This window comes from Hydrogenophaga sp. PBL-H3 (assembly GCF_010104355.1).
GTDB lineage: Bacteria > Pseudomonadota > Gammaproteobacteria > Burkholderiales > Burkholderiaceae_C > Hydrogenophaga.
Genome location: NZ_CP044972.1, coordinates 2875814 through 2933484, shown reverse-complemented (window position 1 = coordinate 2933484; position 57671 = coordinate 2875814). Strand labels below are relative to the sequence as shown.

At 66.5% G+C, this 57671-nt stretch carries 48 protein-coding genes and 1 tRNA gene (1 of these 49 cut by a window edge); 30 read left to right on the top strand and 19 right to left on the bottom strand.

What is annotated here, in order from left to right; genetic code table 11:
• Positions 1-642 precede the first annotated feature (642 nt).
• Together F9Z44_RS13520 and F9Z44_RS13515 are read left to right on the top strand one after the other, a co-directional pair.
• The gene (locus tag F9Z44_RS13520; protein ID WP_236574129.1) at positions 643-4287 is read left to right on the top strand and encodes a DUF748 domain-containing protein; all 3645 of its coding nucleotides are present in this window, start codon (positions 643-645) and stop codon (positions 4285-4287) included.
• A 120-nt stretch (positions 4288-4407) separates the two neighbouring features.
• On the top strand, positions 4408-7152 hold the full coding sequence (locus F9Z44_RS13515; RefSeq protein ID WP_159606950.1) for a DUF349 domain-containing protein: 2745 nt from the start codon (positions 4408-4410) through the stop codon (positions 7150-7152).
• A gap of 98 nt (positions 7153-7250) precedes the next feature.
• Here the strand turns inward: F9Z44_RS13515 and F9Z44_RS13510 are convergent, their stop codons facing one another.
• The 6 genes from F9Z44_RS13510 to F9Z44_RS13485 form a co-directional block, all read right to left on the bottom strand.
• Positions 7251-8105, bottom strand: a complete 855-nt coding sequence (locus tag F9Z44_RS13510; protein ID WP_159606948.1) for a zinc-dependent peptidase — start codon at positions 8103-8105, stop codon at positions 7251-7253.
• Positions 8102-8917: a UDP-2,3-diacylglucosamine diphosphatase gene (locus F9Z44_RS13505; protein WP_159606946.1), complete on the bottom strand. Its 816-nt coding sequence runs from the start codon at positions 8915-8917 to the stop codon at positions 8102-8104. The genes F9Z44_RS13510 and F9Z44_RS13505 overlap by 4 nt, the downstream gene beginning before the upstream one ends.
• A gap of 35 nt (positions 8918-8952) precedes the next feature.
• Complete coding sequence (locus tag F9Z44_RS13500; protein ID WP_159606944.1) at positions 8953-9459, bottom strand: peptidylprolyl isomerase; 507 nt, start codon at positions 9457-9459, stop codon at positions 8953-8955.
• Positions 9460-9461: 2 nt separating this feature from the next.
• Positions 9462-10157: a peptidylprolyl isomerase gene (locus F9Z44_RS13495; protein WP_159606942.1), complete on the bottom strand. Its 696-nt coding sequence runs from the start codon at positions 10155-10157 to the stop codon at positions 9462-9464.
• A complete protein-coding gene (locus F9Z44_RS13490) occupies positions 10157-11557 on the bottom strand; it encodes a L,D-transpeptidase family protein (protein ID WP_236574128.1) in 1401 nt (466 codons plus the stop codon). Before F9Z44_RS13490 ends, F9Z44_RS13495 begins: the two co-directional genes overlap by 1 nt.
• A gap of 71 nt (positions 11558-11628) precedes the next feature.
• Positions 11629-12696, bottom strand: a complete 1068-nt coding sequence (locus F9Z44_RS13485) for a tetratricopeptide repeat protein (RefSeq protein WP_442907196.1) — start codon at positions 12694-12696, stop codon at positions 11629-11631.
• 260 nt (positions 12697-12956) lie between these two features.
• Here F9Z44_RS13485 and cysS point away from each other — a divergent pair, with 260 nt between their 5' ends.
• From cysS to F9Z44_RS13445, 8 genes are all read left to right on the top strand, one after another.
• Positions 12957-14339 carry a cysteine--tRNA ligase gene (gene cysS / locus F9Z44_RS13480; RefSeq protein WP_159606940.1) on the top strand — a complete coding sequence of 461 codons (1383 nt, stop codon included), beginning with the start codon at positions 12957-12959 and terminating at the stop codon, positions 14337-14339.
• Positions 14339-14989, top strand: coding sequence for a DNA-3-methyladenine glycosylase family protein (locus F9Z44_RS13475; RefSeq protein WP_159606938.1), 651 nt, complete (start codon positions 14339-14341; stop codon positions 14987-14989). Before cysS ends, F9Z44_RS13475 begins: the two co-directional genes overlap by 1 nt.
• Before the next feature lie 107 nt (positions 14990-15096).
• Positions 15097-16086: an acetyl-CoA carboxylase carboxyltransferase subunit alpha gene (locus F9Z44_RS13470; RefSeq protein ID WP_159606936.1), complete on the top strand. Its 990-nt coding sequence runs from the start codon at positions 15097-15099 to the stop codon at positions 16084-16086.
• A gap of 43 nt (positions 16087-16129) precedes the next feature.
• On the top strand, positions 16130-17062 hold the full coding sequence (gene tilS, locus F9Z44_RS13465; RefSeq protein ID WP_236574361.1) for a tRNA lysidine(34) synthetase TilS: 933 nt from the start codon (positions 16130-16132) through the stop codon (positions 17060-17062).
• 56 nt (positions 17063-17118) lie between these two features.
• The gene (locus F9Z44_RS13460) at positions 17119-18399 is read left to right on the top strand and encodes an aspartate kinase (protein ID WP_159606934.1); all 1281 of its coding nucleotides are present in this window, start codon (positions 17119-17121) and stop codon (positions 18397-18399) included.
• 53 nt (positions 18400-18452) lie between these two features.
• Positions 18453-18545 (top strand) — tRNA-Ser (locus F9Z44_RS13455).
• 106 nt (positions 18546-18651) lie between these two features.
• A complete protein-coding gene (locus F9Z44_RS13450; RefSeq protein ID WP_159606932.1) occupies positions 18652-20400 on the top strand; it encodes a tetratricopeptide repeat protein in 1749 nt (582 codons plus the stop codon).
• A gap of 15 nt (positions 20401-20415) precedes the next feature.
• Positions 20416-21330, top strand: coding sequence for a DMT family transporter (locus F9Z44_RS13445; RefSeq protein ID WP_159606930.1), 915 nt, complete (start codon positions 20416-20418; stop codon positions 21328-21330).
• A gap of 58 nt (positions 21331-21388) precedes the next feature.
• Here the strand turns inward: F9Z44_RS13445 and F9Z44_RS13440 are convergent, their stop codons facing one another.
• Genes F9Z44_RS13440 through F9Z44_RS13430 form a run of 3 tightly spaced genes read right to left on the bottom strand, consistent with a single transcriptional unit; the run spans position 21389 to position 23977 of the window.
• On the bottom strand, positions 21389-21844 hold the full coding sequence (locus F9Z44_RS13440) for an RNA-binding S4 domain-containing protein (RefSeq protein ID WP_159606928.1): 456 nt from the start codon (positions 21842-21844) through the stop codon (positions 21389-21391).
• Positions 21841-23277, bottom strand: a complete 1437-nt coding sequence (locus tag F9Z44_RS13435) for a sensor histidine kinase (protein ID WP_442907195.1) — start codon at positions 23275-23277, stop codon at positions 21841-21843. The genes F9Z44_RS13440 and F9Z44_RS13435 overlap by 4 nt, the downstream gene beginning before the upstream one ends.
• 25 nt (positions 23278-23302) lie before the next feature.
• Entirely contained in the window at positions 23303-23977 is a 675-nt protein-coding gene (locus F9Z44_RS13430; protein WP_159608720.1) for a response regulator transcription factor, read from the bottom strand.
• 146 nt (positions 23978-24123) lie between these two features.
• Between F9Z44_RS13430 and F9Z44_RS13425 the strand changes: the two genes are divergently transcribed.
• The 10 genes from F9Z44_RS13425 (at position 24124) to F9Z44_RS13380 (ending at position 35077) form a co-directional block, all read left to right on the top strand.
• Entirely contained in the window at positions 24124-25083 is a 960-nt protein-coding gene (locus F9Z44_RS13425) for a Bug family tripartite tricarboxylate transporter substrate binding protein (RefSeq protein WP_159606924.1), read from the top strand.
• Between the two features lie 166 nt (positions 25084-25249).
• Complete coding sequence (locus F9Z44_RS13420; protein WP_236574127.1) at positions 25250-25774, top strand: tripartite tricarboxylate transporter TctB family protein; 525 nt, start codon at positions 25250-25252, stop codon at positions 25772-25774.
• Between the two features lie 22 nt (positions 25775-25796).
• Positions 25797-27287 (top strand): tripartite tricarboxylate transporter permease, encoded by a 1491-nt coding sequence (locus tag F9Z44_RS13415; RefSeq protein ID WP_159608719.1) that lies wholly within the window; start codon positions 25797-25799, stop codon positions 27285-27287.
• 112 nt (positions 27288-27399) lie between these two features.
• Entirely contained in the window at positions 27400-28881 is a 1482-nt protein-coding gene (locus F9Z44_RS13410) for a sigma-54 interaction domain-containing protein (protein ID WP_159606920.1), read from the top strand.
• 163 nt (positions 28882-29044) lie between these two features.
• Positions 29045-30253, top strand: coding sequence for a substrate-binding domain-containing protein (locus tag F9Z44_RS13405; protein ID WP_159606918.1), 1209 nt, complete (start codon positions 29045-29047; stop codon positions 30251-30253).
• A 140-nt stretch (positions 30254-30393) separates the two neighbouring features.
• Complete coding sequence (locus tag F9Z44_RS13400) at positions 30394-31155, top strand: ABC transporter ATP-binding protein (protein ID WP_159606916.1); 762 nt, start codon at positions 30394-30396, stop codon at positions 31153-31155.
• A complete protein-coding gene (locus F9Z44_RS13395; protein WP_159606914.1) occupies positions 31152-31970 on the top strand; it encodes an ABC transporter ATP-binding protein in 819 nt (272 codons plus the stop codon). The genes F9Z44_RS13400 and F9Z44_RS13395 overlap by 4 nt, the downstream gene beginning before the upstream one ends.
• Positions 31967-32956, top strand: coding sequence for a branched-chain amino acid ABC transporter permease (locus tag F9Z44_RS13390; RefSeq protein WP_159606912.1), 990 nt, complete (start codon positions 31967-31969; stop codon positions 32954-32956). Before F9Z44_RS13395 ends, F9Z44_RS13390 begins: the two co-directional genes overlap by 4 nt.
• Positions 32957-33113: 157 nt before the next feature.
• A complete protein-coding gene (locus tag F9Z44_RS13385; protein WP_159606910.1) occupies positions 33114-34214 on the top strand; it encodes a branched-chain amino acid ABC transporter permease in 1101 nt (366 codons plus the stop codon).
• Positions 34211-35077 (top strand): alpha/beta fold hydrolase, encoded by an 867-nt coding sequence (locus tag F9Z44_RS13380; RefSeq protein ID WP_159606908.1) that lies wholly within the window; start codon positions 34211-34213, stop codon positions 35075-35077. Before F9Z44_RS13385 ends, F9Z44_RS13380 begins: the two co-directional genes overlap by 4 nt.
• A 22-nt stretch (positions 35078-35099) precedes the next feature.
• On the opposite strand, the gene F9Z44_RS13375 is transcribed toward F9Z44_RS13380, so the two are convergent.
• Positions 35100-35729 (bottom strand): LysE/ArgO family amino acid transporter, encoded by a 630-nt coding sequence (locus F9Z44_RS13375; RefSeq protein WP_159608718.1) that lies wholly within the window; start codon positions 35727-35729, stop codon positions 35100-35102.
• Between the two features lie 3 nt (positions 35730-35732).
• A complete protein-coding gene (gene hemH, locus F9Z44_RS13370; protein ID WP_159606906.1) occupies positions 35733-36824 on the bottom strand; it encodes a ferrochelatase in 1092 nt (363 codons plus the stop codon).
• 31 nt (positions 36825-36855) lie between these two features.
• Here hemH and F9Z44_RS13365 point away from each other — a divergent pair, with 31 nt between their 5' ends.
• Together F9Z44_RS13365 and F9Z44_RS13360 are read left to right on the top strand one after the other, a co-directional pair.
• Positions 36856-37581, top strand: a complete 726-nt coding sequence (locus F9Z44_RS13365; RefSeq protein WP_236574126.1) for an HAD family hydrolase — start codon at positions 36856-36858, stop codon at positions 37579-37581.
• A gap of 24 nt (positions 37582-37605) precedes the next feature.
• The gene (locus tag F9Z44_RS13360) at positions 37606-38256 is read left to right on the top strand and encodes a glutathione S-transferase family protein (RefSeq protein WP_159606902.1); all 651 of its coding nucleotides are present in this window, start codon (positions 37606-37608) and stop codon (positions 38254-38256) included.
• Between the two features lie 3 nt (positions 38257-38259).
• Here the strand turns inward: F9Z44_RS13360 and hpnE are convergent, their stop codons facing one another.
• Together hpnE and hpnD are read right to left on the bottom strand one after the other, a co-directional pair.
• Positions 38260-39612, bottom strand: a complete 1353-nt coding sequence (hpnE, locus tag F9Z44_RS13355; protein WP_159606900.1) for a hydroxysqualene dehydroxylase HpnE — start codon at positions 39610-39612, stop codon at positions 38260-38262.
• 82 nt (positions 39613-39694) lie between these two features.
• Positions 39695-40561, bottom strand: a complete 867-nt coding sequence (gene hpnD, locus F9Z44_RS13350) for a presqualene diphosphate synthase HpnD (protein ID WP_159606898.1) — start codon at positions 40559-40561, stop codon at positions 39695-39697.
• Positions 40562-40805: 244 nt separating this feature from the next.
• Here hpnD and F9Z44_RS13345 point away from each other — a divergent pair, with 244 nt between their 5' ends.
• Positions 40806-41096, top strand: coding sequence for a high-potential iron-sulfur protein (locus F9Z44_RS13345; RefSeq protein ID WP_328793950.1), 291 nt, complete (start codon positions 40806-40808; stop codon positions 41094-41096).
• Here the strand turns inward: F9Z44_RS13345 and F9Z44_RS13340 are convergent.
• The 6 genes from F9Z44_RS13340 to F9Z44_RS13315 form a co-directional block, all read right to left on the bottom strand.
• Entirely contained in the window at positions 41080-41382 is a 303-nt protein-coding gene (locus tag F9Z44_RS13340) for a hypothetical protein (protein WP_236574125.1), read from the bottom strand. The two genes, F9Z44_RS13345 and F9Z44_RS13340, sit on opposite strands and share 17 nt — an antisense overlap.
• Positions 41379-42593 carry a geranylgeranyl diphosphate reductase gene (locus F9Z44_RS13335; protein WP_159606894.1) on the bottom strand — a complete coding sequence of 405 codons (1215 nt, stop codon included), beginning with the start codon at positions 42591-42593 and terminating at the stop codon, positions 41379-41381. The genes F9Z44_RS13340 and F9Z44_RS13335 overlap by 4 nt, the downstream gene beginning before the upstream one ends.
• A complete protein-coding gene (locus F9Z44_RS13330) occupies positions 42590-43966 on the bottom strand; it encodes a BCD family MFS transporter (RefSeq protein WP_159606892.1) in 1377 nt (458 codons plus the stop codon). The genes F9Z44_RS13335 and F9Z44_RS13330 overlap by 4 nt, the downstream gene beginning before the upstream one ends.
• Positions 43963-44850: a chlorophyll synthase ChlG gene (chlG, locus tag F9Z44_RS13325; RefSeq protein WP_159606890.1), complete on the bottom strand. Its 888-nt coding sequence runs from the start codon at positions 44848-44850 to the stop codon at positions 43963-43965. The genes F9Z44_RS13330 and chlG overlap by 4 nt, the downstream gene beginning before the upstream one ends.
• Positions 44851-45098: 248 nt before the next feature.
• Positions 45099-46568, bottom strand: coding sequence for a transcriptional regulator PpsR (gene ppsR, locus F9Z44_RS13320; protein ID WP_159606888.1), 1470 nt, complete (start codon positions 46566-46568; stop codon positions 45099-45101).
• A 49-nt stretch (positions 46569-46617) separates the two neighbouring features.
• A complete protein-coding gene (locus F9Z44_RS13315) occupies positions 46618-47565 on the bottom strand; it encodes a cobalamin B12-binding domain-containing protein (protein WP_159606886.1) in 948 nt (315 codons plus the stop codon).
• Positions 47566-47882: 317 nt separating this feature from the next.
• Here F9Z44_RS13315 and bchF point away from each other — a divergent pair, with 317 nt between their 5' ends.
• The 7 genes in view from bchF to F9Z44_RS13280 are tightly spaced (at most 20 nt apart) and all read left to right on the top strand, a layout consistent with a single transcriptional unit that may run on beyond the window.
• Complete coding sequence (gene bchF, locus F9Z44_RS13310; RefSeq protein WP_159606884.1) at positions 47883-48383, top strand: 2-vinyl bacteriochlorophyllide hydratase; 501 nt, start codon at positions 47883-47885, stop codon at positions 48381-48383.
• Positions 48380-49666 (top strand): ferredoxin:protochlorophyllide reductase (ATP-dependent) subunit N, encoded by a 1287-nt coding sequence (locus tag F9Z44_RS13305; RefSeq protein ID WP_159606882.1) that lies wholly within the window; start codon positions 48380-48382, stop codon positions 49664-49666. Before bchF ends, F9Z44_RS13305 begins: the two co-directional genes overlap by 4 nt.
• Before the next feature lie 20 nt (positions 49667-49686).
• Complete coding sequence (gene bchB, locus F9Z44_RS13300) at positions 49687-51255, top strand: ferredoxin:protochlorophyllide reductase (ATP-dependent) subunit B (RefSeq protein ID WP_159606880.1); 1569 nt, start codon at positions 49687-49689, stop codon at positions 51253-51255.
• Positions 51227-55018, top strand: coding sequence for a magnesium chelatase subunit H (locus tag F9Z44_RS13295; RefSeq protein ID WP_236574124.1), 3792 nt, complete (start codon positions 51227-51229; stop codon positions 55016-55018). Before bchB ends, F9Z44_RS13295 begins: the two co-directional genes overlap by 29 nt.
• Positions 55015-55935: a ferredoxin:protochlorophyllide reductase (ATP-dependent) iron-sulfur ATP-binding protein gene (gene bchL, locus F9Z44_RS13290; RefSeq protein WP_159606878.1), complete on the top strand. Its 921-nt coding sequence runs from the start codon at positions 55015-55017 to the stop codon at positions 55933-55935. The genes F9Z44_RS13295 and bchL overlap by 4 nt, the downstream gene beginning before the upstream one ends.
• Positions 55936-55949: 14 nt before the next feature.
• Positions 55950-56663 (top strand): magnesium protoporphyrin IX methyltransferase, encoded by a 714-nt coding sequence (gene bchM / locus F9Z44_RS13285; protein WP_159606876.1) that lies wholly within the window; start codon positions 55950-55952, stop codon positions 56661-56663.
• A protein-coding gene (locus tag F9Z44_RS13280; protein WP_328793949.1) for a BCD family MFS transporter crosses the window boundary here: on the top strand, positions 56660-57671 show its 5' portion. It continues 413 nt past the right edge of the window; only the first 1012 of its 1425 coding nucleotides appear in the window; its start codon is at positions 56660-56662; the stop codon falls past the right edge of the window. The genes bchM and F9Z44_RS13280 overlap by 4 nt, the downstream gene beginning before the upstream one ends.

Here is a 57671-nt window from a genome sequence, read left to right as displayed (position 1 = left end):
GGACAAATGGGTCTGGCGATCAACTTAGCCTGGGAGGGCAGCGTTCGGGGTTTACCCTCGGCGGGCAAAGTTGGCGGATGTTAGGGGGTTATAAATACCCAGTCAATGTTTAAGATGATGTTCAAAGCTACTTTTGGTTATGAACAATCCGTTGCAATTGACCGTTCAAGCGGCTCTCTAGCAGGAAAGCCAGTGTCTGCAGGCCTTTTGACCGGACGGCGTTGCATTTGCCGCTTGTCGGCTGGCGCCTGCCTTTCATGTCGCAAAACAGGGTTTCGAGCCTCCCGAATAGGCTTCCAAGCCGTGATTGAAAAGCTTCATGGGCGATCCGACCGACTTGCCTTGCTGTCGACGAGGCCCGGGAGTACGCTTGGCGTGCCAGTCGTGATGACCGGCATCAGCCGACCCAGCGGTGCAGCCGCATGACGGCCCCCAACGGGAGCAATCTGTTGCTTCCAGGCTGGAGAGACATCAAACTCCCTCCGCCAAAACAGATGGCATGAGCATCAAGCCCGCCATCAACCCCGGCAGACCTCGTCTGCCGGGGTTTCTTGTTTCTGGGGCTCCATTGACGTGATGTCGTGCAACCGGGTACGAGTTCGGAGACACTGGCGCGATGCCACCCGTCCACCGCCTGCGCCCATGACCAACAGCCGTTTCGTTTCTTTGTCCAACCCGTGGATCAGGCGTCTGGCCTGGACTGTTCTGGGTGTGGTGGTGTTGTGGCTGGTCACCTGGCTGGCGGTGCCCGCGCTCCTGAAATGGCAGCTGCAAAAGCAGGCCAGTCTTGCCTTGGGTCGCAGCGTGACGGTGCAAAGGGTGGACTTCCGGCCTTGGTCGCTGGAGCTGTCGGTCGAGGGTTTGCGCATGGCCACCGCCCAGGGTGATGGTGAGCAGATGTCGGTGGGCAGGCTCTATCTGAACGCGGAGTTGCAGTCGATCCTGCGGCTGGCGCCCGTGATCGATGCCTTGAAGATCGAGCAACCGCATGTGGCCTTGCGCCACCTGGGTGGCGGGCATTACGACGTGGACGACATCGTGCAGCGCCTGCGTGTGCCGCCATCCGAACCCTCAAGTGAGCCGGCACGGTTTGCGCTGTTCAACATCGAGCTGGCCGGTGGCGAGCTCACCTTGGTGGACGACACCGTGGGCGTGACCCACCAGTTGCGCAGCCTGGCTCTGAGCGTGCCGTTTCTCAGCAACCTGGCTTCACGCCGCGATGTGGTGACCAAACCGCATCTGGCTTTCGAGCTCAATGGCAGCGCCTTTGATTCGCGTGCGGCCACTACCCCGTTCGCGGCCGACCACGAAACCGACGCCAGCCTGGTGATTCCCGCACTTGATCTGGCCCCCTATTTGCCTTACTGGCCCTCAGCCTGGTCCGTCAAGCCCGAGGCCGGGGTGCTGAATCTGGACCTGAAACTGTCCTTTGTGCAGCGCGACGTGCCGCAGGTGTCGCTCTCGGGCGATGTTGCGCTGTCGGGCCTGAAGCTGGTGGAGCGTGTGGCGGGCGGCAGCGCAGAGGGCGTATTGTCCTGGGAGCGCCTGGGCGTGAAGCTCAATTTGGTCGAGCCGCTGGCGCGCCGGGTTGATCTGGCGGCCATCGAATGGAAGGCCCCGAGCCTGACCGTTTCCCGCGATCCCCAGGGGCAGCTCAGCCTGGCACGGCTGGCCCGTGGCTTCACACCTGCAGCGTCCCAGGCGCCAGCAAGTGCCCCGGTGCCAGCCGCCGCAGCCGTGCCATGGGACATCCGGTTGGCCCGGTTTGATCTGGATGGCGGTCGTGTTCAATGGCGCGACGATGCGGTGAAGCCGACGGCCGAGATGGCGCTGGAGGCCTTGCGCGTGCAAACCAGCGGACTGAGCTGGCCGGTGCGCGCGCCGATGCCTTTCGAGGTGTCGGCGCTGCTCGACCAGTCCACCATTGGCGTCAAGGGCACCGCCACCGATTCGCTTGTACAAGCGGAGCTGTCTCTGGGAGACATTCCGCTGGAGCGTTTCGCTCCTTATATATCCAGCGCACTCAAACCCGCCTTGCAGGGGCGGCTGGGCGCCGAGGGACGAATCGAATGGCAAGCTGCTCAGGGCGATCGGCCCATGGGGCTGCAGCTGTTGGCCACCCGGATCGACCTCAACGAGCTCAAACTTGGACCGATCCGGCAACCCCTGGCCAGCTTGAAGCGCCTGCTGCTGGAAGACCTGCGGGTGGATCTGGTCCAGCGCAGCGCCGACGTGGGCAGCCTGACCCTCACCCAGCCCCGATTGCGTGTGCAGCGCGAGGCCAATGGCGCCTGGATGTTTGAGCCCTGGCTGGTGCCGGCGGGCCCCAAAGCTGAAAAAGCTCCCTCTGAGCCGGCCGGGAAGGACACCCCTTGGCGTGTGGGTCTGGCCGCGTTTCAGCTCACTGGAGGGGGCGTCGGCTTTGTGGACCGCCTGCCCACACGACCGGTGACGCTGGACATCTCCGGTTTGGAACTGGACCTCAAAGGCCTTCGGCCGCTGGACGCCGACCAGAAAGACATGGCGTTGTCGGTCAAGGCGCGGGTGGGCGCTGGTCCGTCCAGCCAGGTGGCGCACGGTCAACTGTCGCTCGGCGGGTCCCTGCGGCTACCAGCCCCTGGCGCTTCGGGTGGGGAAGGCATGCGGCTGGACGCGCGCGTCCAGGTCGAGCGATTGCCCGCACACGCGCTGGAGCCGTACTTCGCCGACCGCCTCAACCTCGATCTGCTGCGCGCCGACGCCAGCTACCGGGGCTCGGTGAAAGCCAGCCTGCCCGGCGGCGCCCTGGCGCTTAACCTGCAAGGTGACGCCGCGCTGGACGACCTGAGCGCCAACACCTTGTCGCCCGCCGAAGACCTGCTGGCCTGGAAGTCGCTGCAGGTGCGCGGCCTGCAGCTCGTCCTGGCCCCGGGGCAGGCCACCCAGGTGGCGGTGCGCGAGACGGTGCTCAGCGACTATTTCGCCCGCGTGATCATCGACGAGGCTGGCAAGATCAACCTGCAAGGCTTGGTGAAGTCGCCCGGCGAGGCGCCCAGTGCCGAGGCGGCGCCCCCTCAGCCCACTGGTGCCGCCAGTGGCCCCACGCCCGACATCCGCCTGGGTCCTATCAGTCTGGTCAATGGCCGCGTGCTGTTCTCCGACCGCTTCATCAAGCCCAACTACACCGCCAACCTGAGCGAGCTCACCGGCAGCCTGGGGGCTTTCTCCAACGCAAAACCGGCAGGTGCCGCTCCTGAGCTTGCCGCCTTGTCCCTGCGCGGGCGAGCGGAGGGCACGGCCGCGCTCGAGATCGACGGCCAGCTCAATCCACTGGCCAAGCCGCTGGCGCTCGACATCAAGGGCCGCGTGCGCAACCTGGAGCTGCCGCCGCTGTCCCCTTACACCGTGAAGTACGCGGGCTACGGCATCGAGCGCGGCAAGCTCAGCGTGGACGTGGCCTACAAGATCGACCCCGATGGACAGCTCGTTGCGCGCAACCAGATCGTGCTCAACCAGCTCAGCTTTGGTGACCGCGTGGCCGGCAGCGAGGCGCCCAACCTGCCGGTGAAGCTGGCGGTGGCGCTCCTGGCCGACCGCAACGGTGTGATCGATATCAACCTGCCCGTGAGCGGTTCGATCAACGACCCCCAGTTCCGTCTGGCGCCGATCATCTTCAAGCTCATCTTCAACCTGATCGGCAAGGCGATCACGGCACCGTTTTCGCTCATTGCCAGTGCGTTCGGCGGTGGTGCCGAGTCGCCCAGCCAGGTGGAGTTTGCCCCTGGCAGCGCAGCCTTGACGCCTGAGAACCAGCAGCGGCTGGAATCGGTCGCCAAGGCGCTGGCTGATCGGCCAGCGCTGCAAATCACGGTGGTGGGCCACAGCGATCTGGAGACCGAGCGCAGTGGCTACCAGCGCAGCCGCCTCAATGAGCGCGTGCTGGCCGAGAAGCGCCGCGTGCTGGCGCGCGATGGCAAGCCGATCCCGGACGCGCTGGCGGTGTCTGTCGAGGAATATCCCGCGCTGCTCAAAGAGGTGTATCGGCGTGCCGACATTCCCAAGCCGCGCAACCTGATCGGCCTGGCGAAGGACCTCCCGCAGGCCGAGATGGAAGCCTTGCTGCTGGCCTCGATACCGGTCACGTCCGACGCTTTGCGCGATCTCGCAGTGGCACGTGGGCAGGCGGTGAAGGACTTCCTGGCCAGCCGCTCACTGCCAGAAGACCGCATGTTTCTGGGCGCGCCGCAGCTGGCCCGCCAGGGCGATGGCTGGCGGCCACAAGCCGAACTGCGTCTGGCTCCGCGCTGATCGGGCCTCCCGCCAAGGCCCGATCAGCCTGGACGGTGGCGCGCGCGCGAACAGCGGCGACAATACGCGTTTGCCGCGTCGCTCTGGCGCTGCCTCCGTCTTGATTGAACTGACACCTCCATGTCGCTGTTTTCCCTGCGCAAGTCTTCCTCATCCCCTCAAGTTTCTCCACCTGCCGTGAACACGCCCACCTCCCCCAAATCCGCTGCCGCCGCGGCCCACCCCCTGGACGCTGTGACCGGTGGAGCGTTTTCCGCGCCCACGTCGGGCGAACGCGCTGCGCGCATCCGCGAGTGGCTGGCCACCGAGCCGGGCCTGGAGCAGATGAACGAGGTTTACAAGGAGCTTTCCAACCGCGACCGCGGCGCGGCCAAACCGCTGAAGGAAAAGCTCGACGAACAAAAACGCCTGAAGTCGCAGGAGCAGATGGCGGTGGAGTGGGCGCAAAAGGCTCAGGCCTTGCTGGACCACTCGCGCCTGAACCTGGCCGACGCGCTGGCCTGGCAGCGCGATGCCGCGCGTGCGGGCGCGCCGCTCTCGCGCGAGCCGCTGGCCACGCTGCGCCAGTCGCTGGCCGAGCGCGTCAAAGCCATTGAAGACCTGCAACACCGCGTGCAGGTGGAGCGCGAGGCCGCCGTGTTGATCGCACAACGCATTGAAGTGCTCTCCACCAAGACCTGGCGCGAAGCCCAGCACAGCGCCCAGACGCTGCGGGCCGACGTGGCCCAGTGGCAGGAGCAGGCCAGCGGCCTGGCGCAAGACGCGCAATGGGCCAGCGTGGACGTGAAGTTCCCACCCATGCTCGATGCGTCGCGCAAGCAGCTGCAACTGGTGTGGGATGCGTTCGAAGGCGCGCTGGCCCAGGCCGTGGCCGCCGACGCCGATGCACAAGCCCCGCTGCCCGCCGTGCCCGTGTGGGCCGACGAGCTGCGCGTGGCGCGCGGTGGTGAAGCAGCCCCCGTGGTCGAGAAGCCCGCCGTGGACACACAAGCGCAACAGGAGCGCCGGGCCCGCGTGACCACCGAACTCGGTCACGCACTGGACGTGCTGGAGCGTGAACTCGCCGAAGGCCACGGCAAGGCCACGCCCAAGGCTGCGGCCGACGTGCGCGCGATCCTCAAGTCCAACGGCCGTTTTGTGAGCGCCGCACTCGACGCGCGCGCCCACGCAGCGCTGAGCCAGGCCGGTGAACTCGAAGGCTGGCAGCGCTGGCGCGCCGACCAGTTGCGTGAAGAGCTCGTGGCCAAGGCCGAAGCCTTGTTGCAAGCGCCCGAAGGCCAGCGCCTGGGTGGCCGCAAGATGCAGGAAACCCTGCGCGGCCTGCGCGACCAGTGGAAAACCACCGACCAGGGCGGCCAGCCCAACCACGCGCTGTGGAAACGGTTTGACGAAGCCTGCACCGAAGCCCACAAGCTGGTGGAAGCCTGGCTGGTGCAGGTGCGCCAGCAGGCCGATGCCCACAAGGCTCAGCGCCTGGCCATCATTGCCGAACTCAAGGCCTGGACCGAAGCCCACGCCGGCAACACCGACTGGAAAGCCCAGGTGCGTGCGCTGCACACGTTCTCGGAGCGCTGGCGCGAAGCCGGTCACATGAGCGAGAAGGCGTTTGCAGAAATGCAGCCGCAGTGGAAAGACGCCATGCACGCGGCCCACGCCGGCCTGGAGGCCGCGCAAGCCGAAAGCACGGCGCGCCGCAAAGCGTTGATCGAAGAAGCCACCGCGCTGGGTGCTGCGCCCATGCTGCGCATCGACGCGGTGAAAGCGCTTCAACAGCGCTGGCAAGCCGAAGCCCACGCTGTGCCGTTGGAGCGCAAGCACGAGCAGAAGTTGTGGGAGGCGTTCCGCCAGCCCATCGATGAAGCTTTCAACCGCAAGACCACCGAGCGTGAGAAAGCGGCGACCTCGCTCAACGCGCATGACCAACGCGTGCTCGATGCGTCGCGCGCGCTGGAGCAGGCGAGCGCCAGCGGTGACGCGCAGCGCATCCGCGCGGCCATGCAAGAACTCGAGTCGGCGCTGGCCGGTCGGCCAGCTGCGGTCGAGCCTGCGCCCGCGCCTGCCGTGGTTGCCGCGCCGAGCGAGCCTGCTGCAACGTCTCAAGAGCCCGTGGCCGACACGGCAGAAGACGCTGGTGCCTCCGATGAAGCCGAAGTCGCTGACGTGGCCGCTCCAGTCGAACCTGTGGCGCCCGCCAAGCCCGCTGCGCCGCCCAAGAAGCTGGTGGCCATGCGTGGCGACGACCGTCCCGGCATGAAGAAATCCGAGCCGGCTGGTCGCGATGCGCGCGGTGGCCGTCCCGATGGCCGCCGTGACGGTGGCGCCGGTCGCCCCGATGCACGCGGCCCGCGTGATGCCCGAGCCCCGGGTGCGGCAGCACCCTGGCGCGACGAACGCGAACAACGCGGCCCGCGCCTGGGCGATGCGGCGTTTCGAGCGCAACGCCAGGCCATCGAATCGGCCGAAGCCAGCCTGCGCAAGCTCGCGGCACAGGCTCACGGTGAGGTGCTCACGCAGCTCATGACCGCTTGGGAGCGGCGCGACGCCGAGCAGATGCCCTCGGCGCAGGCGCTGGGTTCGCGCGTGAGCGCGGCCAGTCGCAGCGCTTGGTTGGCCGCTTTGTCCAAACCAGCCGGTGCCTTGCCGGGTGAAACCTTGCTGCGCCTGGAGATGGCCTCCGAAGTGCCCACGCCGGCTGAGCACCTGAGCGAGCGCCGCATGCTGCAGCTGCAGCTGCTCACGCGCCGTCACGCGGCGGCACCGAACGAGACCTGGGTCGAAGACGTGGCGGGCGTGCTCGCGTCGCCGTTTGATGCGTCAGCGGCGCGCCGGCTTCAGACGGTGTTGAAGGTGTTGCTCAAACGCTGAACAGGATCGGCGTCCACCCGAAGCGCCTCCGGCGCCTCCCCCGGGGGTGGCAAACACCTGCGGCCCGGCAAAGCCGGTTCCGCGGTGTTCTGTGCGGCTCAAGCGCGCGAGCCCGGTCGAAAGAACCCGTCGTACAGCACCACCAGCGCCGGAAACTCGTGCGCGAAGCGCTCGCGGCTCACGAAGTAGGCCTCGCAGGTGACGGCGAAAAACTCGGCGGGGTCTTTGGCCGCGTAGTCGTCCAGCCAGGGGCGCTCGGCGCCGAAGCGTTCGGCCATGGCCACCGCTTCGCGAAACGCATCAAACGCGTGCTGCATCGTTTCGCGCCACAAGCGCCTCGCGTCCGACGCGCTGCGCGTACCCAGGAAGCTTTTGGGCAAGGGCGGTGCGCCGTCGGGATGCTCGCCGAGCGAAATGCCTCGCATGTCCATCTTGTGCACGAACTCGTGGATCACGACGTTGCTGCCGCTCTCGGCAGCCATGCTGGCGTGGGCGACTTCCTCCCAGCTCAACATCAACGGACCGCGGTCCATCGCTTCGCCAGCCAGCACTTCATCAAAGTGGTGCACCACGCCTGCACCGTCGGTGGTCTTGCGCCGCGCCACCACGGCACCGGGCTGCACCACGATGCCGACAAAGTCACCGTACCAGTCGAGCAGCTTGAGCGGATCACGAACCGCTTCACCCGAGGTGGCGTGCATGTGCAGCAGCGGCAGGCAGGCCTGCGCTGCGATGGCCAATGCCATCGCATCGGTGAGTACCAGCCCGTTGGCGCCGTGGAACTCCTTCTCCGCCAGGAAGTGGGTGCACAACAGGCGCAGGCGGTCTTGCTCGGCGCTGTCCAGCGCCGAAAGAAAAGGGTGGTTGGCCAGGGTGGCCAGCCACAGCACGTCGGGCACAGGCGTGGGCTGGCGCAGCGAGCGTGGCAGCAGACGCTGGAGCAGGCCGATCATGCTGGCATGAGGGACGTGCGGCGCAGGCCCAGGGCATCGAGATGCAGCACCTCGGCACGCGGCGGTCTTGCGGCAGCATCCCAGTCGCTGAGCACCACGCGCTGCAGGCCTTCACCCAGTGCGTGGTCGGCCGGGCGGTGGGTGTGGCCGTGGATGAGGGTGTGGGCACCCGCGACCTGCAGCGCGGCGCGTGCCGCGTCGGTGTCCACGTCGGCCCACAGGCTGGGGTCGCCTGCGGTGCTGCGTTTGAGAGCCTCGCTCTGCTCGCGCAAGCCCCGGGCGATGGCCGTTCGTTCGCTCAAGGGGCGGTCCAGAAACGCGCGCTGCCACGCGGGTTGGCGGACCTGCTCGCGAAAACGCATGTAGTCGGTGTCGGCCAGGCACAGCGCGTCACCGTGGCTGAGCAGCCATTGCTGACCGAGGAAATCGAGTGCGGTCGGGTCGTTCAAGGCTTGCATGCCGCAGGCCTTGAGGCCTTCAGTGCCCAGCAGAAAGTCGCGGTTGCCGGCCATGAAGTAGACCGGGGTGTGCAGACTGAAAGCCTGGAGCGCATCGGCACACGCACGCCAGAACATCTGGTCGGGGGATGCGATCGAGTCGAGTACGTCGTCACCCACCCACACTTCGAACAGATCACCCAGGATGAAGAGGGCGTCAGCCCGTTCAGGCTGGGGGCGCTGCAGAAATGCGCGCCAGACCTCGAAGGTCTGTGGCTCGCCCGGCTGCAGGTGCAGGTCTGAAATGAATTCGACCGCTTGCCAGTGCGCGGGTGCGCGCAACAGGGCAGAGCGGTCGAGGGTGGGTGCGGACATGAGACCAGGGGCTGCCAGGGGCCATGCCCCCGGGGTCACAGAGCGACGGCTTTTTCGATCACCACGTCGTCCTTGGGCACGTCATCGTGGAAGCCCTTGCGGCCGGTGGGCAGGCCTTCGATCTTTTTGACGATCTCGGCGCCCGAAACCACCTTGCCAAACACGGCGTAGCCCCAGCCCTGCGCGCTGGGCGCGGTGTGGTTGAGGAATCCGTTGTTGGAGACGTTGATGAAGAACTGCGCGGTGGCGGAGTGCGGGTCGCTGGTGCGCGCCATGGCCAGGGTGTAGGTGTCGTTCTTCAGGCCGTTGTTGGCTTCGTTGGCGATGGGAGCGTCGGTGGGTTTCTGCGTCATGCCGGGCTCGAAGCCGCCGCCTTGCACCATGAAACCGGGGATGACGCGGTGGAACACGGTGTTGTTGTAGTGGCCCTTGTTCACATAGGCCAGGAAGTTGGCGGCCGACAGGGGCGCTTTGTCAGCGTCGAGTTCGATCGTGATGACACCGTGACCGGTGATGTGCAGTTCGACTTGGGGGTTGGCCATGGTCATTTCTCCAGGGTGGCTTTGAGGATGGTGATGGGGGTTTTGGGCACGTCGGTGGGAAACGGACCGCCGGAGCCGGTCGGGGTTTCCTTGATCTTGTTGACCACGTCCATGCCCGAGACAACTTTGCCGAACACGGTGTAACCATAGAGCTCGCCAGCATTGAGCAGGCTTGCACGCGGCACGTCCTTGTAGACCTTGCCGCGGTATTCGAACTGGGGCACCGGGTCGCCCGGCGGAATCGGTGTGGGGTCGAGGAAGGCGTTGTCCTGGACGTTGATGAAGAACTGCGACGAGGCAGACTGCGGGTCGTTGGTGCGGGCCATGGCCACCGTGCCGATGGTGTTGCGCGGGCCGCCGCGCTGCAGCGCAGCCTGGCCTTCGTGCGCCACGGGCGCGCGGGTGGCCTTTTGTTTGTAGGCGGCGTCAAAGCCACCACCCTGCACCATGAAATTGCTGATCACGCGGTGGAACACCGTGCCGTCGTAGTGCTTGTCTTTCACGTACTGCAGGAAGTTCTCGACCGTCTTGGGGGCCTTGTCGGGGTAGAGCTCGAGCACGATGTCGCCCATGGACGTGGTGAACTTCACGCGCGGAGCGGCTTCCTGCGCCTGGGCGGGCAGCCAGGCCAGGGAGGCCGCCACGGCCAGCGCAGCGAGCGCTCCACGGCGCAGCGGGTTGTGGGCTTGCAGGGTCATCAGAGGGTTCCTTCGAAAAAGATGGTCCAGCGATCGCTTTCGCGTATCCAGTACTGGCGCTTGGTCACACCACGGCTCTGGCCGGCAGCGACCTCGCCGAATGTGACGACACGGGTGTCGTCGGTGTCGCTCCAGCGCAGCACCGACAAGTCCTTGATGGCCAGCTCACGCGGGCCGGTGCTGCGCAACTCGCTTTCCACCCGGGGCCACCATTGAGCCAGATCGCGCCCCTGGTTCAAAAAGCGGCTGGAATAAAACCCTTTGAGCTCGGCCAGATTGCCTTCGCTGCGGCTGCGGCGCCAGGCCTCCAGCACGCTTTCGAACTGATCGCGGTCGCTGCTCAGTGCGTCGGGCTGTACCCACTGCAATTCGGGTGCGATGACCACAGGTGTGGTGCGGATCTGCACGGTGGCCAGCACGCGCTCCAGGTCCGGGTTGGACAGCACCACACATCCGTCCGAGGCCTGTGGCGCGCGCACGAACTGTTCGCTGGGTGTGCCGTGCAGCCAGATGCCGCTGCCGGTCTTGCCGCGCTGCACGTCGAGGGGATTGGGGTAGTTGATGGGCAGGGCACCCACGCCGTAGAGGTCGGGCAGATCGGCGGGGTTCAGGCTGCTGGTGATGTAGTAAATGCCCAGCGGCGTGCGCTTGTCACCCTCGATGGTTTTTTCAATGCCGGACAGGCCCACTGAAATGTAGAAATCGCCGACCAGCCGCAGCCTGGGCTGGCGGTCGCCATCGGGGTTGGAGCGCGCCGGGTTGAGGTTTTCAAACAAGTACAGGCGCGAGCGCGATGCGTCGATGGCAATGGCGTGCCGGCTTTGGGGTGCGAGCGTGAGGAACTGGGTGGGAATGCTGCCTTCGGGAGGCCGCTCGGTGAGCGCCCGCAGGCGGCGGCGCGATTCTTCGCGCAGCGTGGACAGCTGCAGGCTGGCAGCCAGGGCCTTGGTGTCGGGCACATCGCCGAGCTGGCGCACGGGCCGTGCCTGCAGGCTCAGCAGATCGCCATGCACCAGGTGGGCCAGCTGGAAGTTGGGGTGGTCCCTGACCAGTTTGTCAGCCAGCGCGAGCGCTTCACGGTGCTGACCCTGGCTGATGAGTTGGTAGATGCCGATCAGTCGCGCTTCGGCCTGCCCCAGCATCGGCTTGACCGCATCGAGCCGGTCGGCGGTGAGGCTGGTGGTTTCCAGGCCCGATGGGGTGGCCGGCACCTGGCTGCGCGCCACATCCTGAACGCGCGCCACGGCCTGGGTGAGCAGCGAAGGCTCGGGGGTGTCGAGGGAAACGCTGGCGCTTGGGCGGTTGGGCAGCGTGGCGTCGGGTCGGCTGGCGTTGATGAGCACAAAAAGCAGCACGCCGCCCACCAGCGCGCCCAGCACCCAGGCGGTGCGTCGGCTCATGCCCAGTCCCTGCCCCGGCAGTCCCGCGGGCACGCTGGCATGACCGCGTTGACCCATCCTCCGACCGGCCATCAAGAGCCCGTGGATTCGCGCAAGATCAGCCAGCGGTTGCCGCTCTTGACCATGTCGAGCGTCTTGCGGCTGGTGACGTTGAGGGTGTCGGAGGTGTAGTCCTGGCGGAATCGGGCCGTGGCCTTGTCGCCATTGATCGTGACCTCCAGGTTGTTCACACCCACCCCGATGCGGGTGCGGGGTTCGATGCGGGCGCGACGATCAGATTCCCAGGCCTTGCGGGCCTGACCGCCGGGTGGCGCGAAGCTGCTGGCGTACGCGCCGAGGTAGCCGTTCATATCCTTGGAGGACCATGCGCCGGCCCATGCGCGCACGGCGGCCTCGACTTCGCGCTGGGCATCGGGCGTCATCGCGGGCGCCGTCGGTGCTGCGGCAGGGGCTGGCGAGGGGCTGGCGGGCTTGGTGACCGCTGCCACTGGCGCAGCGCTGGCCGGTTTGGGTGCGGCCGAAACACTGGCCGGCGCTGCAGCCACGGTCCCTGGGCGGGTGTCGGCGGCAAACAGGTTGCGGATCAGGCTGAGCTTGGGTGCCACGCCGGGGTTGGTGCCGTCGAGCTGCAGCGCCTTGCTGTAGGCCTGGCTGGCGAGCTTGGCGTACACATCACCCAGGTTTTCGTGGGCGGTGGCGTAGCTCGGGTTGGTGCGGATCGCCATCTCCAACGCGGCGCGTGCCTTGTCGAACTGGCTCTGGCCCGCGTAGAGCACGGCGAGGTTGTTGTAGGGCTCGGGCAACTCTGGGAAATCTTCGGTGAGTTTGCTGAAGGTGGCGATCGCATCCTGCGTCTTGCCGCTCTCGGTGAGGATCACGCCCTTGAGGAAGCGCATCTGCGGATCGCGTGCCTTGCCCACCAGGTACTGGTCGGCCTTGGCCAGGGCTTCGGCCAGCTGGCCGCTTCGCAACAGGCGGTTGACCTCGGCGTAGTCCTCGGTCTGTGCCAGCGCCATCGATGTGCCCAGGCCCATGGCGACAACCACCGCCAGACAACGCAGGCGCGAAGCCATACCGGAGCGGGCCACGAGAGAGGAGGCACCACGCAAGGTGGCTTGAAGATTCACAGGGTGGGACATGGGACCTCGGAGAGCGAACCTGGGCCACCGCAACACGGTTGGATCCAGCGACACGTTGATCGAAGGCCCGACGTTGCATGGCACGCAGCATCGGGCTGGATATACTGGCGCATTGTATCTGAGGGGTCTGTTTCTCATGGCCGATCCAGACCGCCAGCAGCACCCCGCGTGGCCTGTGTGACACAGGTCTGCCGCACCAGCTGCCGCGTCAGGTTTTTCACCCCGTTTCGCCGCGCTGAACCCGTGCCCGCTTTCCCGACATGACCTTGAAAATCCACAACACGCTCACGCGCCGCCTGGAGGACTTCCAGCCGATCGAACCCGGTCATGTGCGCATGTACGTCTGCGGCATGACGATCTACGACCTGTGCCACATCGGTCACGCCCGCATGATGATGGCGTTTGACGTGATTCAACGCTGGCTCAAGGTGAGCGGTTACCGCGTGACCTACGTGCGCAACATCACCGACATCGACGACAAGATCATCAAGCGCGCGGTCGAGCGGGGAATCACCTTGCGCGCCCTCACCGACGAGATGACGGCCGCCATGCACCAGGACATCGCGGTGCTCGGCATCGAGCCGCCGAGCCTGGAGCCGCGCGCCACGGAGTACGTGCCGCAGATGCTGTCGCTGATCGACACGTTGCAGCAAAAAGGCCTGGCCTACCAGGCCGACAACGGCGACGTGAACTACGCGGTGCGCAAATTTGAAGGCTACGGCAAGCTCTCGGGCAAGTCGCTCGACGACTTGCGCGCGGGCGAACGCGTGGCTGTTGCCAGCGACAAGAACGATCCGCTGGACTTCGTGCTCTGGAAATCCGCCAAACCCGATGAGCCGGTCGAAGCGCAGTGGGCGAGTGCCTACGGTGCAGGGCGCCCCGGTTGGCATATCGAGTGCTCGGCCATGAGCTGCGCCACGCTGGGCGAAACATTTGACATCCATGGCGGCGGTGCCGACTTGCAGTTTCCCCATCACGAAAACGAGATCGCCCAGAGCGAAGGCGCCACCGGCCAGCCGCTGGCGCGCTTCTGGGTGCACAACGGTTTCGTGCGCGTGGACAACGAGAAGATGTCCAAGAGCCTGGGCAATTTCTTCACCATCCGCGAGGTGTTGGCCAAGTACGACCCCGAGACGGTGCGCTTCTTCATCTTGCGCGCGCACTACCGCAGCGCGCTCAACTACAGCGACGTGCACCTGGACGACGCTCGCGGCGCGCTCAAGCGCCTGTACACCGCGTTGTCGCTGGTGCCGGCTGCGCCCGTGGCTGCGATCGACTGGAGCCAGCCGTTTGCGCAGCGCTTCCGTGCTGCCATGGACGAGGACTTCGGCACGCCCGAGGCGGTGGCCGTGCTGTTCGATCTGGCCGGTGAGGTCAACCGTGGCAAAGACCCGGCGACGGCAGGCTTGTTGAAAGCACTGGCTGGCACGCTGGGTTTGCTGCAAGGCGATCCGGATGCCTATCTCCAGGGTGGTGGATCGAAATCCGACGATGACCGGGAGATCGTGGCCATGATCGCGTTGCGCAACGAGGCCAAGCAGGCCAAAGATTTCACCGAGGCTGATCGCATCCGCAAGACCTTGCTGGAGCAGGGCATCGTTCTCAAGGACAGCCCCACCGGCACCACCTGGGAACGCGCCTGATGGCCACCTCCGTGTTGCCCGACGTGGGGCCTGACGCGCCCGACTACTGGTTGGAGGCTTGCCGCCACCTCATGAAGCGCGATCGTGTGATGAAGAAGTTGATCCCGCAACACGGCGGCGTGAGCCTGCAGTCGCGCGGCGATGCCTTCGTCACGCTGGCACGCAGCATCGTGGGTCAGCAGATTTCGGTGAAGGCCGCGCAGTCGGTCTGGGACCGGTTTGCCGTGCTGCCCAAGAAAATGGTGCCCGCCCAGGTGCTCAAGCTCAAGGTTGACGACATGCGCGCGGCTGGCTTGTCGGCGCGCAAGGTCGAGTACCTCGTGGACCTTGCCCTGCATTTCGCCAACGACCAGGTGCACGTGAAATCGTGGGCAGACATGGACGACGAGGCCATCATTGCCGAGCTGGTGGCCATTCGCGGCATTGGCCGCTGGACGGCCGAGATGTTCCTCATCTTCCACCTGATGCGGCCCAACGTATTACCGCTGGACGACATTGGTCTGCAGAACGGCATCAGCCGCTGCTACTTTTCGGGGGAGCCCGTGAGCCGCAGCGAAATCCGCGAAGTGGCCAGCTCGTGGGCCCCTTTCAGCAGCGTCGCGACTTGGTATATTTGGCGCTCCCTCGACCCGGTCCCGGTCGCCTATTGAACCCGGCACGTCGTTGACGCAGTAGCCCGAAACATTCGGGCAACGGCCTGGTGCCCTGATGCATGTCGGGCACGGCGCCCCGCACCACAAGACCACAGGAGTCCACCTTGGCCAAAAAGAATTTTCTCGATTTCGAGCAGCCCATTGCCGAACTCGAAACCAAGATCGAGGAACTGCGTTACGTGCAGACGGAATCCGCGGTCGACATTTCCGAAGAAATCGAACAACTGGCGGGCAAGAGCCTGCAGCTCACCAAAGACATCTACAGCAGCCTCTCGCCCTGGCAGATCACCAAGATCGCGCGCCATGCCGACCGGCCCTACACGCTGGACTACGTGCGCGAGATCTTCACGCACTTCGTCGAACTGCACGGTGACCGCCATTTCTCCGACGACCTGAGCATCGTGGGCGGCCTGGCCCGCTTCAACGGCCAACCTTGCATGGTGCTGGGCCATCAGAAGGGCCGCGACACCAAAGAACGTGGCCTGCGCAACTTCGGCATGACCAAGCCCGAGGGCTACCGCAAGGCGCTGCGCCTGATGAAGCTGGCCGAAAAATTCCGCCTGCCGGTCTTCACCTTCGTGGACACGCCCGGTGCGTATCCCGGCATCGATGCAGAAGAGCGCGGCCAGTCCGAGGCCATCGGTCGCAACATCTTCGAGATGGCGCAGCTCGAAGTGCCCATCATTTCCACCATCATTGGTGAAGGTGGCTCAGGCGGCGCACTGGCCATTTCCGTGGCCGACCAGGTGCTCATGCTGCAGTACTCGGTGTACTCGGTGATCAGCCCCGAGGGCTGTGCCTCCATCCTCTGGAAAACCAGCGACCGCGCCAGCGACGCGGCCGATGCATTGGGCATCACCGCGCATCGCCTCAAGGCGTTGGGCCTGGTCGACAAGATCGTCAATGAGCCGGTGGGCGGCGCGCACCGTGACCACAAGCAGATGGCCGCGTTCCTCAAGCGCGCCTTGGGTGACGCGTGGCGCCAGGTGACCGACCTCAAGGTCAAGGAACTGGTGGACCGCCGCTACGCTCGCATCAACAGTTACGGCCGTTTCACCGACACCAAGGCCGACGCCAAGAGCGACAAGCGCTGACGTGACCCGCAGCACCGCAGCCGCCAACCCCTGCGAGCAGGCGTTGGCCCGATGGTGCGACCGCTGCGCTTCGAACTTGACCACTGTGGCGGTGGCCTACAGCGCCGGGGCCGACTCCACCGCCTTGCTGCTCGCCGCACACCGGCGCTGGCCTGCCCGGGTGGTGGCGCTGCATGTGCACCACGGCTTGCACGCCGCCGCTGACGGTTTTGAATCCCATGCGCGCCGTTTCTGCGGGCTGCATGGCATCGAGTTGCGGGTCGATCGGGTGAATGCCGCGCACGACGCGGGGCAGAGTCCGGAAGACGCTGCGCGCCTGGCGCGGTACGCCGCGTTGGCGAGCATGGCCCGGGACGCGGGCGCCGACGGAGTGCTGCTCGGACAACACGCCGACGACCAGGCCGAAACGCTGCTGCTGGCGCTGAGCCGGGGCGCGGGCCTGCCGGGGCTGGCCTCCATGCCTGAGTTTTTCGAGCGCGCGGGCATGCGCTTCGGCCGGCCCTTGCTCGACGTGCCGGCCAGCGAGCTGCGGGCGTGGTTGCTGGCACAAGGGCACGCCTTTGTGGACGATCCGACCAACACCGATGAGCGCTTCACCCGCAACCGCATCCGCGCCGTGCTCATGCCCGCGTGGGACGCCTGCTTCCCCGGCTTTCGGCCCATGCTCGCTCGCAGCGCCCGCCACGCCGCGCAAGCCCAGCGCCTGCTGGATGAGCTGGCGGCCTTCGATCTGGCGCACACGGGAATGCCGCCCAAGATCGCGCGTTTGCAGTCACTTTCGCGCGATCGCCAGGCCAACGCCGTGCGCTATTGGTTGCGCATCAGCGCCGCAGTGGCCCCCGCCACCGCTCAGCTGGACGAACTGCTCGATCAGATCTCGGCCTGCACCACGCGAGGCCATCGCATCCACATCAAGATGGGTCCGGGCCATGTGGCGCGCGAGGGCGAGCACCTGCAATACACCCCCACCCTATAATTGCGGGCTTTGCCCGGCGGCGCAGCCGGCGCTCCCAACCCAACCAATCCAACCCGATGGCCTTGATAGTTCACAAGTACGGCGGCACCTCCATGGGGTCGACCGAGCGCATCCGCAACGTCGCCAAACGCGTGGCCAAGTGGCACCGCGCGGGCCACCAGCTCGTGGTGGTTCCCAGCGCCATGAGCGGCGAGACCAACCGCCTTCTCGGCCTGGCCAAGGAACTCGCGCCAGCCAAGGCCACCAGTGCCTACAGCCGCGAACTCGACATGCTGGCCTCCACCGGCGAGCAGGCTTCTTCGGCCTTGCTGGCCATCGCGCTGCAGGCCGAGGGTCTGGAGTCGGTGAGCTACGCCGGCTGGCAAGTGCCGATCAAGACCAACAGCGCCTTCACCAAGGCCCGCATCGAGTCGATCGATGACGTGCGCATCCGCGCCGACCTGACGGCAGGCAAGGTCGTCATCGTCACCGGCTTCCAGGGTGTGGACCCCGAAGGTCACATCACCACGCTGGGCCGCGGTGGAAGCGACACTTCGGCCGTGGCCGTGGCCGCCGCGCTCAAGGCCGCCGAATGCCTGATCTACACCGATGTGGACGGCGTCTACACCACCGACCCGCGCGTGGTGCCGCAAGCCCGCCGCCTGGAGCGTGTGAGCTTTGAAGAGATGCTGGAGATGGCCAGCATGGGCAGCAAAGTGCTGCAGATCCGTTCGGTGGAATTCGCCGGCAAGTACAAGGTGCCCCTGCGCGTGCTCTCCAGCTTCACGCCATGGGACATCGACCTGAATGTTGAAGCCGCCTCCGGCACCCTGATCACTTTTGAGGAAGAAGAAACCATGGAACAAGCTGTCGTCTCAGGCATTGCGTTCAACCGCGACGAAGCCAAAATCTCCGTGCTCGGCGTGCCCGACACCCCCGGTATCGCTTACCAGATCCTGGGCGCGGTGGCCGACGCGAACATCGAAGTCGACGTGATCATCCAGAACCTGAGCAAGGACGGAAAGACCGACTTCAGCTTCACGGTGCACCGCAACGAGTTCCAGAAAACGCTGGACCTGCTCAAGGCCAAGGTCGTGCCCGCGCTGGGTGCTGCCGAGGTGGTGGGTGATGCGCGCATCTGCAAGGTCAGCATCGTGGGCATCGGCATGCGCAGCCATGTGGGCGTGGCCAGTCGCATGTTCAAGTGCCTGAGCACCGAGGGCATCAACATCCAGATGATCTCGACCTCGGAGATCAAGACCTCGGTGGTGATCGACGAGAAATACATGGAACTCGCCGTGCGTTCGCTGCACCGCGAATTCGACCTCGATCAGACCGCCGACACCATCGCCGGCTGAAGCCTCTGCCCAGAGAGAAGGCCGGGTGACTTGAGGCATAATACGCAGCTTCCGGAGCGATGACCGAGTGGCCGAAGGTGCTCCCCTGCTAAGGGAGTATGGGGTGTAGAGCCTCATCGAGGGTTCGAATCCCTCTCGCTCCGCCAGACACCAAGCCCCACCGCCATTGGCTGTGGGGCTTTTTCACGTCCGGCCCCGAACCAGGCCTCGGTGATGAGCCGCTGTATTGACCGTCAAGCAAGGACTTCTGCGATGAACGCCTCCCTCGCGCCCGCCGACCAGATGCAGCTGGCCGTGCACTTCCATTCGCAAGGTCAGCTCGACAACGCGCGAACGCTGTACGAGGGCGTGCTGCGTCAGTTTCCCAACGACTTCGGCGTGCGGTACCACTTGGGATTGCTGGAGTCGCAGGCCGGTGATGTAGAGCGCGCTGCGCTTCATTTCGACCGCGCGGTGCAGGCCAGCCCGCACAACGCCGACGCGCAGAACAACCTCGCCTTCACCTTGCAGCAACTGGGCCGTGAAGCCGAGGCCTTGGCCGCCTATGAACAGGCGCAGGCGCTGCGCCCTGACGACGCCGACATCGCGATCAACCTCGGACTGCTGCACAAGAAGCTGCAGCAATGGCCGCAGGCCCTGGCCTGTTTCGACCGTGCCCTGCAGTCGCATCCGCAGCATGTGGCGCTGCTGTGCAACCGGGGCAATGTGCTGCAACTCATGGGGCAGCAGCCTGAGGCGCTGACCAGTTACGAGCAGGCGTTGAGGGTGGAGCCCGACAACCCGGTGGTGCTGTGCAATGTGAGCAATGCGCTGAGTGAACTGGCGCGCTACCAGGAGGCACTGGACAGCGCCGAGCGCGCAACGCGTGCGCACCCCCGGCACGCCCAGGCCTGGGTCGAGCGGGGCAACGCGCTCAGGCTGCTGGACCGCACGGCCGAAGCGGTGGTGAGTTTCGACAAGGCGCTCGCGCTGGAGCCTTCCATGGTGCAGGCCCACACCAGCCTGGCTGCCACGGTGCTCAGCGACAGCGTGGACACGCCGCGCGTGATCGAAGCTGGTCGCAAGAGCCTCGCCGCGTATTTGCAGGCCACCTGGCAGTCGCCCCGCCTCCAGCACACGGGGGTGGCCATCAGCGCCTTCAAGCTCAAACACGACGTGCAACAGGCGCGCTGGTTGCAGCGGCACGCTCACGATGTACCGGGCCTCGCTGCTTTTCTCAAGACAGCAGAACCCCTGTTGAAACAGGTGCCGGATGCCGCAACGCCCCTGGCCGTGCGCGCTTCACCCAGCGAGCTCGCGCGCATGAAGGTGTATCTGAGCGCCAGCTGGTTGCACGCCATGCCGTCGATGCCCGACGTGCTCAACCCGGCCAACGACTGGCGCGCGTTGGAAGAAGCCTACCTGGCCGGCACGCCCGAAATCCTGACCATCGACAACTTCCTCTCGGAGCCGGCGCTCAAGGCCTTTCAGGATTTCGCGCACGCCTCGCGTGTGTGGCACGGTGAATACGCCAACAGCTACCTGGGAGCCTTCGCCAACCGAGGCTTCAACAGTCCGCTGCACCTGCAGCTGGCGCGTGAGCTCAGGCAGCGCATGCCGCTCGTGTTTCAGGACTATCTGCTCACGCAGCTCTGGGGCTTCAAGTACGAGCCGGCGCTCACGCGCGGCATCAACGTGCATGCCGACTTCGCCAAGGTCAACCTGAACTTCTGGATCGCGCCCAGCGAACACAACCTCGATCCCGACAGCGGCGGATTGAAGGTGTACGACGTGCCCGCGCCCGAAGACTGGACCTTCGAGCAATACAACATCGACAGCACGCTGATCTACAGCTTCCTGCAGCAGCACGAGGCGAAGTGCGTCACCGTGCCGCACCGCTGCAACCGGGCCGTGCTGTTCAACTCGGCGCTGTTCCATGAGACCGACACGATCCGGTTTGTCGACAGCTACGAGAGCCGCCGCGTCAACATGACCTACCTCTTTGGCCGCCAGCTGCGCTGAACACGAACCGACCGCATGGCTTGCGCTACTGCACCTGCCGCGGCCCTCAGCCGCGCCGCCTTCGCCACGTTGTTGCTCGTCGCTCTCATGATGGGGGCCAACCACGTGGCGGCCCGCCTGGCCTTTGACAACGGGGTGAGCGTGGCCACGGCGGTGGCATTTCGAAGTGGAACCACGGCGTTGGTCGTTGGGCTGATCCTGCTGGTCTACCGCGTGCCGGTGCGCTTGCAGGCACGCCACCGCAAAGCCTTGCCCGCCATCGGTGTGCTGGTGGGGGTGCAGAGCTTGTGTCTGTATGCGTCGGTGGCTCGCTTGCCGGTGGCGCTGGCTTTGCTCGCGTTCAACACCTACCCGCTGTGGACGGCGCTCTGGGCGCGTGTGGTCTACGGTCAGCGGCCTCAGCCTCGGGTGTTGCGCGCCATGCCGGTGATGCTGCTGGGTCTGGCGCTGGCATTGGATGTGTTTGGCGCCGCTTCGGGGATTGGCGCCTCGGGCCATTGGGCGCAGATCGGTGTGGGCGTGGCGTTTGCCCTGGCGGCGGCGGCCACGTTTGGTCTGGCGCTGGTGATCACGCAGCACGAGACCGCCGGCCTCGATGGTCGCTTGCGCACGGCGACCACCATGGCCATGGTGGGCGTCATGGCCCTGATCGCGTGTGGCGTGCAGGGCGGTCTGGCCTTGCCGCTGGCGCCGATGGGCTGGTGGGGTCTGTTCGGACTCACGGTGCTTTACGGCACCGCCTTCACCATCATGTTCACGGTGCTGCCCAAGCTCGGCGTGGTGGGCAACTCGGCCATCATGAACATCGAGCCCATCTTTGCGCTGGTGCTGGCCTGGGCGATCCTGGGTCAGTCGATCGCGGCGGTGCAAGTGGCCGGCGGCCTGCTGGTGGTGGCCACGGTGATGTGGCTGGGGCTGCGCAAAGGTTGAGGCCGCCGCCCCAGACCGCCCCAGACCGGCTGCGAAGCGGCGGAGCGTGGGGGCACTGTCAGTCGTCCAGCGACGCACTCCAGCGGTCGTTCCAGTCGTCCCGCGGCGGTGCGTCGCGCAAACCCTCGATGTCGCGCCGGTCCCGCTTGGTGGGTCGGCCCATGGTCTGGCTGTGGGCGGGCTCGGGGGCCAGACGGCGCATCTCGGCGTTGGCGGCGCGTTGTGCCAGCGATGCCGGGGTTTCCTCGTAAAGCAAGGCGGCCACCGGCGCTGAAGCACGCACGCCGCTCAAGCCCTGCACCACCACCGTCCGCACCTCGTGGCCGATGCGCAGTTCCAGTGTGTCGCCGAGCTTCACTTCCTTGGAGGGTTTCGCCAACTGGCCGTTGAGCTTGACGCGGCCTTTGTCGATTTCCTCGCTGCTCAGGCCTCGCGTCTTGTAGAAGCGCGCAGCCCAGAGCCATTTGTCAAGACGGACCCGGGAGGATGGCGGTTCGTTGGTGGCAGGTTTCATGCAGAGGGGTTGGGTGAGGCCAGTGGCAGGCGCACGGTGGCGTCCAGCCCGCGCACCCGGCCAGATTGCGTGCGGTTGTCAAGGTCGATGGCGCCGCCAAGGGACTGCACGATCTCGCGACAGATCGCCAGGCCCAGGCCGGAACCCGAGACGCTGTTGGCCTGCCGGTGTTCGGTGGCAAACGGCTGGTACAGGCGCTCGCGCAGCGCGGCCGAGATGCCCGGGCCCTCGTCGCTGATGGTGAGGGCGGCGGTCTGTGCGTCCGTCACCAGTGCCACAGTCAGTGCGGAACCTTCGGGCGTGTTCTTGATGGCGTTGTGCAGCAGGTTGCGGCTGAGTTCGCGCAGCCCCCATTCGTGGGCGCGCACGGGTGCGGGCTGTGTGGTGATGGAGAAGTCGAGTGCGCGCTCGGCGATGAGCGCCGAGAGATCAAGGGCCACCAGGCGCACCACAGCCGACCAGTCGTGCACCGGCACGCTTTTCTCCTGACGAAGCTGCTCGACCTTGGCCAGCGCAAGCATCTGGTTGGCCAGCTCGGTGGCGCGCAGCACGGTGTGACCGATTTCGTCGAGCGCCTGGCGGGGTTCCACATCGCCACGCTGGGCCGATTGCACCTGCGTCTTGAGCACGGCCAGTGGCGTGCGCAGCTGGTGGGAGGTGTCGCGCACGAAACGTTTCTGGTGTTCCAGCAGGTGCGAGAGGCGCTGCATGTGCTGATTGGTCGCTTCCAGCAGCGGCAGCAGCTCGCGTGGTGCGCCTTCGGTGGGCAGGGGCGAGAGGTCGTTCTCACTGCGCGCGCCCAGCGCATGGCTGATCGCACGCACCGGGCGCGTGGCGCGCTGAACCACGAACACCACCACCAGCGCGATCACGATCACCAGAGCAGCCTGCCGCCAGAGGGTGTCGATGAGGATCTGGCGCGCCAGCGTCTGCCGCAGCTCCAGCGTTTCGGCCACCTGGATCGTGGCCATGCCCTGACCTTGCACGCCGGCCACCGGCTGCAGCAGCACCGCCATGCGCACCGGCACGCCGCGGTACTCGTCGTCGTAGAAGTTCACCAGCGCGGCGTAGATGTTCTGGTCGGGGATGTCGGCCCGCCAGGGCGGCAGGTCTGCGAAGCCCGAGACCATCTCGTCCCGGAAGCCGCTCACGCGGTAGAAGATGCGGCTGCGGTTGTCGGCCTCGAAGGCTTCGAGCGCGGAGTAGAGCAGGGTGGACTCCACCCGCACCTCGCTGCCGCTGCCGGCGATCTTCAGCTGCTCGCCAAGCGACTTGGCCGTGGCCAGCAGGGTGCGGTCGTAGGCCGTGTCGGCTGCGGTCAGGGCCTGGCGGTACAGGACCACGGTGTTGAACAGCACGAAGGCGAACACCGGCAGCAGGATGCCCACCAGCAGCGTGCGGCGCAGAGAGAGGGTCGCGTTTCGCGGGAGCACGGGGGCTGCCGTCATCCGTTACCCATCAGCTGTCCGCCTTGAGCAGATAGCCCAGGCCGCGCAGCGTGACCAGCTGGGCACCGGTGTGGGCGATTTTCTTGCGCAAGCGGTAGGCCACCACTTCAATGGCCTCGGGCTGCACCTGGCTCTCGCCCGGGAACACCAGCTCGAACAGGCGCTCCTTGGCGATGGCGTGGCCGGGTTTGCCGAGCATGGCGCGCAGCAGCGCCATCTCGCGCGGAGCCAGCTCAAGCGGACGGCCATCGAAGTAGACCGCGCCACTGTCCTTGTCAACGTGCATGCCGCACCAGGCCGGGCCACGCGTGGAGCTCTCGGTGCTGGCCGATCGGCGCACCAGGGCCCGCAGGCGGGCCTCGAGTTCGTCGAGGTCGAACGGCTTGGGCATGTAGTCGTCGGCCCCGGTGTTCAGGCCCAGGATGCGGTCACCCACCGTGCCACGCGCGGTCAGGATGATGACGGGCGTCTCCAGGCCAGCCGCGCGCGCCTGGCTGAGCACTTCCAGCCCGTCCATGCCCGGCAGGCTCAGGTCGAGCAGCACCGCGTCGGGCAGGCTGGCCTGCCACAGGGCCAGGGCGCGGCTGCCGTCCTCGCAGCCCAGAACCTGCATGCCGCGCCGCTCGAAGGAGCGCCGCAGTGTGGTCTGCATGGTGGGGTTGTCTTCGATCAGCAGCAGCTTCATTTGTGCGGCGATTATGGGCATGCGGTGATGGCTGCCTCGACGGCCAGGGAATGCATCCTAGGGTTTATCCCGAGTCGCCGGACAGCGAACTGACAGCGTGCGGACGGAAGATGCAACCTGTCCGTTCACCCACAAGGAGACAAGCCATGCGTCGCGATACCTTCCTCAAATCCCTGGCCGCGCTGGCCGCCGCCGGCGTGCTGCCCAACGCCGCCTGGGCCAACGCCAACATCAAGATGATGATTCCCGCCAACCCCGGCGGTGGCTGGGACGGCACCGGCCGCGCGCTGGGCGACGCCCTGCGCGACGCGGGCGTGGCCTCCTCGGTCACGTTCGAGAACAAGGGCGGCGCCGCAGGGGCCATTGGCCTGGCGCAGTTCTACAACGCCAGCAAGGGCGATCCGAACGCGCTGATGGTCATGGGCGCCGTCATGCTCGGCGGCATCATCACCGGCAAGCCGCCGGTCTCCATCACCCAGCTCACGCCCATTGCGCGCCTGACCACCGAATACAACGTGTTCGTGCTGCCGGCCGACTCTCCTTACAAGACCATGAAGGACGTGGTTGAGCAGCTCAAGAAAGACCCCGGCAGCATCAAGTGGGGCGGCGGTTCGCGCGGTGCCACCGAGCACATCGCCGCAGCGCAGATCGCGCAGTCGGTCGGCGTGCCGGCCTCCAAGATCAACTACGTGCCGTTCCGTGGTGGCGGCGAGGCCACGGCGGCCATCCTGGGTGGCAACGTCACCGTGGGTGGCAGCGGCTACAGCGAGTTCCAGCAGTACATCGACAGCGGCAAGATGCGGGCGATCGCGGTCACCTCGGCGCAGCGCGTCAAGGGCATCAACGTGCCCACGCTGAAAGAGCAGGGCATCGACGTGGAGATCGGCAACTGGCGCGGTGTTTACGGCGCGCCCGGTATCACCCCGGCCCAGCGCGACGCGCTGACCGCCATGGTGGTCAAGGCCACGCAGAGCAAGGCCTGGACCGCGGCGATGGAAAAGAACAACTGGACGCCCGCACTGCTCACCGGCAAGGCGTTCGACGAGTTCGTGGACAAGGACTTTTCTTCTTTGCGCGCCACGATGGTTCGCGCCGGCATGGTCTAGAACCGGAATCACCCCCTGCGCCGCTTCGCGGCTTCCCGCTCTCTGGCGCGCCTTCGGCGCTGGGAGGGGGCGGCATCTTGGGCCGGCGGAGCCGGACCCTTGATGCCCCTGAATGAGCGATGTCTCATTCGTTGCGCGTATCGCGCCGACTTGGCAGAAAGTTGACATGAACAACGACACCTCACCCCCACCCAATCACCGCCCAGGCCAGTTGGCCATGGGCGTTGGTGCGCTGATCGTGGCCGCCGTGCTCGCGTGGGGCGCGCTGGCCATTCCGTCCGACGCGGGCTATGCCGGCGTGGGGCCCAACTTCCTGCCCTGGGTCATCAGCGCGGCGTTGGGCCTGTGTGGCGTGATGCTGATTCGCGAAGTCCTCACTGGCGGCTACCGCCAGATGGAAGAGCCCTCGGGCGCAGCGCGTGGCGACTGGCGCGCGCTGGCCTGGGTGTCGGCTGGCGTGTTGCTCAATGCCTCGTTGATCACCACCATCGGTTTCATCCTGAGTTGCGCGCTGTGCTTCGCGCTTGCGGTGCGCGGCCTGCGCGCCAGCGAGGGCAATCCTATCGGTGACGTGCGCCAGACCTGCAAGGACGCGGCCATCGGCATCGCGATCTCGGCGCCGGTTTTCTGGCTCTTCACCAAATTGCTCGCGGTGAACCTGCCGGGCATCACGGCCTCGGGCTGGATCTGAGCGCGAAGGCGACAACAACATGATGGACACCCTCAACCAGTTGCTCGGTGGCTTCGCCACCGCCGGCACTCCGATCAACCTGCTGTGGGCCTTCGCCGGCTGTGCGCTGGGCACCGCCATCGGCGTGCTGCCCGGCCTGGGCCCGGCCGTGACCGTGGCCATGCTGCTGCCCATCACCGGCCAGGTCGAACCCACGGCTTCGATGATCTTCTTCGCCGGCATCTACTACGGCGCCATGTACGGCGGATCGACCACGTCCATCCTGCTCAACACGCCGGGCGAGACGGGCACCATGGTGACCGCCCTCGAAGGCTTCAAGATGGCCAAGAGCGGGCGCGCCGGCGCGGCGCTGGCCAGCGCGGCCATCGGCTCGTTCGTGGCGGGCAGCATCGCCACCATCCTGGTCACGCTGTTCGCGCCCATGCTGGCGCAGTTCGCGGTGCAACTCGGCCCGCCCGAGTATTTCTGCCTGATGCTGCTGGCCTTCACCACGGTCAGCGCGGTGCTGGGCCAGAGCACGCTGCGTGGCCTCACCGCGCTGTTCTTCGGCCTGGCGCTGGGCCTCATCGGCATCGACCAGATCACCGCGCAGGTGCGTTACACGGCGGGTGTGCTCGAGTTCATGGACGGCATCGAGGTGGTGCTGGTGGCCGTGGGCCTGTTCGCGGTGGCCGAGGCGCTCTACAACGCGCTCTACGAGGGCCGCAGCCCGGCTTTCATGAACAAGATGACCCGCGCCCACATGACCAGCAGCGAATGGCGCCGCTCCTGGCCTGCCTGGCTGCGCGGCACGGCCATCGGTTTCCCGTTCGGCACCATCCCGGCCGGCGGCACCGAGATCCCCACGTTTCTCAGCTACGCCACCGAGCGCAAGCTCGCCAGCCCCGAGCACAAGGCCGAGTTCGGCACCACCGGCGCCATTGAGGGCGTGGCCGGGCCCGAGGCGGCGAACAACGCGGCCGTGACCGGCACGCTGGTGCCATTGCTCACGCTGGGCATTCCCACCTCCGTGACGGCGGCGATTCTGCTGAGCGCCTTGCAGAACTACGGCATCAACGCCGGGCCGCAGCTGTTCCAGACCTCGTCGGCCCTGGTGTGGGCGCTGATCGCCTCGCTCTACATCGGCAATGTGATGCTGCTGGTGCTCAACCTGCCGCTGGTGGGCTTGTGGGTCAAGCTGCTGAAGATCCCGCGCCCGCAGCTCTACGCCGGCATCCTGATCTTTGCCACCGTGGGTGTGTATGGCATGCGCCAAAGCGCGTTTGATCTGTTCCTGATGTATGGCCTGGGCCTGCTCGGTGTGGTGATGCGCCGTTACGACTTCCCCACGGCGCCTGTCATCGTGGGCCTGATCCTGGGTCCGATGGCAGAGGCGCAGATGCGCAATGCCTTGTCCATCGGTGAAGGCAACTGGATGGTGTTCCTGCAGCGACCAATGTCGGCCACGCTACTGGCCGTGGTGGTGATGGTTCTGCTGGTGCCTCGGCTGCTTGCGCGGCGGGTTCAGACTTAGGGTGGCAGACCTCGCGGGCCTGAAGCAGCGTGGTCGCCGATGACCGGACCAGCCGGAGAAAACCAAACCGAACAAAGCCGGAACAGATACCCACCGGGGGTACCATCCGAGCATGATCCGGGACGACCGCCTGCCGCGCGACGCGCAAAGCATTCTTGAACTGGCCGCGAGGTCCATGTTCGATCTGTTTGCCAATGCCAGCGAGGGCATGATGCTGGTCGACCGCAATGCCCGCGTGGTGTGGATCAACGACCAGTACCGCCGCTTTTTGCCCGCACTCGGCTTTGAGCGCGAAGAAGACTTTGTCGGCCACCCGGTCTCCAGCGTCGTGCAGAACACGCAGATGCACCAGGTGCTCGCCACCGGCAAACCCATCCTCATCGACCTGCTCACCAACAAGGCCGGCACCTTCGTGGTCAGCCGCATTCCGTTGCGCGACGACGCGGGTGAGGTCATCGGGGTGCTCGGCATCGTGCTGTTCGATCATCCCGAGACCACGCTGCAACCGCTCATCTCCAAGTTTGCGCGGCTGGAGCAGGACTTGAGCGATGCACGCCGCGAACTCGCCAGCCAGCGCCGCACCAAGTACACCTTCGCCAGTTTCGTTGGCAGCAGCGCCGCCGCGCTCGAGGTAAAGCGCCAGGCTCGCCGCGCGGCGCAGTCGGCCAGCCCGGTGCTGCTGCTGGGTGAGACCGGCACCGGCAAGGAACTGCTCGCGCACGCCATCCACGCCGCGTCGCCGCGCGCCGGTCGCCCGTTCGTGAGCGTGAACATGGCGGCCGTGCCCGACACCTTGCTGGAGGCCGAGTTCTTTGGCGTGGCGCCGGGCGCCTACACCGGGGCCGACAAAAAAGGCCGCGACGGCAAGTTCAAACTCGCCGACGGCGGCACGCTGTTTCTCGACGAGCTGGGCGACATGCCGATGTCGGTGCAGGTCAAACTGCTGCGCGCGCTGCAAGAGGGTGAGATCGAGCCGCTGGGCTCGAACAAGCTGGTGCATTTCGATGTGCGCGTGGTCGCGGCCACCTCGCGCGACCTGCAGCAGATGGTGCGCGACGGCAGCTTTCGCGAAGACCTCTACTACCGGCTCAATGTGTTGCCGATCCGCGTGCCGCCGCTGCGCGAGCGGCGGGACGACATCGCGCTGCTGATTGAGGCCTTGTGCGAGGACATCGCCGCGCGCGGCGGTGGCGCGCAGCTGGAGCTCAACCCCGACGCGCAGGCCCTGCTGGCCTCGCAAGCGTGGCGCGGCAATATCCGGGAGCTGCGCAACGTGCTGGAGCAGCTCGCACTGCGCAGCGACACCCACCACATCGCAGGCTCGCAGGTGGGCGTGGTTCTTCAGGAGGCGGGGCTGCCCGCGCTGGCTCCGGCCGCCGCCTTGCGTGTGCCGCAGCGCGCCGCTGTCACCGATGCGCTGCGTCCGCTGCCCGAGCAGATCGCCGAACTCGAGCACCGGGCCATTGCCCAGGCCCTGGCGCACACCGGCGGCAACCGCACGGCGGCGGCCAGGCTGCTGGGCATCTCGCGCGCCAGCTTGTACGACCGGCTCACCACGATGGATCTGGCGCCTGAATTCCAGACGACTGACTGAAATTCAGACGTTTTGATCCGCCGAATGTGTCTGACATTCAGACGCATGCGCACAGGTCGTCGGAAAAACGCAGCGAAATCAAGGGTCTTGCGCACTGGCACGAAGCCTGCAATGTCAGGCCACGGCGCACAGCTGTGAATCGTCCAACACCAGGAGACAAGACATGACAAACCCCACCCGCCGTCTGGCGGTCATCGCCTTTGCCTGCACCGCCGCGTTCGGTGCCTCGATGGCCATGGCGCAGGCCAGCAAGGGCGAGATCCGCATCGCCCACATCCACAGCAAGACCGGCCCGCTCGAGGCCTATGCCAAGCAAACCCAGGCGGGTCTGATGATGGGTCTGAGCTACGCCACGCAGGGCACCATGATGGTTGCAGGCAAGAAGATCGTGGTGATCGAGAAGGACGACCAGGGCAAGCCCGACGTGGGCAAGAGCCTGCTGGCCGCCGCCTACGCCGACGACAAGGTGGACCTGGCCATCGGCCCGACCGCTTCGCCCGTGGCCCTGGCCATGCTGCCGGTGGCCGAGGAATACAAGAAGATCCTGCTGGTCGAGCCCGCCGTGGCCGATTCGATCACCGGCGACAAGTGGAACAAGTACATCTTCCGCACCGGGCGCAACAGCAGCCAGGACGCCGCCGCCAACGCCGTGGCCCTGGACCAGCCGGGCAATGTGGTGGCCTTGCTCGCCAACGACAACGCCTTTGGCCGCGACGGCGTGAAGGCCACCAAGGACTTCATGAAGAAGGCCAAGATCGTTCACGAGGAATACCTGCCCGTGGGCACGACGGACTTCACCGCCGGCCTGCTGCGCATCGTCGACAAGCTCAAGGACCAGCCGGGCACCAAGTACATCTCGGTGGGCTGGTCGGGCGCGCCCACGCCGTTCAGCAAGATCGCTGAAATGGACCTGGAAAAACGCTACGGCATCAAGCTCGCCACCGGTGGCAACATCCTGCCGGCCATGGTGGCCTACAAGCAGTTCCCCGGCATGGAAGGCGCGCTGTATTACTACTTCGGCATCCCGAAGAACCCGGTGAACGACGCCATGGTGGCCGAGCACTACAAGCAGTTCAAGACGCCGCCAGACTTCTTCACGGCCGGCGGTTTCTCGGCCGCCATGGCGGTGGTGACTGCGCTCAAGAAGACCAACGGCGACACCAAGACCGACACGCTCATCAAGACCATGGAGGGCATGAGCTTCGACACACCCAAGGGCAAGATGACCTTCCGCGCGGAAGACCACCAGGCCATGCAGAGCATGTACCACTTCAAGATCAAGGTGGACCCGGCGTTTGCGTGGGGTGTGCCTGAGCTGGTGCGGGAGATCAAGCCAGAAGACTTGAACATCCCGATCCGCAACAAGCGCTGATTCATTTCCGCGGCGCCCATCACACCCGTTCGCCCTGAGCTTGTCGAAGGGCCTCCCTGTGTGGATGGGCTTCGACAGGCTCAGCCCGAACGGTGGGTGGGTGGCTTTCTCACCGATACGCGCCCCGGCGCAGTCTTCCCATGCTTGAAACCCAGAACCTCACGGTCCGCTTCGGCGGGCACGTGGCGGTGAGTGCTGTCTCCTGCGCGTTCGCGCCGGGCACGCTCACCGCCATCGTCGGCCCCAACGGCGCCGGCAAGACGACTTACTTCAACCTGATCTCAGGGCAGATCAAGGCCAGCGCGGGCAGCGTGCGCCTGGGCGGCCACGACATCTCGTCGCTTGGTGCGCCGGCGCGTGCGCAGGCCGGGCTGGGTCGGGCCTTTCAGCTGACCAACCTGTTCCCCAACCTCACGGTGCAGGAAAACGTTCGTTTGGCCGTGCAGGCCAAGGCCAGGGCGGGCCTGAACCTCTGGCGCATCTGGAGCGACCGGCGCGACCTGTTGCAGCGCGCCGACGAGGTACTGGAAACCGTGGCACTGGCCGACAAGCGCGACGCACTGGCCAGCAGCCTGCCGCACGGCGACCAGCGCAAACTTGAAGTGGGCATCCTCATGGCGCTGGAGCCGCAGGTCTTCATGTTCGACGAACCCACCGCCGGCATGAGCGTGGACGAGGTGCCGGTGATCCTGAACCTGATCCGCCAGCTCAAGAACGACAAGACCAAGACCATCCTGCTGGTCGAACACAAGATGGACGTGGTGCGCGAGCTCTCGGACCGCATCATCGTGCTGCACAACGGTGAGCTGGTGGCCGATGGCGACCCGGCAGAAGTGATCGCTTCACCGGTGGTGCAGCAGGCTTACCTCGGCATCAATCCGACCGAAGAGGAGGCTGTATGAGCCCCCACGCTCCACCGCTGCGCGGGTCGCTGCCCCCCCAGGGGGCTGATCCGGCTTGGGGCGGCCCGGCGCCGGATCGCGCCTCGCCCCTGTTGACGCTCAAGGGTGTCCACACCCACATCGGCGCGTACCACATCCTCCACGGCGTGGACCTTGTGGTGCCCGCCAACCAGCTCACCATGCTGCTCGGCCGCAACGGCGCCGGCAAGACCACCACGCTGCGCACCATCATGGGCCTGTGGCACGCGAGCCAGGGCACGGTGGTGCTGGATGGCGTGGATATCACGAAGCAGCCCACGCCCGACACCGCACAAAGCGGCGTGGCCTATGTGCCCGAGAGCATGGGCATCTTCTCCGACCTGTCGGTGCGCGAGAACATGCTGCTGGCCGCGCGCGGTGCGCGCACGCTCGATGACATCGACACCGTGCGGCTCGAATGGATCTTCGGCCTGTTCCCCGCCATCAAGAAGTTCTGGCTGCACCCGGCCGGCAAACTGAGCGGCGGGCAGAAGCAGATGCTCGCGGTCTCGCGCGCCATCGTCGAGCCGCGCAAGCTGCTGCTGATCGACGAGCCCAGCAAGGGCCTGGCGCCCGCGATCATCCAGAACATGATCGCGGCCTTCCGCGAACTCAAGGCCGCCCAGACCACCATCCTGCTGGTCGAGCAGAACTTCAACTTCGCGCGCCAGCTCGGCGACTCCGTGGCTGTGATGGACGACGGGCGTGTGGTGCACAGCGGCTCGATGGCCGAACTGGCCGCAGACGAAGGAATGCAGTCACGGCTTCTCGGCCTTTCCCTGGGGGCACACCAATGACACTTCTCAAAGCCGACTTTGACTGGAAGCCGCTCGCCCTCGTGCCGGCATTGGCATTGATCGCGCTGCCCGCCGTGGGCAGTGGCTCCACCTGGGTCACGCTCACCGTGGCGGGTCTGGCCATGGGCATGATCATCTTCATCATCGCTTCGGGCCTCACGCTGGTTTTCGGTCTGATGGACGTGCTCAACTTCGGCCACGGTGTGTTCATCGCGCTGGGCGCCTTCGTGGCCACCACGGTGCTGGCCAGCATGGGCAGCTACACCCAAGCCGACAGCCTCTGGCTCAACCTCATGGCCCTGCTGCCTGCGATGCTGGTGGCGATGGCTGTGGCCGGCGCGCTGGGCTGGGTGTTCGAGCGATTGATCATCCGCCCGGTGTACGGCATGCACCTCAAGCAGATCCTGATCACCATGGGCGGCATGATCATTGGCGAAGAAATGATCAAGGTCATCTGGGGCCCCGAGCAGATCGCGCTGCCACTGCCCGAGAGCCTGCGAGGCTCGTTCATCTTTGGCGACGCGGCGGTGGAGAAGTACCGCCTGCTCGCGGTGCTGGTGGGTGCTGCGGTGTTCGCCGCGATGGTGTGGACCTTGAACCGCACCAAGGTCGGCCTGCTGGTGCGTGCCGGCGTGCAGGACCGCGAGATGGTCGAGTCGCTGGGCTACCGCATCCGCCAGCTTTTCATCGGCGTGTTCGTGGTGGGCAGTGCGCTGGCCGGCCTGGGCGGCGTGATGTGGGGCCTGTACCAGCAGACCGTGTTGCCGCAGATGGGCGCGCAGGTCAACGTGTTGATCTTCATCGTCATCATCATCGGCGGCCTGGGCTCCACCACGGGTGCGCTCATCGGCGCGCTGCTGGTGGGCCTGATGGCCAACTACACCGGCTTCCTGGCGCCGAAGGTCGCGCTGTTTTCCAACATCGCGCTGATGGTGGCCATCCTGTTGTGGCGCCCGCAGGGCGTGTACCCCGTGACGAACAGATGAGGAAAACCACGATGGAAACCATGAAGCGTTTCAGGCGCTTGAGCCCCCATCCGTTCGGGCTGAGCTTGTCGAAGCCCTCGTGCCGTGCAGCGCGAGAGCCCTTCGACAGGCTCAGGGCGAACGGAGTTCTTTTCGCTCGTTGCGAAGGATGTCATCCATGCTGAACCGTCTCCTTTCCAACGACCTGCCGCGCAGCCGCTGGCTCACCGCACTGCTGATCGTGCTGGTCCTCGGCCTCGCGTTCGCACCCTTCCTGTTTCCGGGCGTGAAGGCGCTCAACGTGGCGGCCAAGGTGCTCATCTTCGTGGCGCTGGTGGCCAGCTTTGACCTGCTGCTGGGTTACACCGGCATCGTGAGTTTTGCGCACACCATGTTCTTCGGCATCGGCGCTTACGGCGTGGCGATCGCGCTCAATTCGGCGGAGCAGGCAAGCTGGGGCGCGCTGGCCCTGGGTGTGGTCTGCGCGTTGTTGATCTCGCTCGTGCTCTCGCTGCTGATCGGCCTGTTTTCACTGCGCGTGAAGGCGATCTTCTTCGCCATGATCACGCTGGCGGTGGCCTCGGCTTTCCTCACACTGGCCTCGCAACTCTCCGACTTCACCGGCGGTGAAGACGGCCTGAGCTTCCGGGTACCCGAATTGTTGTCGCCCGGCTTCATGCTGCGCGAGGAACCGCTGGTGACACCGCTGGGCGAGGTGGATCTGAACGGCCGGCTGGTCAGCTATTACCTGATCTTCGTTGCCGTCACCGCGATCTTCCTGACCATCCTGCGCATCGTGAACTCACCCTTCGGCCGCGTGCTGCAGGCGATCCGCGAGAACGACTTCCGAGCCGAAGCGCTGGGCTACCGCACCGTCGTCTACCGCACGCTGTCCAACGTGCTCTCGGCCTCGTTCGCCACGCTGGCGGGCTGCCTGCTCGCGCTCTGGCTGCGCTACAACGGACCCGACACCTCGCTGTCGTTCGAGATCATGCTGGACATCCTGCTCATCGTCGTGATCGGCGGCATGGGCACGCTGTACGGCGCGCTGATCGGCAGCGTGCTGTTTCTCGTGGCGCAGAGTTACCTGCAAGACCTGCTGCGCATCGCCGGGCAGGCCACCGAAGGCATTCCGCTGCTGCCCGCCTTGCTCACCCCCGACCGCTGGCTGCTCTGGCTGGGTGTTCTGTTCGTGCTCTCGGTTTACTACTTTCCCACCGGCGTGGTGGGCAAGTTGCGGGAGCGCGCGGTGCTCGGTCGGCTGAAGGGGCTGAAATGAAACCCCATGCCGCCGTGACGCCCCGCTCGCGTTATCTCGTGTGCGAAGGCCGCGAGATCCACTTCATGGACTGGCAACCCGACACCCCGGATGGGCCGGTGGTGGTGGCCTGGCATGGTCTTGCGCGCACCGGGCGCGACATGGACCCGCTGGCCGCGCACCTGAGCGCGCAGGGCTGGCGGGTGATCTGCCCCGACACCATCGGCCGTGGCTTCAGCCAGTGGAGCCCGAAGCCCGAGACCGAGTACTGCCTCGACTTCTACAGCCGCATCGCGACCGCGCTGGTCGACCAGCTGGGGATCGGGCGCTTCCACTGGGTCGGCACCTCCATGGGCGGCGCCATCGGCATGGTGTGCGCGGCCGGTCCTCTGCGCGGGCGCATCGAGCGTCTGGTGCTCAACGACATCGGCCCCAAAACGGCGGACGCCGCGATCGCGCGCATCCGCAGCTATGCCGGCAACCCGGCCGCGTTCGGCACGGTGGGTGAGCTGGAGCAGTATTTCCGCACCATCTACAAGCCCTACGGTTTTCTGAGCGATGCGCAGTGGACGCTGCTCACCGAAAGCTCCACGCGCCGCCTGCCCGACGGCCGCGTGACGCCTCACTACGACCCGGCCATGGTCCAGCAGTTCACCCACCATCCCACCGACTACGAACTGTGGCCGACCTACGACCGCATTGATGTGCCGGTGCTGTGTCTGCGCGGTGCCGACTCCGACCTGCTGCTGGCCGACACGGCAGAAGCCATGCGCGACCGCGGGCCGCGCGCGCTGGTGGTCACCATCGCCGGCTGCGGGCACGCACCGGCGCTCAATGTGCCTGAGCAATTCGAGCTGGTGCAGCGGTTCTTGGCGGGGCACTGAGCCGCATGAGCCGAAATGCGGCTCACGCCCCAAGCAGCGCATGCCGCAGCAGCAGCGCGGCCAGCACCCACATGGTCACGCCGACCAGGGCGTCGAGCACCTGCCAGGCCCTGGGCCGCGCAAACCACGGCGCCAGCCAGCGTGCGCCAAAACCCAGCAGCCCGAACCACAGCACACTGGCCGAGCTGGCACCCGCCACGAACCAGCCGCGCAAGGCGGCGGGTTGTTGGGCGCCGATGCTGCCCACCAGCAGCACCGTGTCCAGATACACATGCGGGTTGAGCAGCGTGAAGGCAGCTGCTTGCGCCAGGGCCGCAGCCCGGCTGATGGATCCACCCGCCTCGGATGCGGTCAACCGCTCTGGATGCCGCGCGCGGCGCAGGGCGCGCCAGCCATAGACCGTGAGGAAGGCGGCGCCGGCCAAGGCCAGTGCGCGCGCAATGCCGGGGCTGTCGGCCAGCGCCTGCGCCATGCCCAGCACACCCGCCGCGATCAACACGGCGTCGGCCACTGCGCAGAAGATCACCACGCTGCCCACGTGCTCGCGGCGCAGGCCCTGGCGCAACACAAACGCGTTTTGTGCGCCAATGGCCACGATGAGACCCAGGCTCAGGGCCAAGCCCTGAAGGAAGACGGGCCAGGCAGCTGACAGGGCTCAGTCCTTTGCGCCGATCGCCAGCGCGCGCTCGCGGCTGGCCTGCAGCTCCATCGGGTTGTCGGCCGTTTTGGTGGCCCAGCCCTGCAGGTGCTGCTCGGCCACGTCGCTGAGCGCGCGGATCCACTCGGGGTGGTCGTTGAGGCAGGGGATGTACTGGAAGCTCTGGCCACCCGCGTGCAGGAAAGCCTCGCGCGCTTCCATGTTGATCTCTTCCAGCGTTTCCAGGCAGTCGCTCGTGAAGCCGGGGCAGACCACGTCCACGCTCTTCAGGCCTTTGCCCGCGAGTTCGATCAGCGTGGGTTCGGTGTAGGGCTCCAGCCACTTGGCCTTGCCAAACCGCGACTGGAACGTGACCTTGTAGCGGTCCTTGGGCAGACCGAGTTGTTCGGCCAGCAGGCGCGCGGTCTTGTGGCACTCGCAGTGGTAGGGGTCGCCGAGCTGCAGCGTGCGCTCGGGCACGCCGTGAAAACTCATCACCAGCTGTTCGCTCTGGCCGTGCGCCATCCAGTGCGCGCGGATGGTCTTGGCCAGCGCCTGGATGTAGCCGGGGTGGTCGTGGTAGCGGTTGATGAAGCGCAGCTCGGGCAGGTTGCGCACCTTGGCGGCCCAGTTCATCACACCGTCCACCACGCTGGCGGTGGTGGTCGCGCTGAACTGCGGATAGGCCGGCAATACCAGCACGCGGGTCACGCCCTGGGCCTTGAGCTCGTCCATCACCGAGGCAATGGAGGGGTTGCCGTAGCGCATGGCGTAGCGCACCGTCACCTGGTGGCCGCGCTCGCCCAGGTAGCCGCGCAGCAGCGTGGCCTGGCGCTCGGTCCACACCTTCAGCGGTGAGCCTTCGGGCATCCAGATGCCGGCGTACTTGGCGGCCGATTTCTTGGGTCGCACGCGCAGGATGATGCCGTGCAGGATCAACATCCAGACGAAGCGCGGAATTTCCACCACGCGCTGGTCGCCCAGGAATTCGGCGAGGTAGCGGCGCAGGGCAGGGGCGGTGGGTTCGTCGGGCGTGCCCAGATTGCACAGCAGCACAGCCGTGCGAGCGGCCTGGCCATGTTTGTAGGGCGGTTCGGAGTTGAAGGGCATGCGCTATTCTCTCGCAAGCATGAACACCCCCATGAGTACAGCCCCTCAGGCCGCGCTGCTTGCGCTGGATTCGAGCCGCATTCGCGCCATCAGCATCGATCTGGACGACACGCTCTGGCCGATCTGGCCCACCATCGAACGCGCCGAAGCCATGCTGGCCGCGTGGCTGAGCGAGCACGCGCCCGCCACCGCCCGGCTCTACGCCACGCCCGGCGCGCTGCGCGAGGCCCGCAACCACCTGCAGACCCTGCGGCCCGATCTGGCCTACGACCTCAGTGCCTTGCGCCGCGAGTCGATCCGCCATGTGCTCGACCGCGCGGGCGACGACCCCGCCCTGGCCGAGCCCGCGTTCGAGGTGTTCTTTGAAGAGCGTCAGCGCGTGCAGTTGTTTGAAGACGCCATGCCCGCATTGGAATGGCTGAGCACCCGCTTCCCTGTGGTGGCGGTGTCCAACGGCAATGCCGATGTGAACCGGGTGGGTCTCGGGCACCACTTCCACGCCGCCTTCAGTGCCCGCGAATTCGGCGTGGGCAAGCCCGATTCGCGCATCTTCCACGCCGCCGCCGACGCCGCCGGTGTGGACGCAGCCGAGGTGCTGCACATTGGTGACGATCCGCATCTGGATGTGGTGGGTGGACTGGGCGCCGGCATGCAGGTGGCCTGGGTCAACCGCACCGGCATGGCGTGGGAGCACGCGCCGCTGCAGCCGCACACCACCGTGACCGACCTGGTGGCCCTGTGCCGCCAGATCGGTTGAAGTCTTTTTTCCGCACCCGTCGCCATGAGCCTGACGATCTACGGCATTCCCGCGTCCCGCGCGGTGCGCCCTCTGTGGGCCGCCACCGAACTCGGCCTGGATTTCCACCACGTGAAGCTGTCGTACCAGGGCGGAGGCAACCGCACGCCGGCGTTTCTGGCGATCAACCCCAACGGCCGCGTGCCGGCGGTGGTCGATGCGCGGCCCGAAGGTGACGTGGTGGTTTGGGAAAGCATGGCCTGCGCGCTGTACATCGCTCGCCACCATGGTGAGGCGGACGGAGTGAGCATCACACCAGCCACAGCGCGCGAGGACGCGGAGGCCCTGCGCTGGAGCTTCTGGGCCATGACGGAAACCGAAACCGACGCGCTCACCGTGCTCATGCACCGCATGGTCATGCCCGAGGAGCGGCGCAAACCCGATCTGGCCGCCGCTGCCGAGCGCCGCCTGGCGGTGCCGTTGCGCGTGATCGAACAGCACCTGCAAGGCCAGAAAGACGCGGGCCAGTCTTTTCTGGCGGCCGCCCGCTTCACCGTGACCGACCTCTGCGCGGCCAGCGTGCTCAACTGGGCGCGCCCTTCACGGACGCTCATGGCTGAGCACCCGCTCACCCACGACTGGATCCTGCGCTGCATGGCGCGACCGGCCTATGTTCAGGTGCGCGAGTTCGACTGAGCCTCAGCCGCTCGCCAGTCTGGCGGCTGCCAGGCCGCTGCGCACGGCCCCTTCGAGCGTGGCCGGATACGGCCCCTGCACATAGTCGCCCGCGGCGTACAGCCCGGGGGCGATCTGCGCGTCGGGGCGCTCCAGGTTGGGCGTACAGGCAAACGTGGCGCGTTTCTCCACCACGCTGAGCAGCGGCTGCAAGCTCAGGCCCAGCTGCCGCGCGCCTTGCTGCAACACGCGCGCCTGCAGGTCGTCGCGCTCGCCGCTGCTGGCGCTCACCACGAAGGCCAGCACGCCTTGCGCGGCTGCGTCCGTCGGGTTGAGCTGTCCGCGGTCGAACACGAATTGCGCGGGTGAGGTCTGGGCGTCGGGCTCGGCGCGCAGGGCCAGCATGGGCGAAGGCAGCCGAGCACCCGCCGCGTGCGCGTAGACCGTGGTGATGGCGGTGAAGTCGAGCGCGTGCGCCGACAAGGCCCAACTGGCCAGCGCTTCGTTCAACGCCTCGTCTTCGTCCTCGTGGGCGAGCAGGATCTGCGCGGCCGTGCTGGCCGGCGTGGCCCAGATCACACGATCGAAGGTCTCGCTCACGCCGTCGCCCGTCAGGTGCCACTGACCTGCGTGGGCCCTCAGTCCGGTGATGCGGGTGCCCGGTCGAATGCGGGTTGTCGTGCCGTGCTGCGCTTGCAGCCAGCCTGCCGCGGCGTCCGGCAGCAGGCCGGAGAGATCCGTGCGCGGCAGCAGCAGGCTGGAGGCACTGAAGCCCGCTGCGCCCCGGCCGAACAAGGCGTCGCGCATGACGTTCAGAAAGATGGCCGCACTGGCGTGCGACGAAGGCAGGTTGAGCGCCGAGACGCACAGCGGCTCGATCAGCTCCTGCACCACGCGGTCGGGCAGGGACTCGCAAAGGTTTTCTACGGTGAGCGTGGGCGCGCAGCGGAAACCCGCGAGCTGCCAGCCCAGCGAGGCACGGATCAACGCCAGGCGCTCACCCCAGGTCCAGCCGCGCGCGGTGGCAATGACCGCCAGTGCATCGAGCGGTGCGGGCCAGCGCGCTGCCCAGGCCGGGGTCTGCAGACCCGTGCCATCGGGGTAGGGCAGCGAAAGCGGCAGCGCCAGCAGCACCTGCGGCAGCTTCACCCCCACGCGCTGCATCAAGGTCAGCGTCTCGCTGTAGGCGCCGATCAGGATGTGCTGTCCGTTGTCCAGCGTGATCGGCGTGCCGTCGGGCTTTTCGGTGATCAGCGCGCGGGCACGACCACCGAGCGTGCGCGTGGCCTCGAACACCGTCACGTCAAGCCCCAACGATGCCGCTTCGACCGCTGCGGCCATGCCCGCCCAGCCTGCGCCGACGACGGCGAGCTTCACAGGCGACCCGCCTTGGGGAGGCCCGGCGGCGGGGCAGCGCCCTCGGGGGGCAGCGACCCGCGCCAGCGCTGGAGTGTGGGGGTCATAGTCTTCCCAGCGCCTGGACTTTCCAGGCTAGCCAGAACTTGCGCAGCGGCGTGAGGCTCACGCGCTGCGTCAGCACCAGCAGTGGGTCGGCGGCGATCTCCTGCAGCAGCGTGCGGTAGATGCTGGCCATCATCAGGCCGGGCTTCTGGGTACGGCGGTCGGCGGCGGGCAGCAGGGCCAGGGCGTCGTCGTAGGTCTGCAGCGCGCGGTTGCACTGGAACTGCATGAGCGCGGTGAATCGGCGTTTGAAGTCGGCCTCATCGGTGCCGGGTGCGGTGCCGCGCTGCAGCAGTTCATGCGCCTTCACATTGAAGCTCTGGAGTTCGTTGACCGGCAGGTAGATGCGACCGCGCGCGGCGTCTTCGCCCACGTCGCGCACGATGTTGGTGAGCTGGAAAGCCAGTCCCAGCCGGTGCGCGTAGTCGGTCGTCTGCAGTTGCGTCTGGCCAAAGATGCGCGCGGCCACCTCACCCACCACGCCAGCCACCAGGTGGCAGTAGCGCTGCAGGTTGGCGAAATCGAGGTAGCGGTTCTGCTCCAGGTCCATCTGGCAGCCGTCGATCACGGCGCTCAGGTGCCGTGCCTCGATGCCATAGGTGGCGCTCAAGGGCATGAGCGCACGCATCACCGGGTGGGTGGGGGTGCCGGCAAACGATTGGGCCACTTCGCGCCGCCACCAGCCCAGCTTGGTTTGTGCCACGGCCGGGTCGCTCACCTCGTCCACCACGTCGTCGACTTCGCGGCAGAAGGCATAGAAGGCCGTGATGGCGGCGCGCCGTTCGGCCGGCAGGAACAGGAAGGCGTAGTAGAAGCTGCTGCCCGATGCCGCGGCTTTTTGCTGGACGTAGTCTTGTGGGGTCATGGGGCGCGTTTTTTCGACAAGTGTACGTACCCCGGCCGGCCCGCCGGTCCCGGGGCTGACAGGTTTGTCGGCGCTCATCCCCGAGGGCATCTCCAGCCGAAAGACCTCGCGCGGCAATGGGCCATTGCCGCGCTCAAGCGTTCGGGTCGTAAGCCCTCGTTAAGTCCGCCAGGCGTAGTATGAAATCGCAATTTTGCAATCCCCCACGAGGTGACAAATGAACGGTTCCAATCGTCGAGTTTTCATGCTTCAGGTCGCGGCTGGTGGCACCGCGCTCATGGCGGCTTCCGCTGCCCGGTCGCAGGCCGCCATGGTCGGCGAGAAGGACCCGCAGGCCGTGTCGCTCGGTTATGTGGCCGACACCACCAAGGTCGATGACAAGAAGTTTCCCAAGCACGCCGCCGCCCAGATGTGTGGCAACTGTCAGGTGTATGCCGGCAAGCCCGCCGATCCGGCCGGGCCTTGCGCCATCTTCCCCGGCAAGCTGGTCTCCAGCAAAGGCTGGTGCAGCGCCTACGTCAAGAAGGCAGGCTGATTCCCGAGGCGGGAGAGCGCTGGCGCTGCCAGCGCCTGCGCATGTCCCAGCCGTGTGCCAGGCCTGATGCGCTCAGGCACACGGCGATCCAGGGCCAGGGTGCATCGCTCACGGCCGCACGCACGGCCAGCATCAGGCACAGGCCCGAGAGCATGTTCAAGGCGTAGTCACCCGGCGCCAGCCCCTGGCCCGTGAGGCGGTGGAACAGCCACAGTCCCAGCCCCTCCAGCACGGTGAACACGATCACCGCGTCCAGCAACCAGCGGATCGGCCAGATGTCCGTCACACCCGCGCGAAGCCCAGCAGGTGACTCACGTCTTTCAAGAAGATGCGCACATGCGCCATGGGTTTCTTGCGCGTGAGCTGCTTGTTCATGTAGGACTCGAAAGTGAGTTGCTGCACGTCGCGGTCTTCGCAGATCTTCACGAAGCGCTCGCGGCGCTTTTCATTGACATACCAGAACCACTGCATGATGCCGAGCACCGTGAACACAGTGCCGTGCAGTTTCATGAAGCGCTTGCGGGCCAGCTTGAGCGCACGCACATCGCCAGTGGCCAGCATCTCATGCGCGGCTTGGGCGGCGAGTTCACCACCGAGCATGGCGTAGTAGATGCCTTCGCCCGAGGCCGGCGCCACCACACCGGCGGCGTCACCAGCCAGCACCACGTCGCGGCCGTTGTCCCAGCGGCGCAGCGGCTTCATGGGCAGCGGTGCGCCTTCGCGGCGGAGCGTTTCAAGGCCGGACAGTCCACTGGCCTCGCGCATTTTTTGCACCGAGCCACGCAGCGAAAACCCCTTGTCGGCGCTGCCGGTGCCGATGCTCATGGTGTCGCCGTGCGGGAAGACCCAGCCGTAAAAGTCGGGGGAGAAGCGGCCCTGGTAGTACACATCGCAGCGCGTGCCGTCGTATTCCGCGGGTCGGGCTTCTTGCGTGGGTGCGCGCACGATCTCGTGGTACGCGAACACGTACTGCGTGTCCTCCACGCCAGGCACAGCGCCCTGGCGGGCCACCTGCGACTTTGCGCCATCGGCCCCCACGATGACACGGGCGCGCACCTGCGCTGGTGTGCCATCGCCACGCTGGTGGCGCTCGCGTGCCGAGTAGTGAACGATGCTCGTGCCGTCCGCATCGCGGCTGAGTTTTTCAAAGACGCCGGTGCGCCGCACTGCGCCTGCAGTCTGGGCGCGGGCGCGCAGCCATTCGTCAAACGACTCTCGGTTGACCATGCCCACAAAGCCGTTGTCGATCGGGATGTCGACGTGTTTGTTGGAGGGCGCGATCATGCGCGCGCACTGGGCCTTGGCCACCAGCAATTCATCGGGGATGTTGAAGTCCTTGATCAGGCGCGGTGGTATGGCGCCACCACACGGTTTGATGCGTCCGGCCCGGTCGAGCAACAACACGGATCGGCCCTGGCGGGCCAGCTCGTGGGCGGCTGTGGCACCGGCAGGGCCGCCACCGATCACCACCACGTCGAAGATTTCGTCTGTGTTCATGACAGTTGCCTGTGGTTGGTGCCGACGGCGAATGCGTCACCGGCGTTGGAGAAAGGCGTTGCTCGCGCTGGGCTGCTGGGCGCTGGCGCCGAGATGCGCCAGGCCAGTGCGGCCGAGATCAGGAAGACCAGGCCTTCAAGTGCGAACACCGTGGCGTAGGCCGAGCCGGGGGTGGCGATGAGCCAGTGCGCCAGATCGCTCGCACCGGTGCCCACCAGGCCGCCCAGGCCAAACGCCACGGCCTGCGCGGCGCCCCACAGGCCCATGCGAACGCCTTCGCGCGACTGGCGTCCCTCGCTGGCGAGTCGCATCATCGATCCGATGGCACCGATGGAGAACGCGCCGTTGGCCACGCCCAGCGCAAACACCGTGGCCTTCAGCGGCGAGCCCTCGCCCTGCAGGCCCGCGAGCGTGAGACCCAGCAGCGCTAGGGCGGAGGCAATGCATCCGCCGATGGTCCAGCCGCGCAGCGAGCCGATGCGCCCCAGCACCGGGTGCCAGGGGAAGCGGGCCGCCAGCGCGCCCGAGAACGCCACCAGCAGCATGCCCGCCAGCACGCCGCCGTGTTGCACGCCCGAGAGCTGGGTGGAGGCGCCCGGCGTGTAGCCGAACACCGTGCCGGCAAACGGCTCCAGGATCAGGTCTTGCGCGCTGTAGGCCAGCATCGAGACGAACACGAAGACGGTGAAGCGCCGCGCCACAGGCTCGCTCCACACCTGGGCGAGTGCTTCCCTGAAGCCAGGCTTGTCGTCCGGGTGCTGCGTTTCGTAGCGGACTTCGGTGCCTTCGAGCCCGCGCAGTGCCACGAGCGTGAGCGCGAAGGCGATCAGCGACACGCCGGCCGTCACGGCCAGCAGGCGCTCGGGCGAATAGGGCTCCAGAAGGTGACCCGCCAGGCCGGCGGTGAGTGCGAAGCCGGCGATCATCATCATCCAGACCAGCGTGGCGGCGCCAGCGCGACGGGTTTCAGGCACCCGCTTGGCCAGCATCACGAGCAGAGACGTGCCGCTGGCGCTCACGCCGAGTCCCACAAGGGCAAAGCCCAGCATCGCCAGTGCAATGCCGGCAGGTCTGTCGGTGGCCATCCACACTGTGGCTGCGGCGGCGACCACACCGCCGATGCCCAGCACCGCCATGCCCCCCACGATCCAGGGTGTGCGGCGCCCGCCCACGTCGGAGCCGTGGCCCATGCGTGGACGTGCGATCTGGACCAGGTAGTGCAGGGCGACCAGCATGCCCGGCAGCAAGGCCGGCAGGGCCAGCTCCACCACCATCACGCGGTTGAGCGTGGACGTGGTCAGCACCACGATGGCTCCCAACGCCATCTGCACCAGGCCGAGGCGTGCGATGCTGCCCCAGCCAAACGGTGTCATGCGCCCGCTCCCGCCATGCCCCGCAGCGCGAACGCGCTGACCATCATTCCCGACACGAACAGCGGCACGCCGAAGCCGCTGTACCAGAGTGCACGGGGGGTCGGGTCGGCCAGGAAGTGGCGCATCATCGCGCCCTGCGCCAGCAGCAGGCCGGTCACGCCTGCCGCATGCCAGGGCTGGCCCCAGGCCACCAGCAAGGCAATCACGACCACCTGCGGCACCGCCATGAACCAGCAAGCGACGCGCGCGGCTCGCTTCACACCCAGCTGCACCGGCAGCGAGCGCACGCCCATCTGGCGGTCACCGGCCACCGCCTTGAAGTCGTTGAGCGTCATGATGCCGTGGGTGCCGGCGCTGTAGAGCGCGGCCAGCACCAGCGATTCACCGCCGGGCATGGCACCACCGGCCATCACGGCCGCGCCGGTGATCCAGGCAATGCCCTCGTAGCTGATGCCACAAGCCGCATTGCCCCACCAGCCGTTTTCCTTCAACCGCACCGGGGGCGCGCTGTAGGCCCAGGCGAGCAACAGGCCGAGCGCTGCCGCACCAAAACCCCAGGGGCCGAGCGCTGTGGCCACAGCCAGCGACACCAGCGTCCAGGCAATCGCCAGGTACAGACCCCAGTGGCCAGGAATGCGCCCCGAGGGAATCGGTCGCTGCGGCTCGTTGATGGCGTCCACGTGGCGGTCGTACCAGTCGTTCACGGCCTGGCTGGTGGCGCACACCAGCGGCCCCGCCAGCGCCACCCCCACCACCGCCATCAACCAGCGACCGTCCATGGAGACACCCGAGGCCACCACACCGCAGGCAAAAGCCCACATCGGCGGAAACCAGGTGATGGGTTTGAACAGCTCGGTGACAGCCGACAGGGCAGGGAGTTGCATGAAAAAGGTTGTACCCCCACCATCAAAAAGTGTCAAAGAAAAATGACACTACAAGTGTAAATCAAGGGAAAACCCGGGTGAACATGGGTTGGAACCACAGCCGTCCAGACGAAAAAAAACCAGCCGGAGAAAGGCTGGTCTTGACCAGGGGCAGCGCGGATCCGGCTCCGCCGGTCCCAGCTGCCGCCCCCCTCCCGCCGCAGGCGAGAGAGGGGGGAGCCGCAAAGCGGCGCGGGGGGTGTCCCCTGTCAATGAGTGTCTTCGCTCACACCTTCAAGAATGCCGAAGCGGCGCAGCTTGATGTAGAGGCTCTGGCGGGAGAGGCCGAGCATTTCAGCGGCCGAGGCGCGGTTGTCGCCGGTGAGCTCCAGGGCAGCCTCAATGCACAGCTGCTCGATCAGGTCGGTGGTTTCGCGCACGATGTCCTTGAGCGGGAGCCGGCCGACCAGCTCGGTCATCTGGCTGGCCGAGCGGGGCAGTTCCTTGCTGGCGCGGGTCTCGATGCCCAGCCGGCGGCCCACGTCGCGGATGGTGAAACCCAGGCAGCGCTGCGAGCCCGCGTTCACCGCCACGGCGGAAATTTCCACTTCGGAGGTGGAGCCGTATTCGCCGCGCATCAGGGTGGCAAACAGGCGCACGCTGCCGTGCTGGCGCAAGTTCGTGAGCAGCACCCGGAAATCGACCCCGGTGCGACCCAGCCATTTCTCGAGCACTTCGCCGCGGGCCTGGTCCTCGCTGGCCAGCTGGCCGAGGTCGAGGAATGCACGGTTGGCACTCAGGATGCGGCCGTCGAGATCGGTGACGACCAGCGCATCGGGCGCGCTCTCCATTACCTGGAGCAACTGGCGCTTGCTGGCTGAGAGGCTCGGCGCCACCGAGTCCATCGGGCGGGTGAAGCGCAGCAGGAAATGCAGGGTGTTTTCCTGGCGGAACTGGGAGGCCGCCACCACCATGTCCTGGGTGGAGTCGATCAGGCGGATGGTGCAGGGGTCGGCCCGGCCACTGGAGCGCAGGCGGTCCAGCATGTCGCGCACGGCCGCCTGGCTGGGCACGTCCAGACTGCTGAGCAGGGTCCAGCCCGGCAGGCGGGATGGCTCGCCAAACAGCTCGTGAGCGGCGGGATTGGCTTCTTCAAGCTTGTCGACCGAGCCTTCGAGGATGAGCACCGGCTCCGAGGCCATCTGGAACAGCAGGCGGTAACGCGTTTCCACCTGGCGCAGCCGCCAGTAGTCGCGTTCCATGGATTGCTGGGCCGTGACCAGGCGCTGTTGCAGCGCCACCTGACCGCGCAGGTCGCGGCCAAAGGCCACGGTGTGCGAGACCTGATCGGTCTTGCCTTTGACCTTGCGATGAACCTGCACCACCGAGTAGGACAACGGCAGGTCAGCCCGGTCGGTCATGGGGTGGTTCACATGGCGCCAGCGGATGTTGTCCGCACCTTGCTTGTCGGGATGGCCGAGCAGGTCCTCGATCTTGGGTTTGCTCTCGACCGTGACGGTCTGGATCCAGGGTTTTCCGATCCACTCCTGGCAGCCCAGGCCCATCATGTCTTTGCCGATGAGCGCCATGTCCCGGATCACACCGTCAGTGTCCAGAATGAGAACCACGTCGGCGGACGCCGTGACAAGCTCCGCGGCGGCATCTGCATCCAGGCCGTCGAGGAACTGGCCAGCCTTCTCAAACGGCTTGTGGACATAGGCTTGTGACGCCTGCGGCATGTTGAGCTTTCGTGGTCCTAGCAAAATCACTATGGTGGTGAACGGCGCTTCAAACCTGACTTCGCGCTTTGCTGTCGGCCAGCAGCTTTGCAGCCAGCGCCGGTGCAGCAGGGCCATCGGTGATGATGGCGTCGGCGGTGAGCCTGTTGCCGAACTCCGGGTGCAAACCAAAGATTGCACCGCCTGCAATTATAGAGATGCCGGGGTTGAGGCTCTTGCGTCGAACCTGCTCCATGGTTTCGCCCAGCCGCTCGATACCGGTCTCGCATCCGAGCGAAAAACCGACCACATCAAACCAGTCTTTCTGCACCATGCCGGGCGCGCCATCGGTGGCCACGAAACTGGTGACCACCTCCCAGCCCGCACGGTGAAAGAACTCGCCAACCAGTGACAAGCCAAAGGTGTGCTGCTCGCCCGGGCAGGGCATCAGCAGCACCCGCCGGGCCTTGTCGCTGGTTGCTTCGCTGGTGAACTGGGCGAAGGCAGCGCTGTTTTCCCGCAGCAGTTGCTGCAGGCGCCCCAGACCCACGGTGACCTCGGTGAAGCTGCACAGGTCGCGTTCCCAGAGTTCCCCCAGATAACGCGCCACCGGTGCCAGCAGGTCCAGGAACACGGATTCAATGGGCACGCCCCGATCGCGCAGCGCGGCGATGAACCCGCGCAAGGCTGCGTCGTCGTCGTGAAGCACCATTTCGGCGAACGGGATCACATCTTCCCGTGCCACGTGCTCGCCCAGCGAGACCGGGTGCGCCGCTCCGTCCCTGGCCACCCGATGCGCCAGCATCAGCCGGGGGATGATTTCGTACTCCACCGCCTTGGCCAGCAGCACAGAGCGCAGTCCATCGTCGTTGGAGGCTTCGGGCGGGTCCATGCGCAGGAGATCGTCGATACCCGGCGTGCCGGCGGGGCCGCAGACGGATTCGGCCCAGCCGTCAAGGGGTGGCGTGCCAAAGAGCTCTGTCTCTTGGGCCGACGTTTGCCTGGAATACGAACCCATGTGTCTGTCTCCTGGTGCGCTTGCGTTGTGCCGATACGCAGGTGCCGCGGTGCTTGCCGAGGCTTTCTTACGAGATCAGAAGTGGTCGGGCGGTATCCCGTCGGAGTCCGGCGAGTCGACCCTTCGACCCGCCGCCCGGCGCTTGGAAAGCGTTGTACTGCTGTCAACCTTGCGCGTCAAAACATTTCGATTTTCTGTCCAAAAAACTGTACCGGGGCCAGCTGTAGGTGTCAATTAATAAATACGTCAATTTAAGTTGACACAAATGGATGGAGCATCTAAATTGGATCCAAGCGCTATCCATGGAGACACACCAGATGCACCCCGAACGCCAGCGGCCCGCCAGTCGCCCTCTGTACACGCCCGAAGAGCGGGTGCGGCGAGACGCCACGGTGTGGACGCTGGTGCAGGGCATCCTGGCGCCGGTGCAGTTCCTGGTGTTTCTGGTCAGCCTGGGGCTGGTGTTGCGATTTCTGGCCACCGGTGAAGGACAAAGTGCCGCCACTGTGTCGGTGGTCATCAAGACACTGGCGCTCTACACCATCATGGTCACGGGATGCATCTGGGAGAAGGTGGTCTTCGGCCGCTACCTGTTTGCGCCGGCGTTCTATTGGGAAGACGTGTTCAGCATGCTGGTGCTGGCCCTGCACACGGCGTATCTGCTGGCGCTGCTGACCGGCGCGCTGGATGCCCGTGGCCTGATGTGGCTGGCGCTCGCCGCCTACGCCGCTTACGTGGTCAACGCTGGGCAGTTCATCTACAAGCTGCGCATGGCGCGGCTCCAGGGCCATGCGGGCATCGTGGCGGTGCACGCATGAGCGCCGTGTTCCCTATTCAGTCGGTGTCCAAAGGCTGTGCAGATGCGCCCGTGCTCAAGGAGCGGGGCCAGCGTGAGGTGTTCTGCGGCCTCACTGGCATCATCTGGCTGCACCGCAAGATCCAGGACGCCTTTTTCCTCGTGGTCGGTTCGCGCACCTGCGCGCACCTTATCCAAAGTGCGGCCGGTGTGATGATCTTTGCCGAGCCGCGGTTTGCCACCGCCATCATCGACGAGCGCGATCTGGCCGGCCTGGCCGATTGCAACGAAGAGCTCGACAGGGTCGTCACCCGCCTGATCGAGCGCCGCCCTGAGATCAAGCTGCTGTTCCTGGTGGGCTCCTGCCCGTCGGAGGTCATCAAGCTGGATCTGTCGCGCGCCGCCTCGCGCCTCTCTAGCCGCTTCTCGCCCGATGTGCGCGTGCTCAATTACTCCGGCAGCGGCATCGAGACCACCTTCACCCAGGGCGAAGACGCCTGCCTGGCCTCACTGGTGCCGGTGTTGCCACCCGCAGCCGCCCACGCGCCGGCTGCGCTGATGGTGGTGGGGGCGCTGGCCGACGTGGTCGAAGACCAGTTCGCCCGGCTGTTCAAACAACTGGGCATCGGCCCGGTGCAGTTTTTCCCGCCGCGCCAGGCCAACGAGATGCCCACGGTGGGTCCGAACACCGTGTTTTTGCTGGCCCAGCCCTTCCTGGCCGACACGGCGGTGGCCTTGGAAGCCCGTGGCGCCACGCGGCTTCCGGCACCGTTTCCGCTGGGCGTGGAAGGCACCACCGCCTGGTTGCAGGCGGCGGCTTCCGCCTTCGGCGTGGACGCCGCGACGTTTGAGGGGGCCATAGCCCCGGCCCGCGACCGCGCCACGACCGCCGTGGCCCGCCAGCGCACACAGCTCGCCGGCAAGAGCATCTTTTTCTTTCCCGATTCGCAGCTTGAGATTCCGCTGGCGCGTTTCCTATCGCGCGAACTCGGCATGCTGCTTGCCGAAGTCGGCACGCCGTATTTGCACCGCCAGCACATGGCCGAAGAACTGGCCCTGCTGCCCGAGAACACGTTTTTGAGCGAAGGCCAGCACGTGGAAAACCAGCTCGACCGCTGCCGCGCCGCCCAGCCCGACATCGTGGTCTGTGGCCTGGGTCTGGCCAACCCGCTGGAGGCCGAGGGCCTGACCACGAAGTGGGCGATCGAACTGGTGTTCACCCCCATCCAGGGCTTCGAGCAGGCGGCCGATCTGGCCGAACTGTTCAGCCGCCCGCTGGTGCGCCGCCTGCGCCTGGCCGCCTGATCCTTCAACGGCACCCTCACATGCAACTCACGCTCTGGACCTACGAAGGACCGCCCCACGTGGGTGCGATGCGCATCGCCACCGCGATGAAGGACGTGCACTACGTGCTGCACGCGCCGCAGGGCGACACCTACGCGGATTTGCTGTTCACCATGATCGAGCGCAACGCCAAGCGCCCGCCGGTGACCTACACCACCTTCCAGGCGCGCGACCTGGGTGGCGACACCGCCGAGCTGTTCAAGAACGCGGCGCGCGAGGCCTACGCACGCTTCAAGCCGCAGGCCATGATGGTCGGCTCTTCGTGCACCGCCGAACTGATCCAGGACGACCCGGGTGGCCTGTGCAAGGCCCTGGATCTGCCGGTGCCGGTGGTGGCGCTGGAGCTGCCGTCGTACCAGCGCAAGGAAAACTGGGGCGCCTCGGAAACCTTCTACCAGATGGTGCGCAACCTGGCCGACACCAGCGTCAAACGCGCCCCGCGCGAAGCCGGCCAGCGCGCCCGTTGCAACATCCTCGGCCCGGCCGCACTGGGCTTTCGCCACCGCGACGACCTGCGCGAGATCACCGGCCTGCTGCGCGAGATGGGCGTGGACATCAACGTGACCGCACCCCTGGGCGCCTCACCCGCCGACATGGCCCGCCTGGGCGACGCCGACTTCAATGTCGTGCTCTACCCCGAGATCGCCAACGTGGCGGCCGGCTGGCTCAAGCGCACGTTTGGCCAACCCTCCACCCGCACCGTGCCCATCGGCTCGGGCGCCACGCGAGACTTCATCAACGAAGTCGCTGAACTGGCTGGTGTGGATCCGATCCATGTTCTGGCCAACGCCGACGCGCGCGCGCCCTGGTACGCGAAATCGGTCGATTCCACCTACCTCACGAGCAAACGCGTGTTTGTGTTCGGTGACGCGACCCATGTGGTCGCCGCCGCGCGCATTGCGGCGCAAGAGATGGGTTTCACCGTGGTCGGCCTGGGCACCTACAGCCGCGAGTTCGCCCGCGAGGTGCGCGAAGCCGCAGCGCTGTATGGCGTGGACGCGCTCATCAGCGACGACTACCTCGAAGTGGAAGCCCGCATCGCCGAGCTGCAGCCCGAGCTGGTGCTGGGCTCGCAGATGGAGCGCCACATCGCCAAGCGCCTGGGTGTGCCCTGCGCGGTGATCTCGGCCCCCGTGCACGTGCAGGACTTCCCCGCGCGCTACTCGCCGCAGATGGGTTTTGAAGGCGCCAACGTGCTGTTCGACACCTGGGTGCACCCGCTGATGATGGGTCTGGAAGAACACCTGATCGGCATGTTCCGAGGTGACGCCGAGTTCCACGAAGACGCCGCGCCGTCGCACCTGGGCGGTTCCGTGACGCCCAAGACCGTGGTGGCGCCGGTCGCGCCGGTGGAGCAGGCTGCCGCCAACGAGACCCTCACGCCGCAAGAGGCCACCTGGGGCCTCGACGCCGAAAAAGAACTGCGAAAGATCCCCTTCTTCGTTCGCGGAAAAGCCAAGCGCAACACCGAGCGTTTTGCCATTGACCGAGGGGTGTCCCTGATCACCGTGGAGACGCTGTATGACGCCAAAGCTCACTATGGGCGCTAAGACCCCGACGGCCGGCGCCCAGCTGCCCGTGCGTCTGGTGGTGGTGACCATGGACACGCACCTGGCGGGTGCGATCGAGCGCGCACAGCGCACCCTGAAAAACGAGATCCCGGGGCTCACGCTCACCTTGCACGCTGCGTCCGAATACGCGGGCAACGACGCTGCCATCGAACGCTGCATTGAAGACATCAACCGCGCCGACATCATCGTGGCCGGCATGCTGTTCATGGAAGACCATTTCCTGCCCATCCTGCCTGCGCTGCAGGCGCGCCGCGAGCAATGCGACGCCATGATCTGCATGGCCTCGGCCGCCGAAGTGGTCAAGCTCACGCGCCTGGGCAACTTCGACATGGCCAAGCCCGCCAGCGGCCCCATGGCCATGCTCAAGAAGCTGCGCGGCAGCAAGGAAAAGGCCGCCACCGGGGGTGCCGCGCAAATGAAGATGCTGCGCCGCATTCCGCAGCTGCTGCGCTTTGTGCCCGGCACCGCGCAAGACGTGCGGGCGTACTTCTTGACGCTGCAGTACTGGTTGGGCGGCTCGGACGAAAACATCCTGAACCTGGTGCGCCACGTGGTGAACCGCGGCGCCGATGGCGAGCGCAAGAACCTGCGCGCGCAGGTCAAGGCGCAGCCACCCATCGAATACCCCGAGGTCGGCGTGTACCACCCGCGCATGGCCGGCCGGCTGGCCGACAACGTGGCCGCCTTGCCGCTGCCGGCGGTGCGCCCCACCGTGGGCACGGTCGGTGTGCTGTTGCTGCGCTCCTATCTTCTGTCGGGCAACTCGGCGCACTACGACGGCGCCATTGCCGCGATGGAAGCGCGTGGCCTGCGCGTGGTGCCGGTGTTCGCCGCCGGGCTCGACGCGCGCCCGGCCATTGACGCCTTCTTCATGCAGGACGGCCGCTGCATCGTCGACGCCGTGGTCTCGCTCACCGGCTTCTCGCTCGTGGGTGGTCCGGCCTACAACGACGCCAAGGCGGCCGAAGACATCCTGGCCCGGCTCGACGTGCCCTACGTGGCGGCGCACCCGGTGGAGTTCCAGAACCTGGCGCAGTGGGGTGGCTCCGAGCGCGGCCTGCTGCCGGTGGAGAGCACCATCATGGTCGCCATCCCCGAGCTCGACGGCGCCACCAGCCCCATCGTCTTCGGTGGCCGTGCCGGACCGGTGGGCGTGGCCTGCACCGGCTGCCACCACGCCTGCACCTTCACAGAGACCGACAGCGCCCAGGACATGCAGTCGTGCCCCGAGCGCGCCGTGATGCTGGCTGCGCGTGTGTCGCGCCTGGTGAGCCTGCGCCGCAGCGAGCGCGCAAAGCGCCGTGTGGCCGTGGTCATCTTCAATTTCCCGCCCAACGCCGGCAACGTCGGCAGCGCAGCCTACCTCTCGGTGTTCGAGTCGATGTTCAACACCCTGAGCGCCATGAAGACGCAGGGTTATACGGTGGACATGCCTGAGAGCGTGGATGCGCTGCGCGACGGCGTGCTGCGGGGCAACGCCGCGCTGCACGGGGCCGACGCCAACGTGCACACCCTCATCAGCGCCGACGATCATGTGAAGCGCGAGCGCTGGCTCAGCGAGATCGAGGCGCAGTGGGGTCCCGCTCCCGGCAAACAGCTGAGCAACGGCAGCGACATCCTGGTGCTCGGCAAGCAGTTTGGCAACGTGCTGGTGGCGGTGCAACCCTCGTTCGGTTACGAAGGCGATCCGATGCGCCTGCTGTTCGAAAAGGGCCTGTCGCCCACCCACGCGTTCTCGGCCTTCTACCGCTACCTGCGCGAAGACTTCAACGCCCACGCCGTGCTGCATTTCGGCACCCACGGCGCGCTCGAGTTCATGCCCGGCAAACAGAGCGGCATGTCGGGCAGCTGCTGGCCCGATCGCCTCATCGGCGACCTGCCCAACATCTACCTCTACGCGTCCAACAACCCCAGCGAAGGCGCGATCGCCAAGCGCCGCTCGGGCGCCACGCTCATCAGCTACCTCACGCCGCCCGTGGCCCAAGCCGGTCTGTACAAGGGCCTGATCGATCTGAAGGAAGGCATCGAACGCTTTCGCGGCCTGGAGCCCACCTCGCGCGAACGCGTGGAGTGTGTGGCGATGCTGCAGGCCCAGGCCGCGGCACTCGATCTGGTGGATATCGAACCGGTGTGGAACGCCGAGCCCGGCGGTGATGCCGACAGCCATGTTTTCATGCTCGCGCAGCAGGTGCTGGAACTCGAATACACGCTGATTCCCTGCGGCCTGCATGTGACCGGCCGCGCACCCAGCGAAGCCGAGTGCGTGGACATGCTGCTGGCCATGAGCGAAGCCTGGGAAGGCCAGCGACCACCGCGCGCTTCGGTGAGTGCCCTGGTCGACGGCCTGAGCGTGGAGCAGGCCATGAAGGCCGGCCACATGCAAAACGACGATGCGACCTTGCTGGCCATGCGCGGTCTGGCCGATGCCGGCCGCATGCTCGCCAAAGACACCGAGGTCGACGCCATCCTGTGTGCGCTGGACGGCCGCTACATCCGCCCCGCGCCTGGCGGCGACATCTTGCGCACGCCCGAGGTGCTGCCCACCGGGCGCAACCTGCATGGCTTTGATCCGTTCCGCATTCCGAGCGCCTTTGCCGTGAAAGACGGCGCCGAACAGGCGCAGCGCCTGCTCGACCGCCACATGCAGGAGTCCAACGCGCTGCCCGAGTCGGTGGCCATGGTGCTGTGGGGCAGCGACAACCTGAAGAACGAGGGCGCACCGATTGCCCAGGCCATGGCCCTCATGGGCGCGCTGCCGCGCTTTGACAGCTACGGCCGCATAGCAGGCGCCACGCTCGTTCCCCTGGCCACACTCGGCCGCCCGCGCATCGACGTGGTGATCACGCTCTCGGGCATCTTCCGCGACCTCATGCCGCTGCAGATCCGCATGCTGGCCGAAGCCGCCTGGATGGCCGCCTCCGCCGACGAAGCGGTGGAGCAGAACTGGATCCGCAAGCACGCGCTGGCCTACCAGGCGGAGCACGGTTGCACGCTGGAGACGGCTTCACTGCGCGTCTACGGCAATGCCGAAGGCGCTTATGGCTCCAACGTCAACAACCTGGTCGAGAGCGGCCGCTGGGACCAGGGAGACGAGATCGCCGAGACCTACAGCCGCCGCAAGGGCTTCGCCTACGGCCGCACGGGCCTGGCGGTGCAACACACGGCGCTGCTGCAAAGCGCGCTGGCCGACGTGCAGCTGACCTACCAGAACCTCGATTCGGTGGAGCTGGGCGTGACCACGGTGGACAACTACTTCGACACGCTGGGCGGCATCACCCAGGCGGTGAAGCGGGCGCGCGGTGGCGTCACGCCGCCGGTCTACATCGGCGACCAGACCAAGGGCGATGGCGCGGTGCGCAGCTTGAAGGAACAGGTGGCGCTGGAGACACGCACCCGCATGCTCAACCCCAAGTGGTACGAAGGCATGCTTGAAAGCGGCTACGAGGGCGTGCGCCAGATCGAGGTGCACGTGACCAACACCATGGGCTGGTCGGCCACCACCGGCCAGGTGCAGCCCTGGGTCTACAAGGAGTTGAGCGAGACCTTCATGCTCGACCCCGACATGCGCAACCGGCTGGCACGACTCAACCCCACGGCCTCGGCCCGCGTGGCCAACCGTCTGCTGGAAGCTTCCGATCGCCAATATTGGCAACCCGATCCCGAGGTGCTTGCTGCGCTGCGTCAGGCCAGCGAAGAACTCGAAGACCGGCTCGAAGGTGTTTTTGAAGGAGCTACCCCATGATGGAAACCAGCGTTCCCCTGACCGACCTGAGGCGTGCCTCCGGACGGTCCAGCCGTGAAGACGGGGAGGGCAGCCTTCAGGTCCAGCTCGACCCCTCGCTCAAGATCGGCAATGCCAAGGTCTTTGCCATCTACGGCAAGGGCGGCATCGGCAAGAGCACCACGAGCTCCAACCTCTCGGCCGCGTTTTCCCACCTGGGCAAACGCGTGCTGCAGATCGGCTGCGACCCCAAGCACGACAGCACCTTCACCCTGACCAAGAAGATGCTGCCCACCGTGATCGACGTGCTGGAGACGGTGGACTTCCACGCCGAGGAACTGCGCGTGGAGGACTTTGTGTTCCCCGGCTACAACGGCGTGATGTGCGTGGAGGCCGGTGGCCCACCCGCGGGCACCGGCTGCGGTGGCTATGTGGTCGGCCAGACCGTGAAGCTGCTGAAGGAACACCACCTGCTCGAAGACACCGACGTGGTGATCTTCGACGTGCTGGGCGACGTGGTGTGTGGTGGCTTTGCCGCGCCGCTGCAGCACGCCGACCGCGCACTCATCGTCACCGCCAACGACTTCGATTCGATCTTCGCGATGAACCGCATCGTGCAGGCCATCGGCGCCAAGGCGAAGAACTACAACGTGCGCCTGGGCGGTGTGATCGCCAACCGCAGCGCCGCCACCGACCAGATCGACAAGTACAACAACCAGATCGGTCTGAAGCTCGCTGCGCACTTCCCCGACCTGGACGTGATCCGCCGCAGCCGCTTGAAAAAGAGCACCTTGTTCGAGATGGAAACCTCGCCCGAACTCGAAGCGGTAAAGAAGGAATACATGCGCCTGGCCGCCTCGCTCTGGCTGGGTGTGGAGCCGCTGGCGGCCGTGCCCATGAAGGACCGCGACATCTTCGATCTGCTCGGATTCGACTGAGTGGAGACACCTGCATGAAAACCTCCAACGCCAACTACATCGAGCGCCGCTCGGAGATCGAAAACTACTTCGATCGCACCGCCGCCCAGGCCTGGGAGCGACTCACCTCCACCGCGCCGGTGGGGCGCATCCGCGCTTCGGTGCGCGCCGGGCGCGACGAGATGCGGGGCACGCTGCTGGGCTGGTTGCCACAAGACATGCGCGGCCTGCGCGTGCTTGATGCCGGCTGCGGCACTGGCGCGCTGGCCCTGGAGGCCATGCAGCGCGGTGCAGAGGTGGTGGCCATCGACCTCTCGCCCACACTGGTGCAGCTGGGCCGCGAACGCAACGCCACGCTCACCCCCAACGGGCGCGGCGGCAGCATCACCTACCTCTCGGGCGACATGCTGGACGATGCGTTGGGCGAGTTCGACCACGTGGTGGCCATGGACTCGGTGATCCACTACGACACGCCCGACATCGCCCACGCCATCCAGCGCCTGGCCGCACGCACGCGCGCCAGCGTGCTCTTCACCATCGCGCCCAGCAGCCCGCTGCTGAGCGTGGCGCACAGCCTGGGCCGCTTCTTCCCCCGCAGCGACCGCTCGCCCGCGCTCACCCCCGTGTCGCAAGCCCGACTGCGCGCCTTGCTGCTGCAAGGTCTCGGCAGCCGCGGCTGGACCGAGGGCCGCACCCAGCGCGTCTCCGGCGGCTTCTACACCTCGCAAGCCTGGGAGTGGACGCGGTGAACCTGAGCCGGATGCTCTCCCCCGCCTGGGCGATGAACATCACCCGGCGGTACGCCCCGTTTGCGGATGCGGCGTCCAGCGACCTGCCGCTGGGCCGCTTGCTGCGCCTGTCTTTGTTCCAGGCCTCCATCGGCATCACCATCGCTTTGCTGGTGGGCACGCTCAACCGCGTGATGATCGTTGAGCTGAACGTGCCGGCCTGGTGGGTGGCGCTGTCGGTGGCGCTGCCGCTGGTGTTCGCTCCGCTGCGCGCGCTCATCGGCTACCGAAGCGACACGCATCCCTCGGCCCTGGGCTTGAAGCGCATGCCCTACATGTGGATCGGCACGCTGCTCATGTTCGGCGGGCTGGCCATCATGCCGTTTGCCTTGTTGCTGCTGACCGTGACGGACGCCAGCGTGTGGGCCGGGCGCATCGGCGCGGCCCTGGCCTTCCTGCTGGTGGGCGCGGGCATGCAGATCACCCAGACCGCCGGCATGGCGCTGGCCAGCGACCTCTCGCCCGAAGACAAGCGCCCGCGCGTGGTGGCCTTGCTCTACAGCACGCTGCTGGTGGGCATGATCCTGGGCAGCGCGCTGCTGGGTTTTGTGCTGATCGACTTCACGCCCACGCGCCTGGTGCAGGTGGTGCAGGGTGCCGCGGTGCTGGTGGCCGTGCTCAACATCACCTCGCTGTGGAAACAGGAACCCCGCCAGGCCCGCCGCGGTGCGCGCGAGGCGCAAGGCTTCTCGCGCAGCTGGGCAAGGTTGATGGCGATCCCGAAGATCAAGCGCTTCCTGTGGACCGTGGGCCTGGGCACCGTTGCGTTCAACATGCAGGACATCGTGCTGGAGCCTTACGGCGGCCAGGTGCTGGGGCTCAACGTGAGCCTCACCAGTTCGCTCACTGCCATGAGCGCGGGCGGTGCCTTGCTGGCCTTCGTGCTGTCGGCGCGCTTCATGTCGCGCGGCCTGGACACCATCCGCCTGGCGGCCATCGGCGCCTTGCTCGGCCTGCCGGCCTTTGCCT

Coding starts and splice junctions, on each gene's coding strand:
- ppsR (WP_159606888.1), bottom strand. CDS start 46,568: ATGCCGCAGGCGTCACAAGCCTATGTCCACAAGCCGTTTGAGAAGGCT.
- bchB (WP_159606880.1), top strand. CDS start 49,687: ATGCAACTCACGCTCTGGACCTACGAAGGACCGCCCCACGTGGGTGCG.
- F9Z44_RS13315 (WP_159606886.1), bottom strand. CDS start 47,565: ATGGGTTCGTATTCCAGGCAAACGTCGGCCCAAGAGACAGAGCTCTTT.
- F9Z44_RS13405 (WP_159606918.1), top strand. CDS start 29,045: ATGACAAACCCCACCCGCCGTCTGGCGGTCATCGCCTTTGCCTGCACC.
- F9Z44_RS13505 (WP_159606946.1), bottom strand. CDS start 8,917: ATGTCCGCACCCACCCTCGACCGCTCTGCCCTGTTGCGCGCACCCGCG.
- F9Z44_RS13415 (WP_159608719.1), top strand. CDS start 25,797: ATGGACACCCTCAACCAGTTGCTCGGTGGCTTCGCCACCGCCGGCACT.
- F9Z44_RS13515 (WP_159606950.1), top strand. CDS start 4,408: ATGTCGCTGTTTTCCCTGCGCAAGTCTTCCTCATCCCCTCAAGTTTCT.
- F9Z44_RS13490 (WP_236574128.1), bottom strand. CDS start 11,557: ATGAGCCGACGCACCGCCTGGGTGCTGGGCGCGCTGGTGGGCGGCGTG.
- F9Z44_RS13425 (WP_159606924.1), top strand. CDS start 24,124: ATGCGTCGCGATACCTTCCTCAAATCCCTGGCCGCGCTGGCCGCCGCC.
- F9Z44_RS13345 (WP_328793950.1), top strand. CDS start 40,806: ATGCTTCAGGTCGCGGCTGGTGGCACCGCGCTCATGGCGGCTTCCGCT.
- F9Z44_RS13335 (WP_159606894.1), bottom strand. CDS start 42,593: ATGAACACAGACGAAATCTTCGACGTGGTGGTGATCGGTGGCGGCCCT.
- F9Z44_RS13440 (WP_159606928.1), bottom strand. CDS start 21,844: ATGAAACCTGCCACCAACGAACCGCCATCCTCCCGGGTCCGTCTTGAC.
- F9Z44_RS13395 (WP_159606914.1), top strand. CDS start 31,152: ATGAGCCCCCACGCTCCACCGCTGCGCGGGTCGCTGCCCCCCCAGGGG.
- F9Z44_RS13380 (WP_159606908.1), top strand. CDS start 34,211: ATGAAACCCCATGCCGCCGTGACGCCCCGCTCGCGTTATCTCGTGTGC.
- F9Z44_RS13460 (WP_159606934.1), top strand. CDS start 17,119: ATGGCCTTGATAGTTCACAAGTACGGCGGCACCTCCATGGGGTCGACC.
- F9Z44_RS13295 (WP_236574124.1), top strand. CDS start 51,227: ATGACGCCAAAGCTCACTATGGGCGCTAAGACCCCGACGGCCGGCGCC.
- F9Z44_RS13475 (WP_159606938.1), top strand. CDS start 14,339: ATGGCCACCTCCGTGTTGCCCGACGTGGGGCCTGACGCGCCCGACTAC.
- F9Z44_RS13305 (WP_159606882.1), top strand. CDS start 48,380: ATGAGCGCCGTGTTCCCTATTCAGTCGGTGTCCAAAGGCTGTGCAGAT.
- F9Z44_RS13495 (WP_159606942.1), bottom strand. CDS start 10,157: ATGACCCTGCAAGCCCACAACCCGCTGCGCCGTGGAGCGCTCGCTGCG.
- hpnD (WP_159606898.1), bottom strand. CDS start 40,561: ATGACCCCACAAGACTACGTCCAGCAAAAAGCCGCGGCATCGGGCAGC.
- F9Z44_RS13450 (WP_159606932.1), top strand. CDS start 18,652: ATGAACGCCTCCCTCGCGCCCGCCGACCAGATGCAGCTGGCCGTGCAC.
- bchM (WP_159606876.1), top strand. CDS start 55,950: ATGAAAACCTCCAACGCCAACTACATCGAGCGCCGCTCGGAGATCGAA.
- F9Z44_RS13330 (WP_159606892.1), bottom strand. CDS start 43,966: ATGACACCGTTTGGCTGGGGCAGCATCGCACGCCTCGGCCTGGTGCAG.
- F9Z44_RS13390 (WP_159606912.1), top strand. CDS start 31,967: ATGACACTTCTCAAAGCCGACTTTGACTGGAAGCCGCTCGCCCTCGTG.
- F9Z44_RS13385 (WP_159606910.1), top strand. CDS start 33,114: ATGCTGAACCGTCTCCTTTCCAACGACCTGCCGCGCAGCCGCTGGCTC.
- F9Z44_RS13420 (WP_236574127.1), top strand. CDS start 25,250: ATGAACAACGACACCTCACCCCCACCCAATCACCGCCCAGGCCAGTTG.
- F9Z44_RS13500 (WP_159606944.1), bottom strand. CDS start 9,459: ATGGCCAACCCCCAAGTCGAACTGCACATCACCGGTCACGGTGTCATC.
- chlG (WP_159606890.1), bottom strand. CDS start 44,850: ATGCAACTCCCTGCCCTGTCGGCTGTCACCGAGCTGTTCAAACCCATC.
- F9Z44_RS13360 (WP_159606902.1), top strand. CDS start 37,606: ATGAGCCTGACGATCTACGGCATTCCCGCGTCCCGCGCGGTGCGCCCT.
- F9Z44_RS13510 (WP_159606948.1), bottom strand. CDS start 8,105: ATGATCGGCCTGCTCCAGCGTCTGCTGCCACGCTCGCTGCGCCAGCCC.
- bchL (WP_159606878.1), top strand. CDS start 55,015: ATGATGGAAACCAGCGTTCCCCTGACCGACCTGAGGCGTGCCTCCGGA.
- F9Z44_RS13410 (WP_159606920.1), top strand. CDS start 27,400: ATGATCCGGGACGACCGCCTGCCGCGCGACGCGCAAAGCATTCTTGAA.
- cysS (WP_159606940.1), top strand. CDS start 12,957: ATGACCTTGAAAATCCACAACACGCTCACGCGCCGCCTGGAGGACTTC.
- bchF (WP_159606884.1), top strand. CDS start 47,883: ATGCACCCCGAACGCCAGCGGCCCGCCAGTCGCCCTCTGTACACGCCC.
- F9Z44_RS13485 (WP_442907196.1), bottom strand. CDS start 12,696: ATGTCCCACCCTGTGAATCTTCAAGCCACCTTGCGTGGTGCCTCCTCT.
- F9Z44_RS13445 (WP_159606930.1), top strand. CDS start 20,416: ATGGCTTGCGCTACTGCACCTGCCGCGGCCCTCAGCCGCGCCGCCTTC.
- F9Z44_RS13400 (WP_159606916.1), top strand. CDS start 30,394: ATGCTTGAAACCCAGAACCTCACGGTCCGCTTCGGCGGGCACGTGGCG.
- F9Z44_RS13520 (WP_236574129.1), top strand. CDS start 643: ATGACCAACAGCCGTTTCGTTTCTTTGTCCAACCCGTGGATCAGGCGT.
- F9Z44_RS13430 (WP_159608720.1), bottom strand. CDS start 23,977: ATGAAGCTGCTGCTGATCGAAGACAACCCCACCATGCAGACCACACTG.
- F9Z44_RS13365 (WP_236574126.1), top strand. CDS start 36,856: ATGAGTACAGCCCCTCAGGCCGCGCTGCTTGCGCTGGATTCGAGCCGC.
- hemH (WP_159606906.1), bottom strand. CDS start 36,824: ATGCCCTTCAACTCCGAACCGCCCTACAAACATGGCCAGGCCGCTCGC.